The sequence below is a fragment of the Antrihabitans spumae genome (assembly GCF_043944905.1).
GTDB classification, from domain to species: domain Bacteria; phylum Actinomycetota; class Actinomycetes; order Mycobacteriales; family Mycobacteriaceae; genus Antrihabitans; species Antrihabitans spumae.
The window spans coordinates 114,177-167,305 of the sequence record NZ_JBIMSN010000026.1 but is presented as its reverse complement, the minus strand read 5'-3'; the positions used below and the strand labels follow the sequence as shown (position 1 = coordinate 167,305).

The window sequence follows — 53,129 nt, the reverse complement described above, 5'->3', positions numbered from 1 at the left end:
GAATACCGGCAAGTCGACGCTCACCAACGCGCTCGTGGGTCAGAAGATTGCGATCACGTCGTCACGTCCGCAGACCACGCGACACACCATTCGTGGCATCGTCCATCGCGAGCACGCCCAGTTGATTCTCGTCGACACTCCTGGTCTGCATCGGCCACGTACCCTGCTGGGTCAGCGACTGAACGACCTTGTGCGCGATACCTATTCCGAGGTCGACGTGATCGCGCTGTGTATCCCGGCGGACGAGAAGGTCGGGCCTGGCGACCGTTGGATCCTCGAGCAGATCCGGCACATGGCGCCGAAGACGACGGTTGTCGGCGTCGTCACCAAAATCGACAAGGTCGGCAAGCAGCAGATTACGGAACAACTTCTCGCGGTCTCGAAATTGCTCGGCCCGACGTGCGAAATTGTGCCCGTTTCGGCGACGAAGGGTGAGCAGGTCGAAGTCCTCGTCGATGTGTTGGCGTCGGTGATGCCGGAAGGTCCGGCGTTCTACCCGGACGGTGAGCTGACCGACGAGCCAGAAGAGACTCTGATGGCGGAGTTGATTCGCGAAGCTGCGTTGGAAGGTCTGGGTGACGAACTGCCGCACTCGCTTGCGGTTGTCATCGAAGAGGTCGTCGAACGCGAGGGTCGCACCGACATGCTCGATGTGCATGCTCTGCTGTACGTGGAGCGGTCGAGCCAGAAGGGCATCGTCATCGGAAAAGGTGGAGCGAGGCTCCGCGATGTGGGCACGGCTGCCCGTGCCCAGATCGAGAAACTACTTGGTACGAAGGTCTTTCTGGAGCTGCATGTCAAGGTCGCGAAGGATTGGCAACGCGACCCGAAACAGCTTGGCAGACTCGGCTTTTAGCTGAAACTGCCCAAACAGGTTCAGCGTCGGCGCAGTGCCGAAACGCAACTGGGGCAGAGGTCACGGTCGGAGACGATCCAACCCTTGGATTGTGCGCTCCGGATGGCGGAGGCGGCTGCCGAACGTGCCGGCGAATAGGTCCAACGCTCGCATCTGTCGCACCGAATTCCCCAGCTGAGGGACCCTGTGCTACTGCGCGCCGACTGCATTCCCATGTGCTTCTCCGTTGTTCGTAGCCCAGTCGACGGGCTGGTCAAATAGGAATGATGTGGTTCACACCACGCAAGAAGTGTGACACATTCGTGACCATTCCGATACCGCATCGAAGTAACAAAGTTTCGAGTTCGTTATGTGGGTATCCGGACAACGGGAAGGCAAACGAGCCTACGAACGAGCCGTCGAACGCAGCCTGGTTGCGGCGTTCGACGGCTCGTCGGTGGGGGAGAATTCAGGATTCGCGGGCGAGGTCGCTGTCGTTGCGAAACACGAGTGAACCCGTGTCGAGCGCAACTGCCCAGCGCTTCGAGATGGCCCAGGTGCGACCGTAGTCGTCCTGAGGCGGCAGGCCCGGGTTGAAGTCGTCGACGATGACGCCGGAGACGTTCGGCCACAGGTCTTCCGGCATGGCGGAGTCGGAGGAGTGGCGGGTGACGACGCGGTTCCCGACCGCGAAGCCAGTTGTCGCCGGCTGAACAGACTTCGGAAGAGGGTTGGCGTCGCGTTTCTTAGCCGTGGCGCGATCCTGCGTTCCGCGATCGTGTGTTCTCTGTCTTTGACGCACTAGGTTTCGTCACGCGTCGATGATCCTCTCTGGCCGGGCGATCGCAGTATCGCCACGCCGGAAATGGACGTGCCGACGGATCGGGTGCAGGTCTGCAACAGGGTTTCGTTGCAGGTCAGGTGGTGGATTGCAGTTTTGTGGGCGATTTGCGACACAGTGAGCCGCGAGAGCGCCTCACCGACGTTGTCGGTGCCGCATGAAACAATGACCTTCGACCGAAACGGGAGTTGGGCAGTTTATGCGGCTGTATCGGGACAACGCCGTCGTCTTACGTCAGCACAAGCTTGGCGAAGCCGACCGTATTGTCACGCTGCTCACACGCCAGCACGGGTTGGTGCGTGCGGTTGCCAAGGGTGTTCGACGGACCCGGTCCAAGTTCGGCGCCCGGCTCGAACCGTTCGCACACATAGATGTGCAGCTCTATCCGGGGCGCAACCTCGACATCGTGACGCAGGTCCATACGGTCGACGCCTTCTCCGGTGACATCGTCGACGACTACGGCCGCTACACCACCGCATGCGCTGTTCTCGAGACGGCGGAGCGGCTCGCAGGCGAGGAACGCGCGCCGGCGCTGCAGTTGCATCAGCTCACCGTCGGCGCGCTCCGTGCGGTCGCAGGGCAGACCCGAGCGCCGGAGCTGATTCTCGATGCTTTTCTGCTCCGCGCAATGGGATTCGCGGGCTGGGCGCCCGCGCTCGACGAGTGCGCGCGCTGCGCGACCCCGGGTCCGCATCGGGCGTTTCATGTCTCGGCAGGTGGCGCGGTGTGTGTGCATTGCCGACCGCCCGGAGCCGCAACTCCGTCGCCCGGTGTCCTCGATCTGATGGACTCGCTGTGTAGGGGAGCGTGGGCCGACACCGATGCGGCGACGGATGCGGTGCGTCGACAGGCGAGCGGTTTGATCGCCGCACATCTGCAGTGGCACCTGGAACGCCAGTTGCGCACGCTTCCGTTGATCGAGCGCGCTCAGCCGCACAGTGTGGGCGTCGGGCAGGATGGACACCGTGATTCGTCGTATGGACTCCCCGCCGAGACCTGGCGCGCGCCGCTCGCTCCGACGCGGACCGGCACAGCCTGACCGCGTAATACGTCCACCGGACCCACATCCGTCCGGCGCCCGGCCGCCGATTCTGCAGCCGGAGTTGATTCCGAAACACGTCGCGTTGGTGATGGACGGCAACGGTCGCTGGGCGCAGGACCGCGGGTTGCCGCGCACCGCAGGTCACGAACGTGGCGAGGCCGTGTTGATGGACACCGTCTGCGGCTGTATCGAAATGGGCGTCACCTGGCTGTCGGCGTACGCGTTCTCGACGGAGAACTGGCGACGCAGTCCCGAAGAGGTCCGGTTTCTTATGGGCTTCAACCGTGACGTCATCCGTCGCCGCCGCGACGAGATGAACGAAATGGGCGTACGCGTGCGCTGGGCCGGTCGCCGACCGCGGTTGTGGCGCAGCGTGATCAAGGAACTCGAGGTCGCCGAAGAGCTGACCAAGGACAACTCGGTGATGACGCTGACGATGTGCGTCAACTACGGCGGCAGAGCCGAAATCGCCGATGCCGTAAAGGAAATCGCGAAGCTCGCCGCATCCGGACAGCTGGATCCGGAGCGCATCACCGAGGCGACGGTCGCGCGCTACCTCGACGAGCCGGATATGCCGGATGTCGATCTCTTCCTGCGCCCGTCCGGTGAGTTCCGGACGTCGAACTTCTTGCTGTGGCAGTCGGCGTATGCCGAATTGGTGTTCCAGGACAAGCTTTTTCCGGATTTCGATCGTCGCGACCTGTGGGCAGCGTGTGTCGAATATGCGTCACGTGATCGTCGATTCGGGGGAGTGAAGTGATGACCGAAGCCCAGGAGTCGAACGGGGGCGGGTCTGCAGATGCGTTGCAGCAGAGGGCACTCGATGTGCTCGCGCCTTTTGTGACGTTGCGCACCAACGACGATGGCTCGCTCGGGTTCGAATACGCGGGCGCACTGTGCTCGATGCGTGCGGTGAATCTGTCGCCCGGTCTCGACGTCCTGTCACTCACGTGTGTGCTGGCATGGGACCGACCGTTGCGGGCGCCGCTCACCAAACGGGTTGCCGATCGCAACAATGCGCTGCAGTTCGGGTCGATCACGATCATAGGCAACGGCAAGTTGGCGGACGTGATCATGCGTTATACGTTCCCCGCCGCCGGCCTCACCGACGAAGCGTTGATGACGATGCTGTTGCTTGTGCTCTCCGGCGCCGACCGTAGTCGGCAGGGGTTGGTTCCCTAGTCGCCTGCCCTGAACGCCGTTGGGGTATCTCGGCTCACCGGTTTCCCGCGCACGTCTGGCAGGTCCCGAAGATCTCGACCGTGTGGCTGACGTCGGTGAAGCCATGGGTGTCCGCGGTCGACTTCGCCCACTGCTCGACCGTCGGACCTTCGACCTCGACGGTATAGCCGCAATGTCTGCAGACCAGGTGGTGGTGATGGCCCGACGAGCAGCGGCGGTAGACGGATTCGCCTGTGTCCGTGCGTAATACGTCTACGGTTCCGGAATCGGCGAGGGTCTGCAGCGTCCGGTAGACGGTCGTGAGGCCGATGCCTTCGCCACGCTTACGTAGCTCGTCGTGCAGTTCCTGCGCGGATCTGAACTCGTCGATGTCGTCGAGCAATGCCGAGATCGCGCTGCGCTGCCGCGTGCTTCGAACACCGACCGCGACTCGTCCAGACGTTCCGGTCAAGGCCGTCATCCTTCCTCCGCGTGTGCAACCGCGTCCACTACGATGTGGGCGAGGTGATCGTCTACGAGTTCGTAGAGAACCTCGCGTCCGTTACGTTCGCCACGGACGACACCGGCCGCTTTGAGCACTCGAAGGTGCTGACTGATCAGCGGTTGCGTGACGCCGAGCGCCTCGACCAACTCGTGGACGCATCTGCCCGACTCGCGCAGTTGCAGGACGATTGCGATACGAACCGGCGCTGCGAGCGCACGCAGGATTTCACCCGCGGCATCGAGGGTTGCTTTCGGTGGAACAGGCGCCGGTGGCGTCGTCGTGAATGGGTCGTGACTGTGCTCGGTGAACTCGAGATCACCGGTGTCGGCTGTGGACACCTGGACCCTCCCTCTTATTGCAAATCACTTCCATTTTGATTTGGAAGGTTGCGCATGTCAAACGTCCTTGGGGCGCCAGATATTCTGACCTAGACAAAGCACCCGTAACCCGGCAGCTATTCGCCAGATGGAGAGCTCGAATCGTGGCCCCCAAGTCCAAGGTCGACACCGTAGCCAACCTCGCCAAGCGCAGAGGACTCGTGTATCAGTGCGGCGAGATCTACGGCGGTACCAAGTCGGCCTGGGACTACGGACCTCTCGGCGTCGAGCTCAAGGAGAACATCAAGAAGCAGTGGTGGCGCAGCATGGTCACCAGCCGCGAAGACGTCGTCGGCCTCGATTCGGCTGTGATCCTGCCGCGTCAGGTCTGGGTCGCGTCCGGTCACGTCGGTGTGTTCAACGACCCGCTCGTCGAGTCGCTGATCACCCACAAGCGTTACCGCGCGGATCACCTGCTCGAGGCGTACGAGGAAAAGCACGGGCATCCGCCTGCGAACGGCATGGCCGACATCCGCGACCCCGAGACGGGCGATCCGGGTCAGTGGACCGAGCCGCGCGACTTCAACATGATGCTCAAGACCTACCTCGGACCGATCGAATCCGAGGATGGCCTGCACTATCTGCGTCCGGAGACCGCGCAGGGCATCTTCGTGAACTTCGCCAACGTCCTCACCACGTCGCGCAAGAAGCCGCCGTTCGGTATCGCGCAGATCGGTAAGAGCTTCCGCAACGAGATCACGCCGGGCAACTTCATCTTCCGCACGCGTGAGTTCGAGCAGATGGAGATGGAGTTCTTCGTCAAGCCAGGGGAGGACGAGGAGTGGCATCAGTACTGGATCGACACTCGCCACGCCTGGTACACCGGCCTCGGTATCGATCCGGAGAACCTGCGGCTCTACGAACACCCGAAGGACAAGCTGTCGCACTACTCGACGCGGACCGTCGACATCGAGTACCGCTTCCGGTTCCAGGGCAGCGAATGGGGTGAGCTGGAGGGCGTCGCGAACCGTACGGACTTCGACCTCAAGACGCATTCGGAGCATTCGGGTCAGGACCTGTCGTACTTCGACCAGGCGACCAACGAGCGGTTCACGCCGTACGTCATCGAGCCCGCGGCCGGTCTGACGCGGTCGCTCATGGCGTTCCTCGTCGATGCCTATGCCGAGGACGAGGCCCCCAATGCCAAGGGCGGCGTCGACAAGCGGACGGTCCTTCGCCTCGACCGCAGGCTCGCGCCGGTCAAGGCGGCTGTCCTGCCGTTGTCCCGCAACGCGGATCTGACTCCGAAGGCGAAGGATCTGGCAGCGGCGCTGCGTCAGCACTGGAATGTCGAATTCGACGATGCAGGCGCGATCGGTCGGCGCTACCGCCGTCAGGACGAGATCGGTACGCCGTTCTGCATCACGGTCGACTTCGAAACCCTCGACGATCACGCAGTGACTGTGCGAGAACGAGATTCGATGGCGCAGGAGCGAGTAGCGCTCGATCAGGTCGAGGGTTACCTAGCCCAGCGCCTCATCGGGAGCTAGGCCGCTCCGCGGCTCGTGAGTCCTTTTGGTGGTCAGGCCCTCCGAAAGGACTCACGACCGGGGTAGCCGCCTCAGCCTGAACAGGCGAAATTCGCGGCCCTCTGCGAGCTCGTACTCCATCTGATAGCCGGGCCAGACCTCGATCGCGTACTGCCACGCCTTGTCGCGTTCGGCGCCGGTGAGAGTCTCGATGGACGTCTCGAACTCTTCGCCACGAATCTGAACGGTCGCGGTCTCGGCTGCCGCAAGGTTCGCCGACCACACCGGATGCTTCGGGCGTCCCCAGTTGGATCCGACGAGCAAGATATCGTCCCCTTCGGGCACGTACAGCAGTGACGTCGTGCGCGGAATGCCGGACTTTCGGCCAGGCACCGTGATCTGGATCGACGGTTGCCCAGCGATGTCGAGGACACCGAAGCGGTCGTTGCTGATCCGACGTACCGCGCGCTCGAGCGGAATGATCAGCGGATCGAAGCGCATCACCAACGGAAAAGTCGCGAGGCGACGCGAGAAGGCCGGCAGCGGGTTCTTGAGCATCTCTCCAACATAAGGCGTGGTCAGAGCCGGTGCCGCATCGAAAGTGCTGGTCGTGAGAAGTCCCACACCTGCCACGAAGGCCTTCGGCTCGTGAGTCTTTTCGGCGCGCCCGCCCTCCGAAAAGACTCACGAGCGGCGCAGCCGCCTAGACCGGAACTTGCAGCTCCGTCACCCAGCCGGCGGGATCTTCGGTGTATTCGAGGGTGACTTCGCGTGCTGGTCCGGTCGAGCTGTGACCGTGGTCGTCGATCCACCGACCCAGCGCTTGCCAGTCGGGAAGGACCAGATCCATGCTGCCGCGGTGCACGAGCGTCGCAGCGTTCTCGACCGCGGGCAGGTCGACGACGACGAAGTCGTGTCCTTCCTTCTCGGCCAGGTCGACGGGGACCGCCGCATGGACGACGACCGAACCGTCGCCGGTTTCCTCGTAGTACGCGATCGCCGGACCCGCGAATCCGATCCCTGCCCGGTCCAAGCGCGCAGAAAGATCCATAAAGAGCGGTTGGATGACCGGGGTGATCGACTCGGGCTCGAATCCCGCCGCGTGGCCTGTCAATTCCGCAACTCGCACGGCCGGAACCTGCTTGATGACGACGTCGTTGGTAGGCATGGATCCCTCGCTCTCGATAATTCGGAGTCGCACGTCGACCTGGGTGAGCCGTGCCGCGTCGTTGGCGATCTGTGCCTGCAACTCGGATTGTCGCAGCCGCAGCATGCCACGCAGCTCCGCACCGCTGACCTGCTCGTCGAGGATTTCCTGCACCTGTTGCAAGGTGAAGCCGAGGTCCTTCAAGGCGATGACGCGGTTGAGCCGCGCTAGCTGACTCGCCTCGTAGAACCGGTAGCCACTGGATCCGTCGACGCGTGCAGGTTGCAGTAGTCCGATGGCGTCGTAGTGACGCAGCATGCGGACCGACACTTGCCCGTGTCTCGCGAAATCTCCGATACTCAACATGATGGTCTCCGGTTTACGGCCTCACACGGTGTCAGGGTCAAGCGGAGTGTCAGGGTCGAGCGTCAGAACCGCCCACCGCCACCGATCCGACGCGAACTTCCCGCGCCACCGAACGACCCCGGACCCCTGCCGCCGCCACCGCTGTACCGACCGCCGCGGCTACCCGAGCTGAAGCCGCCGCGCAACATGCTGTCGATCAGGATGCCACCGAGTACCGCGCCGGCGTTGCTGCCACCGCGCGAGGACTGCTGGTTCTCCCACGACGAGACGTCGGACTGCGCCGCCCGCAGCGCCCTCGACCCAAGTTCTGCTGCGGATTGCGCGTAGACCAGCGCATTCGACGGATCCGACGCGCGAAGTCGCTGTGCCTCGTCGAGGTGGCGCTGCGCTTCCGACAGTCGGGTGCGTGCCTCGGCGTCGACGGCGCCGCGACGGGTCGAGATGAAGTCGGACGCCGCCGTGACCTGAGAACTTGCGGCCGTCAGCGCCTGCTCGACCTGCTGCTGCAGTCGCTCGGCATTCTGCTTGCGGTCGAGGGCAACCGTGAGCGCTTTGTCGAGTTCGACGTCGGCTGTTGCGATTTCGTTGAACGCGCCGAGCGGGTTCGAGTCCTTGATGCCTTCGGCTCGCCCGATCGCAGCTTCGACAGCGCTCTTGGTTTTCGCCAGTTCCGAACCGCCGTGTCCGAGGAGTTCGTTGGCCGCAGCGACGTCCTTGCGGGCGTCGTCCAGGGCAGCGCCGATCGTGGCGATCGCGTGCCGAATGTTGTCCGCAGCGTGATCGACGGCGTCGAGGAGCGTACGCGCCTGTGCCACTGCGGCTTCCGCGGCGCGAATTGCCGCAACCGCCGGACCCTGTTTTCCTGCAGGAAGCGCGATTGTTTCTCGCGCCGCGGTGACGTTCTTGTCTGCGAAGGCAAGTCGGTCCTTCGTCATCGTCACGTTGTCCTTGACTGGAGCCAGCGCCGGTGCCGGGAACTCGGCGACGAGGCTGGTGAGCGTCGCGTCCGAGTTCGGTACGCGCGCCGTGAGTTCCACGATGTCGCGGGTCAAGCCGTCGAGCCGACTGCTCGCGTTGATCAGTAGGTCGCGCATCTGGTCGAACTCGGTGACCTTCGCGTCGAGTTCGCGATCTGCCTTGCCGCAGTTGCTGATCAGGTCGACGAGCATGTCGCGACGCTGTTCCGGCGTTTCCGGGATGTCGTCGTCGAGGCGTTGCCGGATCGCAAATGCCTGTGCGAGAGCGTTGTTGGCGTTGTCGAACGCTTCGGTGAACGGTCGAGCCGCCTCGTCGCCGAACTCGTCCTTGGCGAGCTGCAGCTCTTCGGTGCTGGTGCGCACCGCATTGTCCATTTCGACGAGTACTTCTTTTGCCCGCACGTCGAGTGCGTTGACGGGAAGGGCTGCAAGCGCTTTCGTATCGCTCGGGTCGATCTGTCGCGCGGCGGCCGTGCCTGCTTCGAGGCGCTGCGCCTTCTTGCGACGTGAGTACAGCACCACGCCACCGGCGCCGACCGCGATGACGCCACCGCCGACCGCGAGCACCTTCACAACATCGCCACCGCCCGTCGACCCCATCGCATCGGAAAGTCCGCCCGCAGCCGCAATCGCCGCACCGGCCCAATCCTGCTCGCGCAGTGCGGGTTCGATCGCGTTGACCCGAATGTCTTCGAGCTCGGAATCGCTGATGTCGGTCGGTAGGCCGGGGGAGGAGAGGTAGTAGGACTGATCGACGGTTGCGACGGACAGCAACACGTCCCGATCGGACAGTTGGCTCGCACGTTCGGTCGCGGCGGCCCATGCTTCGGGATCCTGCGGCTCGAAACTGGCGACGTAGACCACCCACAGCCGGACCCGATGGGTGTCGTACAGGTCGTCGATCGCGGACTGGAGCTCGCCCTTTGCTGTCGGGTCCAGAGCCGAAACGCGGTCGTTGATCTGTTCGGGAAGTCGGAACGGCCTTTCCGCCGATGCGGTTGCGGGGAGGCACAGGAAGGCGATCAACGCGGCAACGAAGAGAAACGCTACGGACCGATGAGTGACGCGACGCGACGCCGGCGCCGATGCGATTGGCATGTGACGAATCTATCCGGTCCGCGCTTGGAGGGCAGGCGCACCCAACCGACCCGGTGCGCGACCCATGACAGTTGTCATGGACAGATCGTGACGCTCGGCAGAGGGGCACGAAGGAAAACGGCGCGACAGTTGTCTTATGACCAGAACAGGCAAAAATCAACCCGCCGTCGTCCTTCGCAACCTGCACAAGACCTTCGCTGTCGGTGAAGGACCGGGAGTGCGAGCGGTAAACGGACTTGACCTGACCATCGAACCCGGCGAGATCGTCGCGTTCCTCGGACCGAACGGCGCAGGCAAGACCACAACCATCGACATGCTGCTCGGGCTCACGCGTCCCGACGAGGGCGAGGTTTCCATCTTCGGGCGCGACCCCGCCACGGCGGTTGCGTCGGGCTTGGTCTCCGCGGTGATGCAGAGCGGCGGACTGCTCAAGGACCTGACGGTCGAGGAGACGGTTCGCCTCGTCTCGGCACTGTTCGTCAGCCCGCGTCCCGTCTCCGAGGTGCTTGCCAGAGCAGGTATCGCCGACATCGCGACCCGGATGGTGGGCAAATGCTCGGGCGGCCAGCAGCAACGGCTGCGTTTCGCGTTGGCACTGCTGCCGAACCCCGACCTGATCGTCCTCGACGAACCGACCACAGGTATGGACGTCGAAGGTCGACGTGAATTCTGGAATGCCATGCGGGAGGACTCGAGTCGAGGCCGAACCGTACTGTTCGCAACGCACTACCTCGAAGAGGCCGACGCCTACGCCGACCGGATCGTGCTGGTCAGTAAGGGTCGTATCGTCGCCGACGGCAGCGCTGCGGAAATCAAGAACCTCGCGTCGGGACGCGTCGTCAGTGCGACGTTGCCCCGTGTCGACCAGATGCGTCTGCTCGGCATCGATGGAGTCGACGACGTCGAAGTACGCGGCGATCGAGTGTTGGTGCGTTCCAACAACTCCGATGCTGTCGCGCGGTATCTGCTCAACAGCACCACTGCCACCGACATCGAGATCGTCTCCCACAACCTCGAAGACGCGTTCATCACCCTGACCGGCGACACCCTGACCGGCGACACCCTGACCAACGTAGGAGCCAGACATGACCTCGTCACTGCAATTACCAACCACCGCAACGGCTTCCACACCACGTGAACTGCCGGCACTCGGCGGATTCAGTACGGCGTTCCTCGGATTGGAACTGCGGCGCATGCTTCGCAATCGCCGAACCTTCCTTTTCACGTTGATCATGCCGCCGCTGTTCTTCGTCATTTTCGGTCTGCAGTCGGACTACAAGACGGAGTCCTACGGCTCGGGGAACGTCACCGGCTTCATAATGGTGTCGATGGCGGTCTACGGAGCGATGCTGGCAACGACCAGCGGCGGAGCGATGGTGTCGATCGAGCGTGCGCTCGGCTGGAGTCGACAACTGCGTCTCACCCCGTTGCGTCCGGCCGCTTACATCGCGACCAAGATCGTGGTTGCCATGGTGCTCGGGCTGATCTCGGTCGCTGCAGTGTTCATCGTCGGCGGGATCCTCGGCGCGCACCTGACGACGACTGCCTGGATCGCCTGCTTCGTACTCGCCTGGATCGGCTCGTTGGTCTTCGCCGCCTTCGGCCTGTTCATGGGATATCTGCTGCCGTCGGAGAACGTGATGCAGATTCTCGGTCCCGGCCTTGCGATCCTGTCGTTCGCAGGTGGCCTGTTCATGCCGCTCTCGGGATGGTTCGAAGACGTGTCGAGGTTCTTCCCGACCTACGGCCTTGCGACGCTGGCGCGTATGCCCTTCGGTGACGAGGCCGGCACGACCATCGCTGCCGGAGTCGTGAACCTGCTGGTCTGGGCCGTGTTCTTCACCGTCGGTGCGATGATCCTCTTCCGTCGAGACACCGCGCGAGTCTGATGACAGCCCAAGATTCGAGATCGCTCCCGGTCGCACCGCCCCCGCGACCGGGAATGATCTGGCTGTTCTCCGGGGTGTGGCTGCTGTACCTCGTCTATCCGATCGGCTCGGCCATCGCACTCGACGACGTCGTCGCGAAAGTCTTCGGTCTCGTTCTGATCGCCGCTTTCGCAGTCGTCTACATGGCGTCGTTCTATCGCCTCCGAACCTCACCCGACTCGATCACGTTGTGGCCGCAGGCCCCGCAGCGTGAGGTGTGGATCGCGTTGGGGACACTGGTCGGCCTGATGGCAGCTGCGACAGTGCCACTGGGCGGCGACGCGCTTGCCTTCTCTGTCTACATCTCGGCGCTTGCTGCCTTCACGCTCCCGACTCGGCAAGCCCTGCCTTGCGTAGCCGCGATGGCCGGCGTTGTTCTGTTGCTGCCGTTGTCGATCTCTGGCTGGGAACACCAGGAGGGATTGGCATTTCAAGTCGGTGTCTCCGGGTTCGCGGCGTGGGGCGTCAGTCAGATCATCGTGCGAAATCGGGGCCTCGCCGCTGCGCGAGAACAACTCGCGGTGCTGGCTGTCGCGGAGGAACGGCTACGGGTCGGCAGGGACGTGCACGACATTCTCGGGCATTCGCTGACGGTGATCACCATCAAAACCGAGCTTGCGCAACGACTTATCGACGTCGACGTGGTCCGCGCAAAGGCAGAACTTGCCGACATCGAGGAGCTCGCACGCGAGGCGCTCGCCGGTGTTCGCGACACCGTCGGAGGCTTGCGTGAAGTCTCGCTCGACGGCGAGCTGGCAAACGCCAGGACTGCCCTTTCGGCTGCAGGCATCGTGCCCGAGCTGCCGAGCATCCTTCCGCCGATGGACAGAACGCGTGCCGAACTGTTCGGCTGGATCGTTGGTGAGGCTGTGACGAACGTCGTCAGACACAGTGACGCTCGACGATGCGAGATCACGGTCGCGTCCGATTCGATCGACGTCAGCGACGACGGACGTGGGGTCGGCAACGGCGGGGTCGGCAACGGCACCGAGGGGACAGGATTGGTCGGGTTGCGAGAGCGTGTGGCTGCGGCCGGTGGTTCGTTGCGGCTGGGGTCGGACCGCGGTGGTCGCGGGTTTCACCTCGCCGTCACGTTCCCGCCGATTATCGAAAAGGGGACCGAATGACCGAGCCGATCCGGATTTTGCTCGCCGACGATCAAGCCTTGGTGCGGGGAGCATTGGCGGCTCTGTTCGAGCTCGAGTCCGATCTGAACGTCGTCGCCGAAGTAGGTAGGGGAGACGAAGTTCTCGACGCGGTGGCCGCAGCGCAGCCCGACGTCGCCCTGCTGGACGTGGAAATGCCCGGCCTGGACGGTATTTCGGTCGCTGCCGAGCTGCACCGGAGTCATCCGGACATCAAAATTCTGATGGTGACCACCTTCGGCAGGCCGGGCTACCTGCGCAGGGCCATCGACGCGGGCGCGAACGGGTTCGTAGTCAAGGACACTCCCGCCCGTCAGCTCGCGGATGCCGTGCGGCGAGTGCACATGGGTTTGCGCGTGATCGACCCGGCGTTGGCTACGGAGACGCTGACATCTGGAACTTCGCCGCTGACGGCACGCGAACGCGAGGTGCTCGCGGCTGCAGCGGGCGGTGCGAGTGCCGCAGCGATCGCGCGCACGCTGCATCTGTCGGAGGGAACGGTCCGCAATCACCTCTCGTCTGCGATCGGAAAAACCGGAACATCGAATCGAGCCGAAGCAACCAGAGAGGCCGAGCGACTCGGCTGGTTGTGAGTCCAGGACACGCGCTGTGGACGTGCTACGGCAGGCGATGGGCGTCGACTGGCAAACTTGAGGTGTGAATCCGGCATCAGTGCGTTACGACCCGCCATACGACGACGAGCCCGAGCGGCCCGGCGTCGGTCGTGCGATCGGTCGTTGGATTCGCCGGATCATCGTCGGAACCGTGCTGATCGGCATGGTCGTCGTTCTCGGCACCGCCGTCCGGGTCTGGCAGGTAGCGCGAATCAGCGACGAGACGCATGCCGACGCCATCGTCGTTCTCGGTGCGGCCCAGTACTCGGGCACGCCGTCGTCGGTGTTCGAAGCACGGCTCGAGCAGGCCTTCAAGCTGTACGAACGTGGTGTTGCGCCAACGGTCATCACAGTCGGCGGCAAGCAGGAAGGCGACCTGTTCACCGAGGCCGCGTCGGGCAAGGCGTACCTGGCCGAGCGCGGCGTACCCGAGAACAACATCGTCGCCGTCGAGGAAGGGTCGGACACACTCCGCAGCATCGAGGCCGTTGCCGACACGATGAAGGAGCGCGGGATGTCGTCGGTTGTGCTCGTCAGCGATCCCTGGCACTCGTTGCGGACGCGAACGATGGCACGTGACGACGGTCTCGATGCGACGACCGCACCGACTCGACAGGGGCCGGCGGTGTTCACCCGCGAGTCGCAGGCGCACGGCATCCTGCGGGAGACCGGCGCGTTGCTCTGGTATCAGTTGACGCACTTCTCCGCCGACTTCAAGTACACGGCCGGACAGTGACTCAGAAGTACTCCGCGCACGATCGGGAGCGGCTCGTCGCGGAAGCTCCCAAGTCGGCCGGTGTACCGGACAGCAATTCTGCGCACCGCAGCGATTTTTCGCGCGACCGCGCTCGAGTTCTGCACTCCGCGGCGTTGCGTCGGCTTGCCGACAAGACGCAGGTGATGGGCCCGCGCGAGGGGGACACCCCGCGCACCCGTTTGACCCACTCGCTCGAGGTCGCCCAGATCGGTCGGGGAATTGCCGACGGGCTCGGCTGCGACCCCGATCTCGCCGATCTCGCGGGTCTGGCACACGACATCGGCCATCCGCCGTACGGGCACAACGGCGAGCACGCACTCGACGAGTTCGCAGATGCCTACGGCGGCTTCGAGGGCAACGCGCAAAACTTGCGGATCCTCACTCGGCTCGAACCGAAAGTGCTTGCCGCAGATGGCGACAGTGTCGGCCTCAACCTCACCCGTGCTGCTCTGGATGCGACGACGAAGTATCCGTGGGGGAGACCTGGGTCGGGCGCGAAGTTCGGTGCCTACGACGTCGACCTGGAGCGTCTCGCGTGGGTTCGCGAGGGTGCACCGGAGCGGCGACAATGCCTCGAATCGCAGGTCATGGACTGGGCCGACGATGTCGCCTACTCGGTGCACGATGTCGAGGACGGTGTGATCGCCGGACGAATCGACCTGCGCGCCCTTGCGGATCCGAGCGAGCAGCGAGCGTTGGCCGATCTCGGTGTCCTGCAACACACCTCACTCGTCGCCGACGACTTTGTCCAAGCGGCCCAACGACTCTCGATTATGTCGGTTGTGACGGACGTCTTCGACTACGACGGTGGGATCACCAGTTCCGTTGCGCTGAAACGGTTGACGAGTGAGCTGGTCGGGCGGTTCGCCTCCGCGGCGGTCAGCAGCACGCGTCGCGTCGCCGGCGACCGACCGTTGACCCGCTATGCGGCCGACCTCGTCGTGCCACCCGTCGTCGCTGCTGAGGTTGCCGTCCTGAAGACGGTCGCCCTGCGGTACGTCATGTCCGATCCGGGTCACCAGGTGCGACAAGCGTTGCAGCGCGAGCAGATTCATCAGGTCGCGCACGGGTTGCTCCGCTCCGCCCCCGACGGACTCGATCCGATACTGCTGCCGTCGTGGGAGAACGCTGCCGACGACCACGCTCGAATTCGCGTGATCGTCGACCAGATTGCGTCCTACACCGAAAGCCGACTCGAACGAATCGCCGCCGGTCCGACGGCAGCGTCGACGTCGAGCTTCGGCCAAGCGCCGGCATACTCCGTGGACCCGACCTCTCGACGAGGATAATTCCCCGTCGAGCACAGGCACTAGACTGCTCCAATGGCCGGACGAATCCCAGATCGCGACATTGCGACGATTCGTGAGCGCAACCATATCGAGGACGTCGTCGGCGAATATGTGTCGCTGAAACGGGCCGGTGGGGACTCGATGAAGGGGTTGTGTCCCTTCCACGACGAGAAGTCGCCGTCGTTCCATGTGCGGCCGAACCACGGGCACTATCACTGCTTCGGATGCGGCGAGGGCGGCGACGTCTACTCGTTCCTGCAGAAGATCGAACACATCAGCTTCATCGAGGCCGTCGAGCAACTCGCGGACAAGATCGGCTACACCATCTCCTACGAGGGTGGCGGCACGTCGGTCCAGCGCGATCGGGGGACCCGGTCGCGGTTGGTCGCGGCAAATCTCGCCGCCCAGGAGTTCTATGCGGCCAGGCTGGCGCAGCCCGACGCCGAAGCTGCTCGAAAGTACTTGACGGAGCGCAACTTCGACGCAACAGTCGCGGCGCAATTCGGTTGCGGTTACGCGCCGGACGGTTGGGACACGCTTACGAAGCACTTGCAGAACAAGGGCTTCGAGTTCAAAGAGCTCGAAGCGGCAGGGTTGTCGCGGCAGGGCAAGCGCGGCCCGATCGATCGATTCCACCGCAGGCTCTTGTGGCCGATCCGCAATTTGAGTGGCGACATCATCGGCTTCGGCGCACGCAAACTGTTCGACGACGACACGATGCCCGGCAAGTACATCAACACCCCGGAAACGGTGCTGTACAAGAAGTCTCAGGTGTTGTTCGGGTTGGATCTGGCCAAACGCGACATCGCCAAGGGTCATCAGGCGGTCGTCGTAGAGGGCTACACGGACGTGATGGCGATGCACGTTGCCGGTGTCAAAACCGCCGTCGCAGCGTGCGGTACTGCGTTCGGCGACGAGCATCTGGCCCTGTTGCGCAGATTGCTGATGGACGACAGCTACTTTCGCGGCGAGATCATCTACACCTTCGACGGCGACGCAGCGGGTCAGGCAGCGGCGCTGAAAGCCTTCGAGGGCGATCAGCAGATGGCGGGCAAGACCTACGTCGCTGTTGCGCCCGACGGTCAGGATCCGTGCGAACTGCGGCAGCGGTCGGGGGATGCGGCGGTCCGCGATCTGGTCGCACGGCGGACGCCGATGTTCAAGTTCGCCATCAAGGCAGCACTGTCCGATCACGACCTCGACACCGGTGAAGGTCGCGTCGACGCGCTGCGCCGCACGGTGCCGATGGTTGCGCAGATCAAGGACAAGGCGCTGCGCGACGATTATGCGCGTCAACTCGCCGGCTGGGTCGGCTACGACGACATCCCCGCTGTCATCAAGCGGGTCCGCGAAGAAGCGATGAAGACGCAGCCGAGGGAGTCCACGCAGCCGCGCCGACGCCCCGCCGCGCAAGCGACGGCGCCCGATGCAACGGTCGGCGCCCCGCGGCCGTCGCCCTCGGATCCGATGCTGCGTCCGCAACGCAATGTGCTGAAGGCGGCACTGCAGTACCCAGCGATCGCGGGAACGGTGTTCGATTCGCTGCCCTCCGAATCATTCACGCACGCAGGCTATGTGGCAGTGCGAAAGGCCATCGCGGACGCCGGAGGAGCAAGCTCGGGGCTTGGTGGCGGCGACTGGGTGAGCGCGGTCGCAGACGAGACGCAGGACCTCACGATGCGGTCGCTGGTGATGGAACTCGCCGTAGAGCCCCTTCCTGCCGAAGAGGACACGGTCCCGCGCTACATCACCGGTGTGCTGGCACGACTGCAAGAGGTGTGGGTCGGACGCCAGGTTGCGGAATTGAAGTCGAAGTTGCAACGCATCTCACCGGCAGACGATCCAGACGAGTATCACGCACTGTTCGGTGATCTTGTTGCGCTCGAACAGTATCGGCGCAGTCTGCTCGAACAGGCGATGGGTAACTCGGACGAAGATTTCGCGGCAGGCTGAGCGTCAGCGGTCGTTTGCCGCGCGCCTCAGTTGCTCGTGCGTCACGAAAACCGTCGTCTCCTCGTCGAGGGGTACGAGCGGCTCGAGCTTCGGCTGTGTGTTGAGCGAATCGGACAACTTCTGCCGACCGACGGCGACAACCTTCTTGGTTGCAGGACTCGCCGCGACAGCTCGCGCTGCCTTGCTGATCTGCTCGTAGCGGCCACGACCCGCCTTCGTTCCGAGCACATACCCCGCCGCGACACCGACGACCAGTCCGATCATTCCTGGGATCCTCCCGTTGAAAGCCTCTTCCATCCTGCCTGACGCGAGCAGCACGTGTCGATCCGACCGGCGTGGGGTTGCTTGGCAGTGGGCGTTGGCCAGCGAATTTGGGCCGACCCGAGGCGATACGCTAGAGTCACTCCTCGGCCCAGCCGGTCACGGACGGGTCGCACGAAGTAATCCCCTATAGCTCAATTGGCAGAGCAGCCGACTGTTAATCGGCAGGTTTCTGGTTCGAGTCCAGATGGGGGAGCAATAACGATGATAGACCGCCTACCAGCAGAGATTCAGGTGGTGGGCTGCTTTTTGGGCAGTGACGGGCCGCGCGTCGTAGCGAGAGAACTGGCCTGGCTCACCTGGAAGCGGCACCATTTCGACTGCGGATTGCCGCGTTGATATTGGTGACACCGACTACCTTACCCACGACCTCCCAGTCGTCGTCCGACTCAAGGCGAGGAACGAAACCGCCTACGATCTCGGTGAACTCGGCGTTCGACACCGTATTGGATCGAGTGTTGAGTTCCCATGCGTCACGCAGCAGGACGGCTACGGGCGACAGCCTCAATTCAGGATTTCGGCGACGGCGCGGCTTCAGACGATCCAGAATGTATGCCCGCGCCGGATAGAGCGGTTCAATTGCTTCGATGTCGGCACCTGCTGTGATCTGACTGAGCTTTTGTCGCGCAAAGTCCGCTTCAAGAAAGCACAGCTTCCGAACGACCCTGCTGATGGCCCACATCATCGCGGCCCAGGCGAACCACGACAGCCCATGCAAAACAGAATTTGGTTGGAAACCTGGCCAGCTTATGACCAAATAGATCGCGGCGTTCACACCTAACGTCGCCATTGCGGACATAAACCCGCGCCGGTCAGGGTATTTGCGCCGCGCCGCGTCCCAAGCGATCATGTCTCGAGCTTGTGCCAGCAACTCGTCCTTCACCCGGGATTCAAGGCCGGGGGTCTCGGCGTGGTCGATGAGCATCGATGCCTGCTTGCCGCGTCGGTCGGCTATGCGACTTCGCATAAGGGGTGCAGCAATGGCGAGCGTGGAAGTTGTGACGGCAGCAAAGATAACTGCCATCGACTGAACAGATGTTAAGAGTCCCATAGGCCCTGGAGGGTATTCGCCCCTACCGACAAACTCCGACCAGCGGAACCCGAACGCAATCCCCGCATCTGAGTACTCGGCTCGATGTTCAGGTATCGATTGACGTCACCCGCCGGATCCTGGTAGCGGTAATTGGGTTCGGGCGATCAACCGCCGGACCATGACGCCGTCGTTTTCGCAGATTGTTGGACAGTTTCGCTCGACCACTGTGAAAGGCCCGTCGTTGGACGGTCCTGAATGACGGACGAAGAACCACTGAGTATCCGCAGCTGCGGGTCTATTCGCGCACGGGTGTGTCGGCCGATACGTTCGAACGCAACACACTGCAAACCCGAACAAGGGCATCATTGATGCGGCTCTCGACCAGAAATCAGCTTTCCGGCGTCATCACCGAGGTGTTACTCGGCAGCGTTATGGCGACGGTGAAGGTCAAACTCGACGGCGGCGAGCAGACGGTGACGTCGTCGATCACCAAGGAAGCGGCTGTCGATCTCGGTCTCGACGTCGGGCAGCAGGCAACGGTGTTGATCAAGTCGACCGAGGTCACTATCGGCGTCGAATAGCTCTGCCGCGCGGCGCTACTCGGCCGCGGCGCGGTACCGGTCGATGAGTTCTTCGTAAATCCGCCGATGCCTCTGCCGCAGTCGATGGGATGAATCTCGAGGATTCTCCGGCAATGTCGGCCAAATCGGTCGAGTCTTCACGTTCATCGGTCTGTCCCGGATCCGGTGTTGAGCGGACAGTCTCGGTTCAGTGATTGTCTCGTCATGGTGTGCACGTGGTGTCATGCTTTGGAGCACGGGGTTTCGGGAGCTTCTGCGTCGGGTGGGGATTGATTCGCGTTTGCGGGTGGCGATGTTGCTGTTCGGGTTTGTTTGGCTGGCGGTGGCTGTTGTCGGGGTTGTATTTGTTGGTAACGGTCGGTGGTTGTTGTGGTGGTACTTGGTATTGGTGATTGCGGCGTTGGCGCTCGCACCGTTCGAGCTTCGGCGGTTGTTGCGTGACCCTCGTGGCTGGTTGCCCCTCCTTCGTCCGAACAAAGGGTTCGGGCCGGGGAGAAGTAGCCGAAACCCTGATCAGCCATGATCAGCGCGGAAACGCCGGCTTGAGGTCGAGCAGTTCTTCGTAAAATCCACCGATTCCTCTGTCGCGGTCGACGAGGTGGATCTCGAGAATCCAGTGGCACTGTCGGCCCGATCGGTCGAGGCGGCGCATCGGCTGATCGCTGCCCGGCGCGATGTAGGACCCGATCTCTTCGCCTGCGATCTTCTCGTGTGGAAACTCCCCGACGAGATGTCCGGAGTGCGATCCACCGAACTCCCAGCCTGCCGCGGTCGCTAGGGCGGTGGTGTGGGCGTACAACTCCTCTCCGGTCACGTCGGGGTGAGCTTCGAAGAATGCCCTGCCCGCATCGAAGATCACCGGGAGGTCGTCGCGCAGTCGTAGCTTCGTCGGGTCGTCACCGAGCACGTAGGTCCGTCCGAAGTCGGCTTCCCAACCTTCGAACAGTGGCCCGAAGTCGCAGAACGCGATGTCGTCAGCAGCGATTTCGCGATCGGGCGGATTCTGCCGGTAGGGCTGCAGTGTGTTGATGCCACTGCGCACGATCCGTTTGTGCCAAAACTTTGCGACGCCGAACATTTCGGCTGCAAGGTCGCGGATCTCGTCGCTCACCTGCTTCTCTCGAACGCCGGCCCGGATCAGCCCTCGTTCATTGATCGCATCGAACAATTCGATGGCCTTGGACTGTGCGTCGAGCAGTTTCGCGACGCGGACCAGCTCGTCCTCGATGATGTCGGCCATGTCCCGAATCTAGCAACGGCCAGCATTTGCCGCCGACCGGTCAGGAACCGTAAACAGGCGTCCCCGCGGGGACGTGCCTCGCGGATTCAAGGTGCCGCTGACATCGTTGGACGGCGTCAAGGTGCCCCTCACGCCGCAGATTGGCGACGCTCGATCCTGGGTAGCTTGGACCTATGACGCAAACAGCAGTGACGACCGTCGACGCAGGCAAACGCGCCGTTTCCCGGCGAGCGCTTGTGCACGCGCCAGTAGCGGAGGTCTTCGCGCTGGTCGCCGACCCGCACCGCCACCACGAGCTCGATGGCTCCGGCACCGTGCGGGACACCCCGGTGAACGGTCCGCACAAGCTGAGCAAGGATGCGAAATTCACCGTCGGGATGAAGCAGTACGGCGTCCCGTACAAGATCACCTCGACCGTCACCGGATACGAAGAGAACAAGCTCATCGAGTGGAAGCACCCTTTGGGCCACTACTGGCGCTGGGAGTTCGCCGAAACCCAGCCCGGCGTCACCCAGGTGACCGAGACGTTCGACTACACGCCGCACAAAGCGCCGTTTATGTTGGAGCTGTTCGGCTTTCCAAAGAAGAATGGAGAGGGCATCACGTCGACGCTGCAGGAACTAGTTGCTCGTTTCGGCTAGTCTTCGCGCGCACCAGCGGGTAACACGCCAGCCCCAACAGCGCGGCGCTGAAATGCCCGACCTCGGTGAAAGTGATGTGACCTATCAGCGGGCGGATCACGACGACGAGGACGCCTGCCAGATATAGGTATCGCCACGGCGACGGGATCCGATACGTCAGGACCGCAGCGATTCCCGCGAGCGCGTAACTGACGCCGACGTCGAGTGTGTTCACGCGATCCGCAGGTGCGTGCCCGTTCTCGATCGCCCAGTAGAGCACCCCTTCGCTGATGTACGTCGCTCCCACATGCGCGATCACGACGACACCGAACCAGCGCACCGTTCCCAGCCAGCGTTCGGCGGGCACGTGGAAGATGTTGTACAGCAGGAAGTATTCGATCCAGCTGCCGCCGTCGAGCCAGAACGAGCTCGAGATCAGCACGCGCACAGGGTCTTCGGACAGATGGTGCAGATTGGTCGACCGATTGCCGAGCACTCGGTCGAGGACATGCGGCGAGAGTTCGGCGGCGACGTGCGCGGTGTAGAGCAGGACGGCGAGCCAGATGAACGTCGCCGGGGCGCTGCGCACATACGCCCAGACCTCGCGGAGGACGCGCCACCAGAGTGGGCGCGAGGCGACCTGACCGACCATCGCAAAACCTCGATTCGATTGCCCAGATTCGGCCCACGTATTCAGCGCTACCAGCATTACACTGCTAAGCGCCGCGACGCCCGATGCGAAATGCCGAGGTCCCATATGTCTCATCCGAATCGCTTTGCTCCAGCGCGCGTGCGTGCCTTCGTCGGGTTGGTGGCCGTTGCATTTGCGGTTGCGGCGTGTGGATCCGACAGCGCCGACGACGCTGCAGCGACCAGTACGGCGGCGGCTGCGACGTCGGCGAAGTCCAAGGTCGTCTTCGATCAAGCGTTCCAGGACAAGTTCGACAAGATCTTGAACGACCAGTTCGCCGCATCCGGGTTGCCGGGAGTGGTGGTGTCGATGACGATCGGCGACCAAAAATGGGTGAAGTCGCTAGGCGTCGGTAACCTCGAGAAGAAGACGCCGATCCTTCCCGACGACAACTTCCGGATCGCCAGTATCACCAAGACCTTCACCGCCACAGCGATTTTGCAACTCGTCGACGAGAAGAAGCTCTCCTTGGACGACACGCTGGAGCCATTCGTCGCAGGCATCCCGAACGGCGACAAGATCACGATCCGCAACTTGCTCGGTATGCAGTCCGGCATCTACGACTTCACTGCCGACGACGCATTCGAGAAGGAGTTCGGCGAGAATCCCACGCTCGCGTGGACCCCGCAGCAGGCGGTCGACATCATGAAGCAGCGTCCGGCCGACTTCGAGCCGGGAACCAAAACGGTCTACTGCGACAGCAACTACATCCTGCTCGGCCTGATCCTGGAGAAGGTCACCGGCAAGACAGCGGCCGAGGTCATCAACGAACAGGTCGTCGCCAAGCTGCCAGGGCTGGCCAATACCAACTTCCCGACCGGCGTCACAGTTACGGACCCACATCCGACGGCGTACACACCCGATCCCGCCGACCCAAGCAAGCCGCAATTGATCGTCGACGACGTCAACCCGCAGGTGGGTTGGACGGCCGGTGCGATGACCTCGACTCTGGACGATCTCGAAGCCTGGGGACGTGAGCTCACGGACGAGACCCTGCTGTCACCGGAATTGAAGCGGGAACGCTTGCAGAGCAACAGGATCGACGGTGCACCGATCAATCTCGGCTACGGCCTCGGTGTGATGACCATCAACGACCTCGTCGGGCACAACGGCGCGATCCTCGGTTATTCGTCGATCGTGCTACGCCTACCCAATGAGGACGCGACGTTCGTTGCGCTTGGCAACTCGTCGACCAACTCCAGCACAGCGACCACCGAGATCGTGCTCTCGCTCATCCAGGCGCTGTACCCGGATCAGATCAAGTAGGCGTTCAGGACGCTCGCTTCTGGAATGCGACGATCTCGTCGGGGCGTCCGGTCCGGATCTTGTCGACCCAGGCTGGATCGGCCAGCAACGCGCGGCCGAGTGCGACAACATCGAATTCGCCACGCTCGAACTGCTCGCGCAGGATTTCCAGGCGTCGCCAACTCGACTCGGCGATCGGAGAGTCCTCGGACTGGAACACCGAGTCCACCCCTACCGACCCGACCGTGATCACCGGACGCCCGGTCACCTTCTTGGTCCAGCCTGCGAGTCCTGTTGGGTCCGAAGCTGATCCGCTGTCGAAGCCGGGAACCCAGTGGCGTCGCGTCGAGGAGTGGAAGACGTCGACCCCGGCGGTGACGAGGGGAGTGAGCAGAGCCTCGAGTTCGGTTGGGCTCTCGGCGACCTGCGCGTCGTAATTGCCCGCCTTCCACTGCGAGTAGCGGTAGACGATGGCGAAGTCGGGACCAACCGCGTCACGTACAGCGGCTACGACTTCGGCTGGCAGCGTCGCTCGTTCGCCGATGGTGCCGCCGAAGCGATCGCTGCGCTTGTTGGTCCGTTCCCAGAAGAATTCGTCGAGCAGATAGCCGTGCGCGCCGTGCAGTTCGACGCCGTCGAAGCCGAGTTCCTGTGCCAGCTTTGCAGATTCGGCGAAGCCGGCAATGACGCGATCGATGTCGTCGATCGTCAGTTCGGCACCGAGTTCTTTGCCGAACAGGTCGATCGCGGACGGGCTCACGGTTGGTACGTGTGCGTCGAAGTCGGGCGTCTCGCCGCGAGCAACGCCGGTGTGCCAGAGCTGCGGGATGATCGAGGTGCCTTCGGCATGGACGGCGTCGACTATCGCCGACCAGCCTGCCGCGCTCTGCTCACCGTAGAAGCGCGGCACGTCGGTGCGCGGACCTGCGGCGGGGGCATTGATGTAGGTGCCTTCGGTGATGATCAGACCCACACCACCTGCAGCGCGCGATCGATAGTGCTCGACGTTCTCCGCGTTCGGAATGCCGCCGGGGGACTTGGCTCGTGTCATCGGTGCCATCGCGAATCGGTTCCGCACGCGCAGCGAGGACGCTGTGAACGGTGTGAAGAGTGGATCGAGACTCGGGGCGACCGATGACATGCGGCAACTCGCTTTCTGGTTGATCGCGTTGTTTTGCGCGGTAGTTCGCGCAACCAGCCGGCGCGCCACGATGTTCCCGTTGCCTGGATGTGCTTCCGCGTTCGCGCAGGAAGACCTAATCTGGTGTGAGCTGAGTCACAACAATTGGAGGCTGGCTATGCGCATATCCGACGTGTTGCGAAGCAAGGGCGCGGCGGTGGCGACGGTGGAACCAGGAACGTCTGTCAGCGACCTTTTACGTCGCATGGCCGACCGGAATGTCGGCGCGATGGTGGTCGTCGGTCCGGACGGAATGGTGGGGATCGTGTCCGAGCGTGACGTCGTCCGCAAGCTGAATCAGCACGGACCGAACCTGCTCGGCATGCCGGTGTCCGCGATCATGACGACGACGGTCGCCAGCTGCGGACCCGAGGATTCGGTCGACCACCTGTCCGCCCTGATGACGGAACGACGAATTCGCCACGTGCCGGTGCTTGTCGACGGTGCACTTGTCGGCATCGTCAGCATCGGCGACGTGGTGAAGATCCGCATGGAGGAACTGGAACTGAATCGAGAACAGTTGCAGGCCTACATCTCTCAGGGCTGACCGGCGCCTTACGCGTTGTCGTACGCGTCCTGTAGGCCCTGCACCTCGATCTTGCGCATCGTCTGCATTGCGGCTGCGACCGCACCTGCTTTCGCCGGGTTCGGGTCCGACATCAACTGCTGTAGCGCGGTGGGAATGATCTGCCACGACAGGCCGTAGCGATCCTTGAGCCACCCGCACGGTCCGTCTTCGCCGCCGTCGGTGAGGGCGGTCCACAGTCGGTCGACCTCGTCCTGACCTTCGACGCTGACGAAGATCGACGCCGCTTCGCTGAACTTGTGCGCGGGTCCGCCGTTGAGGCCGGTGAACTGCTGTCCGTCGAGTTCGAAGGTCACCAGGAAGGCGTTGCCGTCGGGTCCGCGAGCGACGTCGTTGACCTTGGAATTCGGAACGAGAGTTGTATAGAACTCTGCGGCTTCCTCTGCGCTGTTTTCGAACCAGAGGAACGTTGAAACTGTCGACATTGTGAGCTCCGTTCACGTGGTGTGTTGTTCGTTCGGCAATGGGTCGGAGTTGGCTGTCGATTCTCGACATCGCAATCGAGTGCATTGTTGTACATGCCGAAACGGGTGTCTCGACCTGCAAAGCTATGCGCTGGACGACGCGGCAGGGCGAGTACGGTTACCGCTGATGAGCCGATCGTGGGTGGTGTGGACGACGGGCGTCGTCGCGTACGTTGCGGCGGTCCTGCAGCGGACGACCTTCGGTGTATCCGGGCTCGACGCCGCCGAACGATTCGACGTGACGCCGACCGTCCTGTCGGGGTTCGTCGTCCTGCAGATCATCGTCTACGCAGGCATGCAGATTCCGGCCGGTGTGCTGCTGGACCGCGTCGGTGCCCGGACGATGATCGCCGTCGGAGCTGCGACGATGGCTGCCGGTCAGTTTTTGCTGGCGTTCACGGAGTTGCTGCCTCTTGCGTTCGTCGCTCGGGTCCTCGTCGGCGCCGGTGACGCGTTCACCTTCATCTCCGTGCTTCGACTTGTGCCGCAATGGTTCGCGCCGCGTCGCGTGCCGGTGGTGTCGCAGTTGACGGGCATTCTCGGCCAGCTCGGTCAGGTGCTGTCGGCTGTGCCGTTCGTCGCGATACTCGGCGCGACGGGGTGGCAGACGGCCTACGGCGTCGTTGCGACGACCGGACTTCTCGTCTGTGTGCTCGGCCTGGCCGTGATCCGAAATACGCCGCCGGGGACGACGCTGACGACGAATCCGATGGGCGTCCGCGAGGTCGGGCGCCAACTGCGCCTGGTCTGGATGCGGCCAGGCACTCGGCTCGGATTCTTCACCCACATGGGTACGCAGTTCTCCATCACGACGTTCGCGTTGATGTGGGGTGTGCCGTATCTGGTTTCCGCGCAGGGGCTTTCGAGGCAAGCAGCTGGTGCGATGTTGACAGTGTCCGTCGCATCCGCCGTCGCTGCCGGCCCGATCCTCGGCGTCCTGACCGGTCGCTATCCGATGCGACGGTCCTGGCTGGTGCTCGCGATCATCATCAGCAACGTCGTCGTGTGGACCGTCGTCCTGGCACGGTCGGAACCGTCACCGTTGTGGCTTTTATGTCTGCTTGTCATCGTCATCTCGGTCGGCGGTCCGGGCTCGATGATCGGCTTCGACTACGCGCGGACGTCGAATCCCGGCAGCAGCCTGGGAACTGCGCAGGGCATGGTCAACATCGGCGGCTTCCTTGCAACGTTGATCGTCATCGAGGTCATGGGCGTGATCCTCGATCGCCGGGGCGGCTACAGCTTCGATTCGTTCCGCGTCGCCTGGCTGTCGCTGTATCCCGTGTGGGCCCTCGCGATCGTCGGCGTGCTGATCACGCGCAACAAAGCGCGCAAGAAGCTCGCCGACGAGGAGGGTGTGCACGTGAAGCCGCTCCGCGAAGTTGTGGAGCGAATTCGCCGTTAGGTTCGCGGGTCGGGCTGAACGTCGGCTCGGTAGCGTACGTCCCAGAGCCACACGTCGTCGACCTGGCGACCCGGATCGCCGAGTATCTGCGTCACGGTTGCTTTGAGCGCTTCCTGGTTCTTCTCCTCGGGCAGTACGAGAATCTCGGCGTGCCAGAAGCGCAGGTCGGCGATGGCAGCAGCACGGGTCTTGTCGTCGATGATCGGCACTCGGCCGGTCTTCTGCACCTGTGAAAGCAAACGCGCTGTCGGGCGCTCGACGGGGCCGTAGATGCCGGTCTTGTCATCGGTTCCCGGTCCGAGGAAGTACCCGCCGGGTACGGCGAACCCGAAGTCGCTTTCGGACTGCCAGCGCAGGGCAGCGGCGTCCTGTGCCTTCGGAAGCGGAACGGTGACGATCGAGCCGTGGCCCGCATAGTTCTGCCAGGTGCCGTCGGTGAAGAATTCGGGTGTGGCCGGGCGCTCGACGACAGGTAGCGGGGTCGGGGTGAGGGGGAGCAGTGCCACTGCCAAGCCGACCAACCACGGCACCGACGACGCACGTCGACGCAGTGCTCGCTCGGTTCCGAGGGCCAGCAGAATTCCGATGAGGGGGAGTGCAGCCATCGCGAATCGCGTCTCGAGCAACGACTCGAACAGCGGCAACTTGCCGATCAGGTGCCACGGCATCGGGATCCCGGTGCCGACCCACCCGACGGTGATCTCCGGACCCATCGACAGGATCAGGACACCCGCCATCGTGATCGACGCGGAGCGTGCGATGCGGTTTCGCCACAGCCAGATCGACGCGAAACCGACGAATGCGAGTAGCGGCCAGCCGAAGTAGGCGTTCTCTTCGGTCGGGTTGATCGCGACGTCTTGCCCGTGCGGCCAGAGGATGCCGCCGATCGACTGCGACGGGAACTGGAACAGGGACAACGAGTCGTTGCCGGTCTTGTCGTGGCTGAGCAGGTGATAGCTCTGGGGTCCGAAGAACTGCCACCACAGCGGGATTGCTGTGATTGCAACTGCGATCGCGACGGCGAGGCCGAAAGCTTTGCGGGCGTTGCGTACCGCGGGCATGAACTCGTCGCGGCGCTGAAAGTAGTAGACAACAGCGAAGATTCCGAAGGCGATCGCGAAGATGAGAAGAGGTTCTTCGCCGAGCCCGATCTGCAGTGTCACCATCAGACCGAGCACGATGCCGTCACGAATCCATTTGCCGCTGTGCGTGAGCCGAATCATCTGCAGTACGAGCAAGGGGAGGACGAAGAGGCACACGAAGTTGGGGTGCGCGTTGGCGTGGGAGATCATCGACGGCGCGAAACCGCAGAAGAGGCCGCCGATCGCCGCCGCGGTGCGTGACTCGACGAGGTGACGCGAGAACACCCAGTACCACGCGAGAGCGGTGCCGAAGAGGCCGGCCGTCAACGCCAACACGTAGGTGACGGTGGGGCCGAACATAAGCGTCACGGGTGCCAGCGGGATGCTGACGCCGAACATCGCCGTGTTCGCCATCAAGTTCACGCCGAGTGGAAAGTTCTGCAGGTCCGTGCCCAGGGGGCTCTCGAAGTTCGACAGCGAATGCGCGGCGACGGCGAAGAACCACTCCCACATCGTCTGGTCCTGGCCACTCTTCGAGAGATAGCCGTTGCCGAGATTGCGCCACTGGTGATTGAGAACGAAGACTGCCAACCCGAGAAAGGCGAGTGCTACAGCGGAGTCGGTGCGAGACCAATTGTCGCGGAGCCTCTCGACCCACCGACGCTTCGTGCCACCAGGTGTTGATCCGGATCGTCGCTCCAGAATCGGTTCGGCGGTCGTGGTCAACACTGGCATCAAAAGGCATCCATCTCTGTCGAGGTTGGTCGTCGGGCAAGTGGCCCAGAGTACCTACTCGAACTGAGGAATGTCTGTGACCTGCGACGCAGTGCATCGCACAGCAAACTCCGACCATCTGTTGGGAAAAGAGATTCCCAAAATGTGGTTTTGCCAAACCGTGAGTCGACGTCAGACAGTTGGCTTCAGCGCCACAACCGCGATCGGGCGGCTCGTTTTCTTCTGATACTCGGCGTACTGACCGCGGTTGATCTTGTTCATTCTCGCCCACATCCGGTCGTAGCCGTCGTCGCCGGGCAGGACCGAGCGTGCGACGACGTTGTGCCTGGTCCGGCCGACCTGAGCGACGACGTTGGGGTCGGCATTGAGGTTGTGCCACCACGCAGGTGGGCGAGGCGATCCACCCTTCGACGCGACGACGAGGAACTCGTCACCGTCTTTGCCATAGGTGAGTGCCGAGGTCCGCGGTTCGCCCGACTTGCGACCCACGGTGTGCAGCAGCAGTGTCGGCATGCCGAACAGCAGCCGATGACCGAGGAAGCCGCCACTGCGTTCGTAGATCTCCTGATGAACCTTGAGCATGGTCACGAACAGATCGGGCATGACTACCTTCCATCGGCGGACATCGGCGTTCGATCAACCCTATGACGACTGCAGTTGTCTCACCTGGTTCGTGGTCGAGGTCCGTTGGTCGGTACCATCGCAACGCCCGCTCACGCGGGTTTGGGGCGGTAGCTCAGTCGGTTAGAGCCGTGGACTCATAATCCATTGGTCGCGGGTTCGAGCCCCGCCCGCCCCACGGCGACCACCAGGCTGTGCTGCACGGGCTGCTTCACACATGGTCTGGGTGCGGAACTGCAACGACCTGCAGTCCAGTGATCTCGTCGAAGTCTTTGGGGTTGCACGTGTACAACGGCAAGCCCTGGGCGATTGCGGTGGCGGCGATGAGGGCGTCGTAGGCGCGGGCCGCTGGTTTGCGTCCGGCCGCTCGCAAGCTGGCGGCCACCGCCCCGAACGCTCGGGCGGCGGGTGCATCGAAGGGTAGCGGACGAAAGTCGGATTCAGCTTGTTGCAGATGTGCTTGGCGCGCAACTCGATCCTGCTCGGTTGCCGCGACCAGCGGGCCGACCGACAGCTCGGCAAGGGTGATCGCGCTGATCACAGGCTCTTCGGGCAGCGTCGAGGCATCGGTGATGCGGCCGAGCAGGATCACCGTGGAGGTGTCGAGCAGACCTCGTCCGTCCTCGCTCATAGCGACGCGTCCACAGCGGCGTCCAGATCTGCCTTGAGCTGTTCAGGGTTGACCGCCGGGAGGTGGCGTCGTCGCCGAATCAACTCGGCCGGACCGGGTCCACGTGCTGGAATCGGGCGCAGTTCGGCCACGGGAGTGCCTGATCGCACCACGGTGATCGACTCGCCAGCGCTTACGCGGTCGAGTACCTCGCCGCCGTGGTTGCGTAGCTCCCGCACGTTGACTTCGCTCATGCCAAAACTGTATCACGCGTGATACAGGAGGGTCCATTGGTCGCGGGTTCCAGCCCCGCCCGCCCCACTTTTCGGGCTACGACCGCACTCTTCGGCGTAGGCAACGTTGCACGATTGGCGAGTTTCCGACAGTGTCGAGGAATGAGCGACAACACAAAGGTCATCGTCGAACGCACCATCACCGCGCCCGTCGACGCGATTTTCGACGTCCTCTCCAATCCCGAGCAGCACCAGGCGCTTGATGGCTCTGGGTTTATCCGCGGCGTGGACCATGCCGATCGGATTCAGCACGTCGGCGAGGTGTTCACGATGAACATGCAGGGCGATCACATGGGCGGCGAGTACAAAACCGACAACCATGTTTCCGGATATGCGAAAGACAAGTTGCTGGCGTGGAAGACGGCGCCGGCGGGCACCGAGCCTCCCGGGTGGGAGTGGCTGTGGGAGTTGGAGTCTCAGGGACCGAACGAAACGTTGGTTCGCCACACCTACGACTGGTCGAAGGTCACCGATAAGAATCTGCTCGACAAGGTGAAGTTCCCGCTCGTCACTGAGGATCAGTTGACCGACACACTCGGTCGGCTTGCCGCTGCTACTGCATAGAAGTCATAGCTCCGGCTAACGCGATCGCCGCAACCTCTCTAGTCGAGAGTGTTGCGGCGATCGCGTGAATCGAGCTGACGGAAAGCCTGCGACTTAGCGGCCGACGATTGCGCGGACTCGTTCGTCGCGTAGGTAGAGCGCGGTCCACAGCAGAATGCCGAGGTACACCGGGAACAGCACGTGGCTGAAGATCGGATTCTCGTTGATCAGGTGCACGGACACGACACTGCTGAGGTAGCCGGTCACGAAGATCGCGCCGATCACAGCTGTCGGCCGGAAGAGCAGCAGGGCGAGGAAGGCCAGCATCGCGATGCCGGAGATCGGTCCCAAGTGGGCCGGAACGCCGAGTTCCAGGAATCCTTTACGCGAGGTCTCGCCGTTGAGCAGGTGTGCGATCGCATCGACGGTCAGGAAGGCGACTACGACGCCGCCGATGATCGTGCCTGCGCGGCGGGCTTTGCGAGAGATGCCGTTGGTGGCGGGAGCGGTTGCAGTCTGGGTGAGTGTCATGTCATGTCCTTTGTTTGGTTCGGCTGGTTGGACATGACTATGCGGTTAGCGGTTTACGGTTTGTTGACGGTCAATTCTCGGGTTCGAGCCGGAATCCCATGCCACGCATGACGGTGGACTGTCGTCGAACGCGCCCACGCTCGGACGCCGCGGCAGAGTGCTTGCCACCCCGTGGTTGCGCGCTCATGCCAATAATACGCCATTGACAACTGGCACAGTTGGTGGTGGGCTTCGAGTATCTCGGCGACAAGAACACGGAGGCCTGCAATGGCGCTGGATCTCGAAGACACACTCGCGAAAGTCAAAGAAAGGCAATGGGCACTCGCTGATATCGACTGGGACGCGCCCGGCGCGGAAACCATCAGCGAGGAGTTCAAGCCGAAGCTGAAAGCTTTTATGGCCGATCTGGCGTGGATCGAGAATGTCGGTGCGCGCGGTTTCGCGGCCTTGGCGAGGAAGGCCCCCAACGACACGTTGCGGGAGATCTACCGCTACTTCCATGCGGAAGAGCAGCGGCACGCCAATGCCGAACTCGCGCTGATGAAGCGGTGGGGGATGCTCGACGAGGGCGAGATGCCGGAGCCCAACGTCAACATCCGCATGGCGATGGATTGGCTCGATCGGTACGGAGACGACATGTCGATGAGTGCGCTCGGGACGGTGATCCCGATGCTCGAGGTCGCACTCGATGGCGCGTTGCTGAAGTTCTTGCTCGAAGAGGTGCACGACCCGGTGTGCGATCAGGTGTTCGCGAAGATCAACAACGACGAATCACGCCACATCGCAGTCGGTTTCGAAGTTCTCGATATGCTCGGCCACGGTTCGATGCGACGGTTGCTGATCGAGTTCGTCGGCGCGGTCGCGTCACCGAGCCTTATCGTCGGCGCTGCGGTCTACATCCCGTTGCTCAATCGGACCCGCAACGAAGTCGCGGAGATGGGCTTTCATCCCGAGCGGTTGTACTCGGCGATGGAGCGGTTCAAGAAGCTAGGCGACCGCAGTAAGTTCGCCCCGCGCATACCGCTGTATCAGGTGGTCAAATGGCATGCCGGCATGGTGGTCAACGTCAAACATCCTTACCACCTGCTGGCCAACTCGATGGTCTGGGCGAGTGATCGGATCCCGCGTCGCGCGTTCCCCGCTATCCCGTCCTGGTTCAGCGAAATCACGTACGAGCCGGTCAGTGTCGGCACTGCAGATCAGGAGGCTGTCGCATGACCGAAAAGGCAACGGACACAACCGCCGACAGTCACACCTGCACGACGCTGATCATCGGCGCCGGGTTCAGCGGCCTCGGCACCGCATTCAAACTCAAGGAAGCCGGCATCGACGACATCGTCCTGCTGGAGCGGTCCAGTCGTCTGGGCGGGACATGGCGAGACAACACCTATCCCGGTGCGGCCGTGGATATTCCGTCGATGCTCTATTCCTTCTCGTTTGCGCCGAACCCGCGGTGGTCGCGGACGTTCGCTCCTGGGCCTGAGATTCGCCGCCACATCGAGGGTCTTGCCGATCGCTTCGACGTCAAGCGCTTGATTCGCTTCAACGAAGAGGTCGTCGCACTCGAATTCCTCGAGGCCGACGGAATCTGGATCGTGACGACACGTGCAGGCGAAAAACTGCGCGCCAGAACGGTTGTCAGCGCAGGTGGACCGCTGTCGGACTCGAGCTTCCCGAAGATCAAGGGAATCGACGACTTTCAGGGCCACAAGATCCTCAGCTCCAAGTGGGATCACGACTACGACATGGCGGGGAAGCACGTCGCGGTCATCGGCACCGGCGCCAGCGCGGTACAGATCGTCCCGGAGTTGGTGAAGACCGCCAAGTCGGTCAAGGTGTTCCAACGAACGCCTGGCTGGATCCTGCCGCGACCTGATTTCCCGGTGCCCGACGCGCTGCAAAAGCTCTACGAAGTGGTCCCGGCCACCCAGCGGCTGTCGCGGACGGCCCTGTTCTACGGCCACGAAACGCTCGCAACCGGACTGGTCTGGAATTCGCCGATCACGACATTGATCCAGAAGGTCGCTATGGCCAATCTGCGTACGCAGGTGAAGGATCCGTGGCTACGTCGCCAACTCACACCCGACTTTCGGGCCGGATGCAAACGGCTGATCGCCTCCAGCGACTTCTATCCCGCACTCCAAGCCGAGAACTGCAAACTCATCACCTGGCCGATCGCGCGCATGTCCGAAAATGGGATCCGCACAGCCGAAGGCATAGAGCATCAGTTCGACTGCATCGTCTTCGCCACCGGCTACGACGTCCATCTCGACGGTCCACCGTTCGCGGTCACCGGCCGCGGTGGTCGGACCTTGAAAGAGAAATGGCACGGTCACGCGTCGGCGTATAAAAGCGCTCACACCAACGGATTTCCGAATCTGTTCTTCACCAACGGACCGAACTCGGGACCAGGGCACAATTCGCTGCTGGTCTACCTCGAAGGACAGATCGACTACGCGGTCCGGGGCATTCGAACGATCGTCGACCAGGATCTGCGCTACCTCGACGTCCGCGAAGATGTCGAGCGGAAGTACAACGCGCAGATCCAGAAGCGACTGAAGCACACGACGTGGATGACCGGTTGTCGCAGTTGGTATCTCACCGCCGATGGCTACAACGCCTCGATGTACCCCGGATTCGCGACCCAGTACCTTTCGCAAATGCGCTCGTTCAAAGCCAAGGACTACCTCATGGTCCAGCGCAGCGCCCAACCCGCACGGCCGCAGGTAGCGCACGCGCGCTGAACAGGCCCGTTGTAGCACTTGTGCTACCATTGGCTATGGAGACTGTGGGGCTGCGTGAATTGCGGCAGGAGGCATCCGAACTGGTTCGGCGTGTCGAGGCGGGTGAGGAAATCACCATCACTGTGGCCGGCCGACCGGCCGCGCGGCTTGTGACTGCGACTTCTCGGACCTGGCGGCAGTGGGACGCGCTGGCTGAATTGTTCAGTGGTCCTGCTGATCCTGCGTGGGACGCTGATCGCGCGAACCTCGACCACGGTGTCCGCGACCCGTGGGCATCGGAGTGAGGTCGATCCTCGATACAAGTGTCGTCATCGCAACAGACGTTGCGCCGCTGCCGGGGGAGTTGGCCATCAGTGCGGTGACGCTCGCCGAATTGCATTTCGGCGTGCTTGTCGCGAAGGAGCTCAGCGTCCGTTCCGAGCGACTTCGACGACTGTTGTTGGTGCAGCGCACTTTCGACGCGATTCCGCTCGATGCCGCGGTCGCAGCGAGCTACGGCCAGATTGCGGCCGCTGTCGTCAACGCCGGGCGGCAGCCGCGTGCGCGGGCGATGGATTTGCTGATCGCCGCTACCGCGCATGCGCACTCCGCACAGCTGTACACACGCAACGCTGATGATTTCGTGGGTCTCGATGACTTGATCGACGTTGTCGCGGTGTGATGACGCGAGAATGGAAGACATGGTCCCCACTTCGGCAATTGGACGACTCTCCACGGCGATGATCTGCGGAACAGTGATCGGCGTCGGCGTCGGTTGGTTGGCAACCGGGCTGGTCGGTGTTCTCGCCGGGATCGCATCGACTGCAGCACTGTTCGCTGTAGCCGACTGCGCAGCACTTGGTCGCACTGCGCAACCGCTGCGACTGGTTGCGGGGCGTGCGCAGTGCCAACGGGATGCGCGAAGTTCCAGCCCGAGTCCGGATCGTGAAGAGTTACACCCCCTGCAAGGGGCGCAACTCTTCACGATCAATCTTCGCGGCGGAGGGTGTCGTTGATGCGGCGGGCTTCTGCGAGCTGGTCTTCGAGGATGATGATGCGGCAGGCGGAGTCGAGTGCGGTGCCGGCATCGATGAGTTCGCGTGCGCGAGCTGCCAAGCGCAACTGGTAGCGGGAGTAGCGGCGATGACCGCCTTCGGATCGTCCCGGAGTCAGCAGTCGAGCAGCGTCGAGGCTGCGTAGGAATGCTTGTGTGACACCGAGAATTTCAGCGGCGTGGCCCATGCTGTAGGCGGGGTAGTCCTCGTCGCCGAGTCTGTCGTCGAGATCGTGATCAGGGCTGTTCGATGGAACTTGGCTGGGAATGTGTCCAGCACCTTTCTGCTTCGATTTCGATGTCCGGCCCGAAAAAGACGGGGGCCCCGGCGCGAGTTGCGGCGCCGGGGCCCTGGTGGACATCTGACCTACTTACTTACATCACCCGGGGCGCGATACCCGGGCGTTGGAACGGATGTGCCGAGACCTACTTACTGGTGTTGCGACTTACGTGTACTGCACTTGCTGGTACTGCGACTTGCTGGTGTTGCGACTAACTCGTACTTCGTCCTACTAGTACTGCTGGTCTCGGCACACCCAGCTTTTGCGGTGATGCTTCGTACTCTTGCTCTTCGTGCGACACCTAAGTTACATCAGCATCGTCGTAAAGTCTAGAGCAATGACTGTAGATTTTCTCAGCCCGCTGGTGGAACGCTCTTCGACCAGCTCGACGCCGGTGGGGGAGCTCGGGATCAGTGCCGAAGCTAACTGGAGCAATGAAGGAGAGTCTTTAGTCGTACCGATCTGGCATAGGATCTTCACCAACGCCATCGGCGTTCAGAACTAGGACAGGGGCACAGGTGCGCTACGTATTTCTGTCGCAACAGTGGTTCGACGCTGTCGAGGCACTACGAGCCGAAGCGCCCGGGCTGCTGTCTGCTGCGTCCGAGCATCGGATCAATGTCGTCGTTCGCGATGCGCCGGACGGAGATGTCGGCATGCACGTCGTGGGAGGTCGATTCGATCGTGGTCTCGCGGATGACGTTTCGACGACGGTATCGATGCCGTTCAGCGTCGCCAAAAGTCTGATCGTCGAAGGCGACCCGAACTCTGCCTTGCAGTCGTTTATGAAGGGGGACATAACCATCGACGGGAGTGTCCTCGATCTGCTTGCCATTCAACAGACAGTCGGTGGCGGCTCGGACGACCAGCTTGCGTTCATTGAGAGTGTGCGGTCTCTCACCGCATAGTCGACCCCGCTGACCATCGCCGGCGATTGCACCGAAGTCGTCACTGTTCGACCTTGTTTCTGCGGCGGATCGGGTTACGCTCCTGCATTGTCGAAGTGGTCGATCAGGAAGGTCTTCGATGAGCCGAGGCCAACGCACGCACAGCACCACATTGTCGGGCGGCGAGGTCGTCGTCGAATCGGATCTCGGCTCGATCACTCGGGTGACTGCGGACAGTCTGCCGATTCTGCGCGGCATGTCGATCAAGCGAATTCTGGTCAATGCCGGCGCAATGCGGACACCACACTGGAATGCGAATGCCAATGCGCTGACCTACTGCATCTCCGGCACAGCGCTCGTCTCGGTGCTCGACACCTACAGCGTCTTCTCGACGTTCACGGTCAGCGCCGGCGAAATGTTCCACATCGATTCGGGCTCGCTGCATCACATCGAGAACATCGGCGACGACGTTGCGGAGTTCGTCACCGCACTACGCAGTGATCGACCCGAAGAGTTCGGCCTCGCAGCAGCTTTCGGAGCGATGACGGATGCGGTTCTCGGCAACACCTACGATCTGGACGCGGCCGATTTCGCTGCCATGCGGCGGACCACAACCGATCGGGTGTTGGCAGCACGGACCGGTGAGGCGGAGGTTCCCGCGTCCGCTCACTTTTCGAATCCACACAAGTTCGCCGTCGAGGAACTGAGCCCGACGATCAACCTCGCAGTCGGATCGGCACACCTTGCGCGCCTGCAATTCTGGCCGGCGCTGAAGGACCTCTCGATGTACTCGCTGCGCATTCGCGAAGACGGTATGCGAGAACCACATTGGCACCCGATCACCGCCGAATTGGGTTACGTCCATAAGGGTTCCGCGCGGATGACGGTCATGGACCCCGACGGTTCGCTGGACACCTGGTACATGCAGGAGGGCGACGTGTACTTCATCCCACGCGCGTACCCCCACCACATCGAAGTCGTCGATGCGCCGGACCTGCACTTCCCGATCTTCTTCGACCAACCGACGCCGGGTGACATCGGCTATCGCGCGTCGGCGAGCGCGTACTCACGTGCCGTGCTCGCGGCCACGTTCGACGTGCACATCGACGATCTACCGAACTTCCCGTTGACGACCGCGGATCCGCTCATCGTCACCCGCAACAACCCACTCGACAAGCGTGCCGTCGGTGAGGATCGAGAGTGAGCGGCCTTTCGCGACGTCAGTTTCTCACTCGGGCAACAGCTCTCGCGGCGTTCACCGGCGTCGACCTGACGATCCTCGGTGCCGCGCTCGCGGCAGCAGACGAACCGTTCGACGGACCGAGCACCCTCGCACAGACGATCCTGCAGGGCACGCGTGGTTCGAAAAGCTACCGCGTACTCACGGCGGGCCCGGGTGAGCCCTATATCCCGCGTTTGGATGTGCGAATGCGGCAAGGTCCTCGTCCCGACGCTCGCTGCTCTATCTCGGCCACCTCTCCGACCTCCATGTCATCGACGCTCAGTCACCGGGGCGGATAGAGCCGATGATCGAACAGGATCATGCCGCGTGGGGGTCGGCTTTCCATCCGCAGGACCCGTTGACTGTGCACGTGACGGCGGCGATGGTGAAATCGTTTGCCGACCTTCGGTTCAGCCCGCTGACCGGTGCTCCGATGGGCGTTGCGATCGTGACCGGCGACAGTGCCGATATGCACTCGCATCTGGAATTGCGTTGGTACATAGATATTCTCGATGGTATCGGCGTGCGGCCGACCAGCGGATCGGGCTCCACCTTCGAGGGTGTGCAAGCGTGGTCGGAGGCCGAATGGGCTTACCGGCCCGGCGATCCCACCGGTGGCTCGTTCGGTGACTATGGATTCCCTCGCCTGCCCGACCTACTCCAGCAGGCAACCGCGGAGACGGTGCAATCGGTCGGAATGCCCGTCCCCTGGTATGCGGTCTACGGCAATCACGACACCCTGCTGCTCGGCACGTTCGGCCTCAATTCGCAGCTTCGCGCGTTGGCCACCGGCGGCAGGAAGGCGTACACGCTCGAGGCGACTGCATCGTCCGCCCTGAACGGCTATGCGGCGACCGGCAGCGTATTGGGCAGAGCGATCGACGCATTGGGAGTGCAACTCGGTGGCCGGTCGGGGTTCCGTGACGTACCCGCAGACCAAGCGCGCTACCTGTTCGAGCAGCACACCTTTATGGCAGAGCATTTTCGGACCGCCCCGACTCCTAGTCCGATCGGGCACGGGTTCACGCAGCGCAACCTGGACACGGGGGAGACGTGGTGGAAGGCCGATTGGTCGCCGCGGGTGCGGGCCTTCGGTCTTGATACCTGCAACCAGGTCGCCGGACCGGACGGAGCCGTACCTGACGACCAATTCCGTTGGTTGGCAGACGAACTCGAAATCGCGCAAGCCGAAAAGCGATTGGTCGTCGTGCTCAGCCACCACAACAGCCTCACCCTCGAGAATCGCGCGACCAGGCCGGGGCACGACCAAAAGCTGCACGGCGCAGATGAATTCGTGGATCTACTGCTGAAGTATCCGGTGGTGGTCGGCTGGCTCAACGGCCACACCCACCTCAACCAGATCCTCGCGCACACGAATGCGACCGGCGGATTCTGGGAGATCACAACCGCGTCTTGCATCGACTTTCCACAACAGCAGCAGGTGGTCGAGATCGTCGACAACCGCGATGGCACCCTGTCGCTCTTCACGACGGTGCTCGACCACGCGTCACCCGTCACCCCGGGATCCAGCGGTGGCTACCTCGACTTGGCTTCGCAGAGCCGCGAACTCGCGGCCAACGACTGGGCGGAGACGCCCCTGATTCGCCGAGGGTCACCGCTGGATCGCAACACGGAACTGTTGCTACCGGCACCGTTCGACATGGAACTCATCACCGACGCCGAACTAGAGGCGCAGCACCTCACCGAGCGTGCGCGAGTCATCGGACACGCAGAAAGGGAGCCGCGATGAAAAGTCTTGCGCTTGTGCTCCTCGGGTTTGCGCTCGTCGGCTGCTCGCAGGTGGACGCGTTGGCGCCGGTCGGAGGTGACCAACTGGCAATCGTTCGCTTCGCCGCGAACGATCTGTTGGTCGAGCAAAAGGTGGAGATCTTGTCCGCGCCTGTGTGTGAAGCGACGGGAGATTCGGTGAAATGCCAAGGAGCCACGGTCGGCGGCGAGGCGATTACGGTGACATCCGAGGGCGACTCGCTTGACGTCACCGTTGGGTCGCGCACCATCTATGACGGCTCCCTGAACGATGTCATCGACGCGAATGCGAGGCCTCGCCCGTGAACGCAGCTGGGTTTCGCGCTTACCGAATGTTCGTGCCGATCATCGTGGGTAGTGCTGTTCTGCAGACGGCGCTGCTCGCAGCTGACCCGGTTCCCGAAGCGCGCTGGAGCTTCGCGGCGCTCGTCGTGTGCTCCCTGCTCGGGGTGATCGCCGCGATGTGGTTGACCGTCCACGTGGCCGTTGGGGGCCTGCAACATTGGCGGGCAGGTCTGGCCTGGTCGGCAGGAATTGTAGTGTTGTCCGCCGTCGCCGGACTGTTCGCGCCGTGGGCCACGCCAATTGTGGTGCTACTCGGTTTGATCGTCCTTCCCGCTGCGGCGGCAGGAGCGTCGAATCCCGTGGCGGCTGGGTTCGCGCCGCTGCGGCGATCGCCAATCCGGTGTGTGGCCATGATCTTTGGTGCACTTGTCGCAGTCGGAGTGACCTGGATCGTCGCGCTCGTGCTCGGTTTCTTCGTCACGGGGTTGATCGCGGCGTTCGCAACCTGGTTGTGGATCGGGATCGTGCTGAGCGTGGCGTTGGTGGGCTTCGCGAGATGCGCCGAGTGGGCTATCACTGCGAAAGCTACTCGAACGTTGCCGCAGCCATAGCCCGTTCGGGATCGTAAAGAGGTGGTGCAATGGTGGGCACGAGCGCCTACGGTGTGCTTGAGCAGGATTCGAGCAGGTATTAGCAGGGGGAGTGCACATGCCGTCATCGATGTTGGCCAAAGGTCAGAATGTTGTCCTGCCAGACGATGTTTCCTCGTTGGATGTGTTGATTACCTGGGCGGACGCCGATCTCGACCTGGACGCGTCTGCGCTGCTTTTGGGTGCAGACGATCGCGTGCGAGGCGACGCTGATTTCGTGTTCTACAACCAGACCGAATCGGCCGATGCCTCTGTGCGTTACCTCGGAAAAAGTACCACCGAGGAAGGGCAGCAAGAACGCCTCTCCATCGACCTCGCTGCGATCCCGGACGATGTGACGAAAGTCGTCATTGCAGGCAGTTCGGGCGAGCGGGCCTTGGGCGAGTGCGGGAAACTAGCGCTTCAAGTCCAAGACGGGACTGGTGCGGTACTTGGCGAATTCCTCACGGCGGATGCGACAAGTGAGCGCGCGTTCGTATTCGGCGAGATCTACCGCCGGTCCGGCGCGTGGAAGTTGCGTGCAGTCGGCCAAGGATGGGCATCTGGTCTTGCGGGTCTGGCGCAGGATTACGGCGTGGATGTCGATGACGCAGACAGCGCCGATGTCGCAAAGGAAGTCGTTGTCGCGCAAGTGATGGCTGGCCACACACAGGTGACGGACGCTGACGGAGCCGACGTCGAGGTCGGACTTGTCAAGGTCGAGCGTCCGAAGCGCGGTGTCCGGACGAAGAAGCCGGTGCCGAAGAAGGTCGCAGTGCCGGAACTGACTCTGGCAGGCGGTGAGGGCTGGACGCCAGCACGCCTGTTCTCGATATCAGGTGTCGGCACGGGGGAGGAGCAGGAGAAACGAGCAACGTCGAGTTTGTTGGCGACGATGCAAGCCGTTCGTCCGTTCGCACGCGCGATTTGTGCTCGCGCTGGCGCGCCCGCGGGCCCGTTCGAGGGCTACCTGGAAGTGCCATTCGTGAAGGGCGAGGGAAAAGTGATTCCGGATGGCGTGTTTCGGGTCGCGCGCGCTGGACACACCTGGACTGCGCTGCTCGAAGTCAAGACGGGCAGCGGCAAATTGCATAAAGAACAGCTCGAGAACTACCTCGATGTCGCAAAGCGACTGAAATACGAAGTCGTTTTGAGTATTTCGAACGACATCCCAGCTTCCGTCGGGGAGGTGCCGGTCCAGGTCAATCGTCAGAAGCTCACAAAGGTTGCGCTACGGCATATCTCGTGGTCGGAGGTAATTCACGAAGCGCGAATGACGCTTGCCCACGGTGCGATCACAGATCCGTTGCAGGGATGGATTTTGAGTGAGCTCATTCGGTATCTGACCCATCCGAAATCGGGCGCAACGGAATTCGTCGATATGGGACGACACTGGGTCGCGGTCCGTGATTCGGTGTCGGCGGGAACGCTGCGGGCTGGTGATGCGAAAGCGACGTCGGTCGCTACGGCGTGGTTGGCGCTTTCTCGGCATCTGGCGATGCGGTTCACCGCAGCGCTCGGTGTGGTCGTCAAGCATCAGTTGCCGAGAAAACTGGCGAATGACCCTGAGTCCCGAAATCAATATGTTGTTGAGCGACTGGCGACTTCGGGTCTGCTCGAAGCGACGTTGCGGATACCGGATACGGCAGGGGATCTGGTCGTCGAGGCCGATCTACGAACGAACAAAGTGCAAAGCCGTTCCCGTGTAGTCGCGCCAACGGAGGGAACGCCCCTTCGTCGGGTTACTTGGCTATTAAGGCAACTGAAGGACGCGCCTGCCGATCTTCTTGTCGAGGCCGTGTTCACGGACGCTAGCCAAGTTTCGTGCGAGAAGCTGTCGACCGTGCGCGACGATGCGAAGTCTTTGATCGTGGGCAGACAGGGCGACATAACCTCGTTCACGCTTACATCGGTGGTCCCCATGGGGAGCCGTCGTTCCGGGTCAGCCGCAGGCTTTATCGCAAGTGTCACGGAGGGCGTGGACAAGTTTTACGCATCTGTGTTGCAGCCGCTCAAGCCATGGGTTCCAGCCGCTCCCGAACTGATTGCTCAATCCGATTCCCTCACAAGCGATGTCAGTGATAGCGCGTGATCTGCGCCTAGCTGCAGTGTAGGAGCGATTCAGGATCGAAATGCTCCGAGATTCGCCGAGTGGGCAACCACTGAGAAAGCTACTCGACCGTTGCCGCAGCCATAGCCCGTTCGGCGCTCGGCTTTCGAGGGACGCTCGCCGCAGCGACCACCGAGCCGAGCAATGCGATTCCGGCCAGAATCAGATAGGTGTGCGCGTAACTTCCGGTCGCGCCGGATAGCGCCGTTCCCGCCCATGGCGCAAGGGCCATGACGATCACGATCGGCGCGGACACAAGTCCGTTGAGGCGACCGTAGTGGGTGGTGCCCCATCGGTCGGTGATCGCGGTCGCTTGGACAAGGGTGAAGATGCCGCGGGCCAGGCCTGCACCGATCGAGATCGCGATCAGTGCTGCTGCGGCAGAGGCGATTCCGAGCACAGCAGTGGTGACGGCGATGACGACGATGACGCCGACGAGGCGCGACCGGGCGCTGGTTCTCGCGGCGAGTGGAAGGTAGCCGAGGCGACCGAGAACTTGCCCAGCGCCGCCGAGTCCGAGGGTCACCGCAGCAAGGCTCGGCGAGAAGCCCCTTTCTATCAGCAGCGGGACGAGGTTGAAGACGCCCGCGAAGGCGGCGAACGCGGCGAGGCTGAGGGCGACGACCAAGGTTGCAAAGGCAGGGCTTCGCACGACGGCGCGATGATCGTCGCTGTCGGTGCCGTCGTTCCCAGCTGGGTGCGGCCACGGACCACGCAGCCCCCACCAGTGTGTCGGAATGGTGACCGCAGCGAGGATTGCGGCGAGCACGAGGTATGTCGTTCGCCAATCTAGTTGTTCGACAAGCACACCGGTAAGCGGTGCGAATACTGTCGAGGCAAGCCCGGCGGCTAGGGTGAGGATCATCAGCGCTTTGACGCGGCCTTCGCCGTGCCAACGAGTCAGCGCGGCGAACGCTGGCGGGTACAGCACGGCGCCCATCGCGACGCCGGTAGCAAGCCAGCCTGCGTAGAAGATCGGCAGAGTCGGGGCGGTCGCGACGACGATCAGCGACGGCACGGCAAGAACGGACCCGGCGGTCATCACCGCGCGTGGGCCTGTCCGGTCGATTATTCGTCCGACTGGAATGCCCGTGAACGCGGCCACGAGCTGGCTGAGCGAAAACGCCGCGACGATCGTCGGCATCGACCAGCCCGTGGCAGTCGCAATCGACACCGCGAGCACCGGGAACGCGTAGTAGAGGATTCCCCAGCTGGTGATTTCGGTGACGCACAGAACGGTGAGGACCCGCCGGAGACCAGCCTTATCGAGGTGGCCGGGCTCCGGTTGGGCCGTCGTTGCTGTCATCGACCTGTTCAGTTGCCGCGTGCCGAAGACAGGCTGATCAGTTGAGGTGCAACCAGTTCGGTCGGCTTTGCTGGAGCGCCGCAGCACCCGCCGCCTTGGTTGGCGGCGGCGGCATCGGGGTCGTCGAAGACGCCTGCACCACCACAGACCCCGGTGTCGGGCAGAGTCAGTTCGACTCGTTCAGCGCTTTCCTGATCACCAGCCAGCGAGGCGGCGATACTTCGGACCTGTTCGTAACCGGTCATCGCGAGGAACGTCGGGGCACGGCCGTAGCTCTTCATCCCGGCGAGGAATACGCCTGCTTCGGGGTGTGCGAGTTCCTTCACTCCGTGCGGGTAGACGGTGCCGCAGGAGTGCACGTTGGGGTCGATCAGCGGCGCGAGCTGCACGGGTGCCTGCAGTACCGGATCGAGTTCGAGCCGGATCTCCGAGAGCCAGGACAGGTCGGGTCGGAAGCCGGTCAGCACGACGATCTGGTCGACGCCCTCGATCCGCGTGCCCGCATCGGACTCGACGGTGAGCTGGTTCGAGTCGCTGAGTTCGACTGCGCTGGTGCGGAATCCGGTGACCACGCGGAGCAGCCCGGCGTCGACGGCTTTCTTGGCGCGTAACCCGAGGGCGCCGCGGGCGGGAAGCTCGTCGGCGTCGCCACCGCCGAAGGTTGCGCCGACGTCGCCGCGACGAAGTATCCACGTGATTCGAGTATCAGGTGCATCCTTTTCGAGATCTGCGAGTACCACGATCGCGGTGAGGGCCGAATGGCCACTGCCTGCGATGACGATGTGCCGGCCCGCGAAACGTGAACGGGTGTCGGTGTTGTCGAGGTCGGGGACTCGGTAGGAGATGGCCTCGGAAGCTGCCTTCTCGCCGAGCGCTAGGAGGCCGTCGCCGCCGAGTGGGTTCGGAGTCGTCCAGGTGCCGGAGGCGTCGATGACGGCTCGAGCGAGGATGCGGTCCTCGCTTCCGTCAGCGCGACGGACGTGTACGGACAATGGTTCGGTGTCGCGACCGGAGTCGACCATACGATCGCGACCGCGTCGCGCTACCCCCACAACTTCGGTATCGAACTGAACGGCGTCGCCGAGCGCTTCGGCAAGTGGAATCAGGTACTTGCCGACCCAGTCTCGTCCAGTGGGGTAGCCGTTGTCGCCCGGGCTGATCCACCCGTTTGTGTCCAGCAGTCGACGGGCTGCCGGATCCACGAGCTCGGACCACCGGGAGAAGAGGCGGACGTGGTTCCACTGAGCTACCGCTGCGCCGGCGGCGGGTCCGCGTTCCAAGACGAGTGGCGTCAGTCCTCGCTCTCGCAGTTCGGCGGCTGCCGCAAGACCGATCGGTCCGGCTCCAACAACCACGACGGGTAGCTCACTCATTTCGATGCCTTTCGTTTGCAATCATTCATCGATGATCATCGATCCTCTGATTGAAACTGTATCGATACCTATCGATGAATGCAACCATCGATCTGTATCGATATAGTGGCTCTATGACTTCGCTGGAATCGCCTTTGGTGCGCTCACGTATCGAGCTGGACCTGGTGCCGCGCGAGCCGTCGACGATGTCGGTGACCGAAGCATCGACCTACGCGTCGTGGTTCGCCTCGTTGTCGGATCCGACGCGTGTGCGGCTGCTGCACAGGGTCGCTGGATCGCCCGCTGGCATCACGATCGGTGAGTTGGCCGAGGCGCTGGGAATCGGGCAGCCGACGATCTCGCACCACGTTCGCAAGCTCGCCGAGGTCGGTTTCGTGAACGTGCACAAGGACGGCACCAGCACCGTCGTTGTGGTGAACCCAGCCTGTTGCACCGGACTCCCGCATGCGGCAGACGTGGTGATGGGTGTACTTTCGCCGCGGCCGTGCTGCCCGGACGATCTACCGGCCGATGTCACGGTCAGGGCGATGCGCGACGACGACTGGATCGCTGTGGAGCGCATCTACGCCGAGGGAATCGCTACCAGGACAGCGACATTCGAGACCGAAGTCCCCAGTCGTGCTCAGCTGGATTCGCAGTGGCTACCCGAACATCGATGGGTCGCGGAGATCGCCGGAACTGTGGTCGGGTGGGCGGCGCTGCGCTCGGCGTCGGGGCAATCCGGCTCGAACGGTGTCGTCGAGAACTCCCTGTTCGTTGCGGAGGGGATGCGTAGCCGAGGAGTCGGCAAGGCGTTGTTGCGCAGGCAGGTCGTCGCCGCGGACGACGCCGGAATCTGGACGGTGCAGACGTCGATCTTCCCGGAGAACCGGGCAGGCATCGCGCTGCATCACTCGGCCGGATTCCGCACGGTCGGTGTGCGCGAACGAATCGGGCAAGTCGACGGGCAGTGGCGCGACACGGTATTTCTGGAGCGTCGGACGCCGAATAGCGCTGCTGTGTAGCAACATTCGAACTTCACGCGGTGAAGGCTCCGATGGTGACTCCTGCTTCGGTCAATGCAGAACGAAGTTGTTGTGCGGCAATGGCGGCGGTCGGCGAATCGCCATGGATGCACAGCGAATCGGCGTGCAGCGTCACGATCGTTCCGTCGATCGCCTCCACCTCGTGGTCGAGGACAATCCGTAGCGCGCGGCGAGCAACGGTAGCGGGATCGCCGATCACCGCGCCCGGCAGCTTTCTGCTGGCCAGACGTCCGTCGGGTGTGTAGCCGCGATCTGGGAAAGCTTCTGTGGCAGTGGCCAGTCCGGCGCGCTCGGCAGCATTGAACAATGCGGACCCTCCCATGCCGAGGATCGTCAATGTGGGGTCGTATTCGGAAACGGCTGCGACAAGAGCGTCGGCCTGCCCGGTGTTGTCGACGACCGCGTTGTACAGCGCGCCATGCGGTTTGACGTACCTTATTCGTTCTCCGGCGATGCGGCTGAAGCCGTCTAGGGCGCCGATCTGGAAGACGACGGCGTCGGTGAGTTCGGCGGGGGAGAGGTCCATAAATCGCCGTCCGAAACCGAGCAGGTCGGGGTACCCGACATGCGCACCGATCGCGACGTGGTTGGCCGCGGCGATTGCGGTTGTGGCGCGCAGCGTCGACGGGTCTCCGGCGTGAAAGCCGCAGGCGATATTCGCGCTTGTGACGATCGTCAACACGTCGGCATCGGGACCGCACTCCCAACGGCCGTACCCCTCTCCGACATCGGCGTTGAGGTCCACCATCTGCATCAGCTCCTTACCTCTGAATGCAGGGTAGTGGCCGCGAGTGGTGTGACGCTGAGGACCCACTCGCGGAGTTTTGGGACGGGTTTCCGTCCCAAAACCTCAGGAATGGGCTCTGAGCGTCACTGCTCCAAGTGCACGTGCGGATAGAGGATCAGGCGAGTGGGATTCGAACGACGAACCGAGCACCGCCACTTGGGTTTTCGTCGCACCGGACACTTCCGTGGTGAGCCCCGACGGTCTCGGCGACAAGCGCGAGGCCGAGGCCGGTGCCGGACCCAGTCGGCGACTTTCGGCCGGCATGCGTCGTGACGAAGCGGTCGAAGATCCTCGAGCGATCGGCTGGTGCCACACCAGGTCCTGCATCGTCGATCACGATAACGGCGCCGGAGTCGTCGCGTCGAAGTGTGATCCCGGTGAGCCCGCCACCGTGACTGTCTGCATTGTCCATCAGATTGAGAAGAGCGCGTTCGAGCGCAGGCTTCCGACCGCAGATCGTGCTGTCCTCGGCGACGTCGAGTAGTTCGCGAGGGCGTTTGGAGTCGGCGAGTGTGTGGGTGAGTAGGTCGGAAAGCAACATGGGCTCCAACGCATCCTGATGCAGGCCTGCTTCGGTTCGAGCCAATGCAAGAAGATCGTCGAGCAACCGGCGCAGATGGTCGAGTTCGGCTGAGATCAGATCGAGTGCAAGGCGCGATCGTGGCGGCAGTTCAGCTTGGTGGCGAACCAGCACGCCGACGCTTGTCACCAGCGTCGTCAGCGGGGTCCGCAGTTCGTGACTTACGTCGCCGAAGAACTGGCGTTCTCGTTCGATCCGCTTCTGCAATGAGTCGACCATTGTGTTGAAAGACGTAACGATGGTGGCCAAGTCGTGGTCCCGAGTATCGGGCAGTCGGGTATCTATCTCGCCGCCGGAAATTTGTGCTGCTGCCGCCGCGACTTGATGCAGCGGAGTGAGGACGCGGCGGCTCGCCCACCAGCCGACCATCGCGCCAGCGATCGTTGCGCAGATCGCGCACGCGGTCAACACCGTTCGCAACACGGTCAGCGTGGATCGCAACTCGGTGAGGGGAGCGAATTCGAACAACGCGTCGCCGCTGTCGTTGAGTTCGATACCGACAGCCAGTACCGGTCCGTCTCGAAACGATGTTTCGACCGCGTGCGTCGACTCCCTGACTTTTTCGAGCAGCCCGTCGGGAAGCGACTGCGGACCCAGGTCCGGTGTCGAGCTGTACCACTCGCCGTCCCAGCGGAGCAGCAGCACCGTGTCGACAGGGGGATCGAGGGAATCGAGAACGGCCTGCGGTGCTGTGCCCGGAATGGCTAGTGAGTTCCGGACCAGGTCGACGTGGCTGCTTGCTTGACGTTCCGCCGACCGTTCGCGTTGTTCGACCATGTAGCCACGGCTGATGGCAAACACGGACACCGCCAGCGCAAGCGATACCAAACCGGCCCCGACAGCGAAGAAGAGAATCACTCGCGGGCGCAACCCGAGCGTTCGCCGCTGCGCTTTCTCAGCGGTTGACATCGAGTCGGTATCCAAGTCCGCGAACAGTCACGACGATGCGGGGATCGGATGGATCGAGTTCGATCTTCGTTCGCAGCCGACGGACGTGTACGTCGACTATTCGCTCGTCGCCGAAATAGCCACGGTCCCATACTCGTTCGAGCAGTGAGCTGCGGCTGAGCACGCGCCCCGGTACCTCGGCGAGCTCGCACAGCAACCGAAACTCGGTGAGTGTCAGATGCAGTTCGTCACGCGCGCGCCGCACCGTTCCGCTTCCAGGGGACAGGATCAGTGGGGCATTCCGGTCCGCGTCGAGAACGATGTCACTTGTCGCATCACGTATGGCGGGTCCGCTTGCGCGTCGACGCAGCGCACGGATGCGTGCGGTGATCTCCTTGATCTCGAAAGGCTTCTTCACGTAGTCGTCGGCGCCGGCTTCGAGTGCCGCTACGACATCGTGGGTGTCGTCGCGGGCGCTGACGACAACGATCGGTACGTCGAGGTGCCGCCGAATCTCCCGAATGCAGGTGAAGCCGTCCATTTCTCCCAACATCAAATCGACGATGATGACGTCGGGTGCGCCGTGTCGTCGCAGATCGTTCAGTGCCGTCTCGGCGTCGGCGGCCTCGTCGACCTCGTAACCTTCGTCCTCCAGGGCAAGGCGAAGAGCCATGCGTACGCGGTCGTCGTCTTCGACGATGAGGAGCCTGGCGGCCATCAGTCCATCTTTCCACCGGAGGAGTGCAACGGTGGGCGCGGCAGCGGTGTCGTCATGCAACCGCAAAGAAACCGAACGAGTGTCCTCAACGTGTGGCGACCAAGGTAGTAGTCACCATTCCGCACTGAGGGGCGATCGTGTGAGCTCACAGGATCGAGCACAGACGGCACAGCCGTCGGGTCTCGACGTCACGGGCGCCATTCGTGCTGTCTCAGGCCCCGATGACGGCGCCGCGTGGTTCCCGAATCGAAGCGAGCGGTGGCACCGACGAGTTCCGGGTCCGCAAGTTCCGGGCATGATCAGCACATGCACTCTCGTACTGGGCATTTGGCTTGTGGTCTGCCCAATTCTGCTGCGTAGAACGTGGTCGGTTCCGTCGCTGCAAGATCCACTGTTCGACATGGTCATCGGCTCGGGAGTCGTTGTGCTCGGCCTGCTTCGGTTGATTCGGCGAGTTAGCGTCGTGCACGCGACCGCGTTCGGGTGCGTGTTGGGCATGGCTCTTGTCGTTGCGCCGCTCGGCGTCGACTACGGACTGACTTCCGGCTCTACGTTCGCAGTCGGCAACGACGTGGTGGTCGGCGTGTTGATTTCAGCTCTCGCAATCGCGGGGTACGTCGATGCAGGGCGTCGTGAATCGGCTTGCGAACCGCGATGCCGATCGTCACATAACCGCAAAGAACCTGGCGACTCATCCTCAACAAGGCCGAGCCATTCTTGAATTGTGGACCGAGCAAGGAGAAGCGACATGAGTGCTGTAACCCGGCTGGAGAGCGAAATCTACAACCTTGCTGTCGAATTGGCTTCATGCACCCGGATCTCGGACGTTGCGGCCGTCCAGGTCATCGACAGCGCATCGCTGGCGGTAATTCCATACGCGAAACGCGACTTCTGCCGCATCACCGAAGCGCTGCAACGTTATTCGCACGGTGACATTGCGATCACGTCTGTCGGCAGCGCCCTTTGTCTCAGTCTCCGTACCGCGCGCGAGGAATCATTCTCCGTCCGCCGCGGCGACGACAGGATTGGCGCGTAATCGGTCCGCGATTTCCGCAGCAAGGCGCTCCACAGAGTGGAGCGTCAGGCGCGTGTCGGTCTCAACGTCGAGTTCGAAGGTGTTTGCGCCTCCGATCCACCCCGACACTCGGACCGTCCAGCCGAGCCGGTTCACGTCTTCGTCGATGACGGCACCGGGTCCGACGGACGGTGCTGGTCGGCCTGGGCGCCTGGAGGCTTGCGCCGCCTCGGCTCCACGCGGTTCGGTGCTCACGGTCAGCGTCACAGTGTTTTCGAAATCAGGGCTTCGCCATCGACACACGCCCGCATCGATTCCCCAGATACGTTGGGGCTCACCCGGTTCGGTGATCCCCAACGAGCTGTCGAATTCGGTCGTAGCCACGATCGCGCAGAGCTCGGCACCGATACCGAAATCGGCAGGCTTGCTCGGACCGAAACATCCAGTAGTGGCGCCGAGCGCGGCGCATGCCACAAAGATCCCGGTCGTTCGGGGTACCGCGCCGGCACTCATTCGAAGAGCGCTCGGGTGGCGAAACGGGCAACCGCGGCGACAAGCAGTGGATCATCCGAATCGGGAAGTATTTCGTCGTGTCCCGAAAGCACAGTGAGCGCAACCCCGCTCGCCATGAGCAATTGAGGCGTGACGCTGGCGCCACCGAATCCGCACAACGCGCTGAGCAGACCGGGAAGGACGAGTGAGCACTGCGCGGTCGGATCGATCGGTGGTCGGACCGTCTGCGCGGGAGCAAGATCGCGAGGTACTCGATCGTCCAGCGCGATCAGAACATCGTTTGTGCGCATCAGATTCTGCAGGGACTCCACCGATCGGTCGTCGATGCCCCAATGTACAACCGATCCGCAACGCGATGCGGTCAGTGTCTGTGTGAGAAGCGGCGCACGCTCCGCACCGGCAATCACGATCTTTCCGGATCGGGGTGGCACATCACGCGAGCGAAGCACTCCGATTGCGGCCGCCGTGAGTGTTGCAGTGAGCAGGTCCAACTCGAACAACACCGTCGGACCGTTCAACGCAGCGACTTCGGACCGCAGGGCCGTCGTGTCTTCGGGCACGATCGAGCCCGTCACCAATACGGCTGACACCGTGGGATCGAGGTCGGCAAGCTGAGCAGCAACGCTGGGAACAGTTCGTCCGGGCACGTTCAGGTGGAGCAACCTCAGCGGTGTCTTTTCGCGAACGATTCTGACGTACTCGCGCGCGGCGCGCTCCTCGGCCGCGCCACGGAAACATGGCGCCGACAGGGTCGCGATTGCGGCTATGATCGCAATTCGGTCGACGTCGCGGCGCACAGCATCGACGATCTTGTGAAACTCGTTCGACGAACTCATTCACCATCCAGGGGCGTGAAATCGGTACTACCGACCGCGTTCGTTCGGGCAACGCCCTGCCGGCGCAGTTCGGCCTCGGTTTCGATGTTTTCGCACACTTGTTGAGAAGGCTGGGTCAGCTACATTGCGATTGCATGACGGTGCGCGGACGAGTGAATGGCGGAGCACGCGCTTCGGGATCGGGACGATTCGAGCGATGGTGGCGTTCGTAACAGAACCGCAAAGAAGTCGACGCGGTCAGCTCAATATGGGCACACAAGCCTGAAAGGCATGACCGCCACTACGACCACAGTTTTCGAGCAGTTCGAGTCGGACGTTCGGAGCTACAGCAGGATGTGGCCGACCGTTTTCGACACTGCCAAGGGTGCGTGGCTACGAGACGAGCACGGCAAGGAGTACCTCGACTTCTTCGCTGGTGCCGGGGCACTCAACTACGGACACAACAATCCGGTGCTCAAGCGGGCGCTGATCGACTACATCGTCGGCAATGGGATCACCCATGGTCTCGACATGGCGACTGTTGCGAAACGCCGCTTGCTCGAAACCTTTCGGGATCTCATTCTTGGGCCGAGAAACCTGACCTACAAGGTGCAGTTCCCGGGTCCGACCGGCACCAATGCGGTCGAAGCAGCCCTGAAGCTTGCTCGCAAGGTCACCGGTCGACAGTCGATCATCAGTTTTACCAACGCTTTCCACGGGATGACCCTCGGTTCGCTTTCGGTGACCGGCAATTCGATGAAGCGAGCGGGTGCAGGAATTCCGCTTGTGCATGCGACACCGATGCCGTTCGACAACTATTTCGACGGAGGGACCGCAGATTTTCAGTGGTTCGCACGGGCTCTCGACGATTCCGGTTCGGGGATCAATCGACCCGCCGCAGTGATCGTCGAGACTGTTCAGGGCGAAGGTGGCGTGAACGTCGCACGACCGGAGTGGTTGCGCGCACTGGCGGATCTGTGTGCTCGGCGCGAGATCCTTTTGATCGTCGACGACGTTCAGATGGGCTGCGGCAGGACTGGACCGTTCTTTTCCTTCGAAGTTGCGGGTATCGAACCGGATATCGTCACGTTGTCGAAGTCGATTGGTGGGTACGGTTTGCCGCTGGCGTTGACCTTGTTCAAACCCGAATTCGATATTTGGGCGCCGGGCGAACACAACGGCACCTTCAGGGGAAACAATCCCGCTTTCGTGACTGCGCAGGTCGCGCTCGAACACTATTGGTCCGACGATCGACTCGAAACCTCGACCCTCGAGTTGGGCGACCGTATCCATACGAGGTTCGTCGGACTGACAGAACAATTCGACGGTCTGAGCACGCGTGGGCGTGGGCTGGTACAGGGCCTTGCCTTCGCGGACGCGTCGCAAGCGGGGAAGGTCAGTCAGATCGCGTACGACAACGGGCTGCTAGTAGAGACCTCGGGGCCGTCGGATCAGGTGGTGAAATTGCTACCGCCACTGACGATTGCCGACGACGAACTGGAACTCGGCCTCGGAATTCTTGCCGACGCCGTCGCATCGGTGTGCCGAGCGAAGGACACGACCCGCTGAGGCCCAGCAGCGCCACAGTGGAATCGGGGGGTGAGCTTGTCGCAGTCAGGTCGCAAACCCGCCAAGTTGTACGGCGATGTCCCCGACCGCGAATTCCTTGCGTTGGGCGACTTCGTACATGAACTTTTCCGCGGCATCGACATCGAAGTCGGGTGCGAGTTCGACGCCGTTCAGGTAGAGGAACGTCCAAGCTGCAGCCCATGCTGTGCGCTTGTTGCCGTCGATAAAGGCGTGGTTCCGAGCGAGGGATTGCAACAAAGCGGCGGCCTTCGCGAGGTCGCCCTCATACGCGTCCAA

61 protein-coding genes and 2 tRNA genes (2 of these 63 cut by a window edge) are annotated in these 53,129 nt (G+C 62.8%); 37 read left to right on the top strand and 26 right to left on the bottom strand.

The window, feature by feature from the left end:
- A protein-coding gene (era, locus tag ACHIRB_RS07255; protein WP_199707696.1) for a GTPase Era crosses the window boundary here: on the top strand, positions 1-856 show its 3' portion. 44 nt of this gene lie to the left of the window's left edge; 856 of the gene's 900 nt are visible here — the last part of the coding sequence; its start codon lies beyond the left edge, outside the window; its stop codon occupies positions 854-856.
- 448 nt (positions 857-1,304) lie between these two features.
- On the opposite strand, the gene ACHIRB_RS07250 is transcribed toward era, so the two are convergent.
- Positions 1,305-1,481, bottom strand: a complete 177-nt coding sequence (locus tag ACHIRB_RS07250) for a hypothetical protein (protein ID WP_395118427.1) — start codon at positions 1,479-1,481, stop codon at positions 1,305-1,307.
- Positions 1,482-1,875: 394 nt separating this feature from the next.
- On the opposite strand from ACHIRB_RS07250, the gene recO reads away from it, so the two are divergent.
- Genes recO through ACHIRB_RS07235 form a run of 3 tightly spaced genes read left to right on the top strand, consistent with a single transcriptional unit; the run spans position 1,876 to position 3,900 of the window.
- Positions 1,876-2,715, top strand: coding sequence for a DNA repair protein RecO (gene recO, locus ACHIRB_RS07245; protein WP_199707693.1), 840 nt, complete (start codon positions 1,876-1,878; stop codon positions 2,713-2,715).
- Positions 2,654-3,478, top strand: coding sequence for an isoprenyl transferase (locus tag ACHIRB_RS07240; protein ID WP_395123743.1), 825 nt, complete (start codon positions 2,654-2,656; stop codon positions 3,476-3,478). The genes recO and ACHIRB_RS07240 overlap by 62 nt, the downstream gene beginning before the upstream one ends.
- Positions 3,478-3,900, top strand: coding sequence for a YbjN domain-containing protein (locus ACHIRB_RS07235; protein ID WP_395123659.1), 423 nt, complete (start codon positions 3,478-3,480; stop codon positions 3,898-3,900). The genes ACHIRB_RS07240 and ACHIRB_RS07235 overlap by 1 nt, the downstream gene beginning before the upstream one ends.
- A 34-nt stretch (positions 3,901-3,934) precedes the next feature.
- On the opposite strand, the gene ACHIRB_RS07230 is transcribed toward ACHIRB_RS07235, so the two are convergent.
- On the bottom strand, positions 3,935-4,360 hold the full coding sequence (locus tag ACHIRB_RS07230) for a Fur family transcriptional regulator (protein ID WP_395123660.1): 426 nt from the start codon (positions 4,358-4,360) through the stop codon (positions 3,935-3,937).
- Positions 4,357-4,722, bottom strand: coding sequence for an ArsR/SmtB family transcription factor (locus tag ACHIRB_RS07225; protein ID WP_395118424.1), 366 nt, complete (start codon positions 4,720-4,722; stop codon positions 4,357-4,359). The genes ACHIRB_RS07230 and ACHIRB_RS07225 overlap by 4 nt, the downstream gene beginning before the upstream one ends.
- Positions 4,723-4,865: 143 nt before the next feature.
- Between ACHIRB_RS07225 and ACHIRB_RS07220 the strand changes: the two genes are divergently transcribed.
- Positions 4,866-6,251 carry a glycine--tRNA ligase gene (locus ACHIRB_RS07220; RefSeq protein ID WP_395123661.1) on the top strand — a complete coding sequence of 462 codons (1,386 nt, stop codon included), beginning with the start codon at positions 4,866-4,868 and terminating at the stop codon, positions 6,249-6,251.
- A gap of 51 nt (positions 6,252-6,302) precedes the next feature.
- Here ACHIRB_RS07220 and ACHIRB_RS07215 read toward each other — a convergent pair whose 3' ends face one another.
- The 3 genes from ACHIRB_RS07215 to ACHIRB_RS07205 form a co-directional block, all read right to left on the bottom strand.
- A complete protein-coding gene (locus ACHIRB_RS07215) occupies positions 6,303-6,788 on the bottom strand; it encodes a nitroreductase family deazaflavin-dependent oxidoreductase (RefSeq protein WP_395123662.1) in 486 nt (161 codons plus the stop codon).
- 145 nt (positions 6,789-6,933) lie between these two features.
- On the bottom strand, positions 6,934-7,743 hold the full coding sequence (locus ACHIRB_RS07210; protein WP_395123663.1) for a MerR family transcriptional regulator: 810 nt from the start codon (positions 7,741-7,743) through the stop codon (positions 6,934-6,936).
- 62 nt (positions 7,744-7,805) lie between these two features.
- On the bottom strand, positions 7,806-9,818 hold the full coding sequence (locus ACHIRB_RS07205) for a TPM domain-containing protein (RefSeq protein WP_395118416.1): 2,013 nt from the start codon (positions 9,816-9,818) through the stop codon (positions 7,806-7,808).
- A 136-nt stretch (positions 9,819-9,954) separates the two neighbouring features.
- On the opposite strand from ACHIRB_RS07205, the gene ACHIRB_RS07200 reads away from it, so the two are divergent.
- The 7 genes from ACHIRB_RS07200 to dnaG all read left to right on the top strand — a co-directional run bounded on the left by ACHIRB_RS07200 (position 9,955) and on the right by dnaG (position 17,504).
- The gene (locus ACHIRB_RS07200) at positions 9,955-10,956 is read left to right on the top strand and encodes an ABC transporter ATP-binding protein (RefSeq protein WP_395123664.1); all 1,002 of its coding nucleotides are present in this window, start codon (positions 9,955-9,957) and stop codon (positions 10,954-10,956) included.
- A complete protein-coding gene (locus ACHIRB_RS07195) occupies positions 10,904-11,707 on the top strand; it encodes an ABC transporter permease (RefSeq protein ID WP_395123665.1) in 804 nt (267 codons plus the stop codon). The genes ACHIRB_RS07200 and ACHIRB_RS07195 overlap by 53 nt, the downstream gene beginning before the upstream one ends.
- On the top strand, positions 11,707-12,873 hold the full coding sequence (locus ACHIRB_RS07190; protein ID WP_395123666.1) for a sensor histidine kinase: 1,167 nt from the start codon (positions 11,707-11,709) through the stop codon (positions 12,871-12,873). The genes ACHIRB_RS07195 and ACHIRB_RS07190 overlap by 1 nt, the downstream gene beginning before the upstream one ends.
- Positions 12,870-13,484, top strand: a complete 615-nt coding sequence (locus ACHIRB_RS07185) for a response regulator (RefSeq protein ID WP_395123667.1) — start codon at positions 12,870-12,872, stop codon at positions 13,482-13,484. Before ACHIRB_RS07190 ends, ACHIRB_RS07185 begins: the two co-directional genes overlap by 4 nt.
- Before the next feature lie 64 nt (positions 13,485-13,548).
- Complete coding sequence (locus tag ACHIRB_RS07180; protein WP_465254667.1) at positions 13,549-14,241, top strand: YdcF family protein; 693 nt, start codon at positions 13,549-13,551, stop codon at positions 14,239-14,241.
- On the top strand, positions 14,238-15,551 hold the full coding sequence (locus tag ACHIRB_RS07175; protein ID WP_395118406.1) for a deoxyguanosinetriphosphate triphosphohydrolase: 1,314 nt from the start codon (positions 14,238-14,240) through the stop codon (positions 15,549-15,551). Before ACHIRB_RS07180 ends, ACHIRB_RS07175 begins: the two co-directional genes overlap by 4 nt.
- Before the next feature lie 33 nt (positions 15,552-15,584).
- Positions 15,585-17,504 carry a DNA primase gene (dnaG, locus tag ACHIRB_RS07170; protein ID WP_395118404.1) on the top strand — a complete coding sequence of 640 codons (1,920 nt, stop codon included), beginning with the start codon at positions 15,585-15,587 and terminating at the stop codon, positions 17,502-17,504.
- A gap of 3 nt (positions 17,505-17,507) precedes the next feature.
- Here dnaG and ACHIRB_RS07165 read toward each other — a convergent pair whose 3' ends face one another.
- Positions 17,508-17,768: a hypothetical protein gene (locus ACHIRB_RS07165; RefSeq protein WP_395118402.1), complete on the bottom strand. Its 261-nt coding sequence runs from the start codon at positions 17,766-17,768 to the stop codon at positions 17,508-17,510.
- 180 nt (positions 17,769-17,948) lie between these two features.
- Between ACHIRB_RS07165 and ACHIRB_RS07160 the strand changes: the two genes are divergently transcribed.
- Positions 17,949-18,021: transfer RNA gene (locus ACHIRB_RS07160), tRNA-Asn, on the top strand.
- 99 nt (positions 18,022-18,120) lie between these two features.
- On the opposite strand, the gene ACHIRB_RS07155 is transcribed toward ACHIRB_RS07160, so the two are convergent.
- The gene (locus tag ACHIRB_RS07155; protein WP_395127650.1) at positions 18,121-18,849 is read right to left on the bottom strand and encodes a hypothetical protein; all 729 of its coding nucleotides are present in this window, start codon (positions 18,847-18,849) and stop codon (positions 18,121-18,123) included.
- 377 nt (positions 18,850-19,226) lie between these two features.
- On the opposite strand from ACHIRB_RS07155, the gene ACHIRB_RS07150 reads away from it, so the two are divergent.
- Entirely contained in the window at positions 19,227-19,439 is a 213-nt protein-coding gene (locus ACHIRB_RS07150; RefSeq protein ID WP_395123669.1) for a TOBE domain-containing protein, read from the top strand.
- Positions 19,440-19,962: 523 nt separating this feature from the next.
- On the opposite strand, the gene ACHIRB_RS07145 is transcribed toward ACHIRB_RS07150, so the two are convergent.
- Complete coding sequence (locus tag ACHIRB_RS07145; protein WP_395123670.1) at positions 19,963-20,679, bottom strand: M24 family metallopeptidase; 717 nt, start codon at positions 20,677-20,679, stop codon at positions 19,963-19,965.
- A gap of 173 nt (positions 20,680-20,852) precedes the next feature.
- On the opposite strand from ACHIRB_RS07145, the gene ACHIRB_RS07140 reads away from it, so the two are divergent.
- On the top strand, positions 20,853-21,320 hold the full coding sequence (locus tag ACHIRB_RS07140) for an SRPBCC family protein (protein ID WP_395123671.1): 468 nt from the start codon (positions 20,853-20,855) through the stop codon (positions 21,318-21,320).
- On the opposite strand, the gene ACHIRB_RS07135 is transcribed toward ACHIRB_RS07140, so the two are convergent.
- Positions 21,280-21,951 (bottom strand): rhomboid-like protein, encoded by a 672-nt coding sequence (locus ACHIRB_RS07135; protein WP_395123672.1) that lies wholly within the window; start codon positions 21,949-21,951, stop codon positions 21,280-21,282. The genes ACHIRB_RS07140 and ACHIRB_RS07135 overlap by 41 nt on opposite strands.
- A gap of 105 nt (positions 21,952-22,056) precedes the next feature.
- Between ACHIRB_RS07135 and ACHIRB_RS07130 the strand changes: the two genes are divergently transcribed.
- A complete protein-coding gene (locus tag ACHIRB_RS07130) occupies positions 22,057-23,256 on the top strand; it encodes a serine hydrolase domain-containing protein (RefSeq protein WP_395123673.1) in 1,200 nt (399 codons plus the stop codon).
- Between the two features lie 4 nt (positions 23,257-23,260).
- On the opposite strand, the gene ACHIRB_RS07125 is transcribed toward ACHIRB_RS07130, so the two are convergent.
- The gene (locus ACHIRB_RS07125; protein WP_395123674.1) at positions 23,261-24,376 is read right to left on the bottom strand and encodes an NADH:flavin oxidoreductase; all 1,116 of its coding nucleotides are present in this window, start codon (positions 24,374-24,376) and stop codon (positions 23,261-23,263) included.
- 157 nt (positions 24,377-24,533) lie between these two features.
- Here ACHIRB_RS07125 and ACHIRB_RS07120 point away from each other — a divergent pair, with 157 nt between their 5' ends.
- Entirely contained in the window at positions 24,534-24,962 is a 429-nt protein-coding gene (locus tag ACHIRB_RS07120; RefSeq protein ID WP_199707310.1) for a CBS domain-containing protein, read from the top strand.
- 8 nt (positions 24,963-24,970) lie between these two features.
- Here ACHIRB_RS07120 and ACHIRB_RS07115 read toward each other — a convergent pair whose 3' ends face one another.
- Positions 24,971-25,426 (bottom strand): VOC family protein, encoded by a 456-nt coding sequence (locus ACHIRB_RS07115; protein ID WP_395123675.1) that lies wholly within the window; start codon positions 25,424-25,426, stop codon positions 24,971-24,973.
- A 166-nt stretch (positions 25,427-25,592) separates the two neighbouring features.
- Between ACHIRB_RS07115 and ACHIRB_RS07110 the strand changes: the two genes are divergently transcribed.
- Positions 25,593-26,870 carry an MFS transporter gene (locus ACHIRB_RS07110; RefSeq protein ID WP_395113619.1) on the top strand — a complete coding sequence of 426 codons (1,278 nt, stop codon included), beginning with the start codon at positions 25,593-25,595 and terminating at the stop codon, positions 26,868-26,870.
- Here ACHIRB_RS07110 and ACHIRB_RS07105 read toward each other — a convergent pair.
- Together ACHIRB_RS07105 and ACHIRB_RS07100 are read right to left on the bottom strand one after the other, a co-directional pair.
- Positions 26,867-28,687 carry a glycosyltransferase family protein gene (locus ACHIRB_RS07105; protein ID WP_395123676.1) on the bottom strand — a complete coding sequence of 607 codons (1,821 nt, stop codon included), beginning with the start codon at positions 28,685-28,687 and terminating at the stop codon, positions 26,867-26,869. The two genes, ACHIRB_RS07110 and ACHIRB_RS07105, sit on opposite strands and share 4 nt — an antisense overlap.
- Before the next feature lie 171 nt (positions 28,688-28,858).
- Positions 28,859-29,290: a nitroreductase family deazaflavin-dependent oxidoreductase gene (locus ACHIRB_RS07100; protein WP_395123677.1), complete on the bottom strand. Its 432-nt coding sequence runs from the start codon at positions 29,288-29,290 to the stop codon at positions 28,859-28,861.
- 122 nt (positions 29,291-29,412) lie between these two features.
- On the opposite strand from ACHIRB_RS07100, the gene ACHIRB_RS07095 reads away from it, so the two are divergent.
- A tRNA-Ile gene (locus ACHIRB_RS07095) sits at positions 29,413-29,486 on the top strand.
- A 33-nt stretch (positions 29,487-29,519) separates the two neighbouring features.
- Here ACHIRB_RS07095 and ACHIRB_RS07090 read toward each other — a convergent pair.
- Positions 29,520-29,939, bottom strand: coding sequence for a type II toxin-antitoxin system VapC family toxin (locus ACHIRB_RS07090; RefSeq protein WP_395113624.1), 420 nt, complete (start codon positions 29,937-29,939; stop codon positions 29,520-29,522).
- Complete coding sequence (locus ACHIRB_RS07085; protein WP_395113626.1) at positions 29,936-30,172, bottom strand: type II toxin-antitoxin system Phd/YefM family antitoxin; 237 nt, start codon at positions 30,170-30,172, stop codon at positions 29,936-29,938. Before ACHIRB_RS07085 ends, ACHIRB_RS07090 begins: the two co-directional genes overlap by 4 nt.
- A gap of 141 nt (positions 30,173-30,313) precedes the next feature.
- On the opposite strand from ACHIRB_RS07085, the gene ACHIRB_RS07080 reads away from it, so the two are divergent.
- Positions 30,314-30,775 (top strand): SRPBCC family protein, encoded by a 462-nt coding sequence (locus tag ACHIRB_RS07080; protein WP_395113627.1) that lies wholly within the window; start codon positions 30,314-30,316, stop codon positions 30,773-30,775.
- Between the two features lie 93 nt (positions 30,776-30,868).
- Here ACHIRB_RS07080 and ACHIRB_RS07075 read toward each other — a convergent pair whose 3' ends face one another.
- Positions 30,869-31,285 carry a DoxX family protein gene (locus ACHIRB_RS07075; protein ID WP_395113629.1) on the bottom strand — a complete coding sequence of 139 codons (417 nt, stop codon included), beginning with the start codon at positions 31,283-31,285 and terminating at the stop codon, positions 30,869-30,871.
- Between the two features lie 267 nt (positions 31,286-31,552).
- Here ACHIRB_RS07075 and ACHIRB_RS07070 point away from each other — a divergent pair, with 267 nt between their 5' ends.
- Genes ACHIRB_RS07070 through ACHIRB_RS07050 form a run of 5 tightly spaced genes read left to right on the top strand, consistent with a single transcriptional unit; the run spans position 31,553 to position 35,024 of the window.
- Entirely contained in the window at positions 31,553-32,503 is a 951-nt protein-coding gene (locus ACHIRB_RS07070; RefSeq protein WP_395113630.1) for a ferritin-like domain-containing protein, read from the top strand.
- Entirely contained in the window at positions 32,500-34,029 is a 1,530-nt protein-coding gene (locus ACHIRB_RS07065; protein WP_395113632.1) for a flavin-containing monooxygenase, read from the top strand. The genes ACHIRB_RS07070 and ACHIRB_RS07065 overlap by 4 nt, the downstream gene beginning before the upstream one ends.
- A gap of 35 nt (positions 34,030-34,064) precedes the next feature.
- The gene (locus ACHIRB_RS07060; protein WP_395113634.1) at positions 34,065-34,313 is read left to right on the top strand and encodes a type II toxin-antitoxin system Phd/YefM family antitoxin; all 249 of its coding nucleotides are present in this window, start codon (positions 34,065-34,067) and stop codon (positions 34,311-34,313) included.
- Positions 34,298-34,690 (top strand): type II toxin-antitoxin system VapC family toxin, encoded by a 393-nt coding sequence (locus ACHIRB_RS07055; protein ID WP_395113636.1) that lies wholly within the window; start codon positions 34,298-34,300, stop codon positions 34,688-34,690. Before ACHIRB_RS07060 ends, ACHIRB_RS07055 begins: the two co-directional genes overlap by 16 nt.
- A gap of 19 nt (positions 34,691-34,709) precedes the next feature.
- Positions 34,710-35,024 (top strand): hypothetical protein, encoded by a 315-nt coding sequence (locus ACHIRB_RS07050; protein WP_395113637.1) that lies wholly within the window; start codon positions 34,710-34,712, stop codon positions 35,022-35,024.
- On the opposite strand, the gene ACHIRB_RS07045 is transcribed toward ACHIRB_RS07050, so the two are convergent.
- Positions 34,996-35,250: a MerR family transcriptional regulator gene (locus ACHIRB_RS07045; RefSeq protein WP_395113847.1), complete on the bottom strand. Its 255-nt coding sequence runs from the start codon at positions 35,248-35,250 to the stop codon at positions 34,996-34,998. The two genes, ACHIRB_RS07050 and ACHIRB_RS07045, sit on opposite strands and share 29 nt — an antisense overlap.
- A 430-nt stretch (positions 35,251-35,680) precedes the next feature.
- Here ACHIRB_RS07045 and ACHIRB_RS07040 point away from each other — a divergent pair, with 430 nt between their 5' ends.
- The 8 genes from ACHIRB_RS07040 (at position 35,681) to ACHIRB_RS07005 (ending at position 42,225) form a co-directional block, all read left to right on the top strand.
- Positions 35,681-35,848, top strand: a complete 168-nt coding sequence (locus ACHIRB_RS07040; protein ID WP_395113638.1) for a hypothetical protein — start codon at positions 35,681-35,683, stop codon at positions 35,846-35,848.
- A 13-nt stretch (positions 35,849-35,861) separates the two neighbouring features.
- Positions 35,862-36,251: a hypothetical protein gene (locus ACHIRB_RS07035; protein ID WP_395113640.1), complete on the top strand. Its 390-nt coding sequence runs from the start codon at positions 35,862-35,864 to the stop codon at positions 36,249-36,251.
- Positions 36,252-36,369: 118 nt separating this feature from the next.
- Positions 36,370-37,434 carry a cupin domain-containing protein gene (locus tag ACHIRB_RS07030; RefSeq protein WP_395113642.1) on the top strand — a complete coding sequence of 355 codons (1,065 nt, stop codon included), beginning with the start codon at positions 36,370-36,372 and terminating at the stop codon, positions 37,432-37,434.
- On the top strand, positions 37,431-37,751 hold the full coding sequence (locus ACHIRB_RS07025; protein ID WP_395123678.1) for a hypothetical protein: 321 nt from the start codon (positions 37,431-37,433) through the stop codon (positions 37,749-37,751). Before ACHIRB_RS07030 ends, ACHIRB_RS07025 begins: the two co-directional genes overlap by 4 nt.
- Entirely contained in the window at positions 37,688-39,202 is a 1,515-nt protein-coding gene (locus ACHIRB_RS07020; protein WP_395123744.1) for a TIGR03767 family metallophosphoesterase, read from the top strand. Before ACHIRB_RS07025 ends, ACHIRB_RS07020 begins: the two co-directional genes overlap by 64 nt.
- Positions 39,199-39,525, top strand: coding sequence for a hypothetical protein (locus ACHIRB_RS07015; protein ID WP_395113646.1), 327 nt, complete (start codon positions 39,199-39,201; stop codon positions 39,523-39,525). The genes ACHIRB_RS07020 and ACHIRB_RS07015 overlap by 4 nt, the downstream gene beginning before the upstream one ends.
- Positions 39,526-39,557: 32 nt before the next feature.
- Entirely contained in the window at positions 39,558-40,115 is a 558-nt protein-coding gene (locus ACHIRB_RS07010; RefSeq protein ID WP_395123679.1) for a hypothetical protein, read from the top strand.
- A gap of 97 nt (positions 40,116-40,212) precedes the next feature.
- Positions 40,213-42,225, top strand: a complete 2,013-nt coding sequence (locus ACHIRB_RS07005; RefSeq protein ID WP_395123680.1) for a TerD family protein — start codon at positions 40,213-40,215, stop codon at positions 42,223-42,225.
- A 79-nt stretch (positions 42,226-42,304) separates the two neighbouring features.
- Here the strand turns inward: ACHIRB_RS07005 and ACHIRB_RS07000 are convergent, their stop codons facing one another.
- Both ACHIRB_RS07000 and ACHIRB_RS06995 read right to left on the bottom strand, forming a co-directional pair.
- Positions 42,305-43,549 carry an MFS transporter gene (locus tag ACHIRB_RS07000; RefSeq protein WP_395123681.1) on the bottom strand — a complete coding sequence of 415 codons (1,245 nt, stop codon included), beginning with the start codon at positions 43,547-43,549 and terminating at the stop codon, positions 42,305-42,307.
- 8 nt (positions 43,550-43,557) lie between these two features.
- Complete coding sequence (locus tag ACHIRB_RS06995; RefSeq protein ID WP_395123682.1) at positions 43,558-44,922, bottom strand: FAD-dependent oxidoreductase; 1,365 nt, start codon at positions 44,920-44,922, stop codon at positions 43,558-43,560.
- Between the two features lie 113 nt (positions 44,923-45,035).
- On the opposite strand from ACHIRB_RS06995, the gene ACHIRB_RS06990 reads away from it, so the two are divergent.
- Complete coding sequence (locus tag ACHIRB_RS06990; RefSeq protein WP_395123683.1) at positions 45,036-45,926, top strand: helix-turn-helix domain-containing GNAT family N-acetyltransferase; 891 nt, start codon at positions 45,036-45,038, stop codon at positions 45,924-45,926.
- A 13-nt stretch (positions 45,927-45,939) separates the two neighbouring features.
- Here the strand turns inward: ACHIRB_RS06990 and ACHIRB_RS06985 are convergent, their stop codons facing one another.
- From ACHIRB_RS06985 to ACHIRB_RS06975, 3 genes are all read right to left on the bottom strand, one after another.
- Complete coding sequence (locus ACHIRB_RS06985) at positions 45,940-46,701, bottom strand: LamB/YcsF family protein (RefSeq protein WP_395123684.1); 762 nt, start codon at positions 46,699-46,701, stop codon at positions 45,940-45,942.
- Between the two features lie 148 nt (positions 46,702-46,849).
- Positions 46,850-48,223: a HAMP domain-containing sensor histidine kinase gene (locus tag ACHIRB_RS06980; RefSeq protein WP_395123685.1), complete on the bottom strand. Its 1,374-nt coding sequence runs from the start codon at positions 48,221-48,223 to the stop codon at positions 46,850-46,852.
- The gene (locus ACHIRB_RS06975; protein WP_395123686.1) at positions 48,210-48,920 is read right to left on the bottom strand and encodes a response regulator; all 711 of its coding nucleotides are present in this window, start codon (positions 48,918-48,920) and stop codon (positions 48,210-48,212) included. Before ACHIRB_RS06975 ends, ACHIRB_RS06980 begins: the two co-directional genes overlap by 14 nt.
- Between ACHIRB_RS06975 and ACHIRB_RS31245 the strand changes: the two genes are divergently transcribed.
- Together ACHIRB_RS31245 and ACHIRB_RS06970 are read left to right on the top strand one after the other, a co-directional pair.
- Complete coding sequence (locus tag ACHIRB_RS31245; protein ID WP_465259340.1) at positions 48,874-49,641, top strand: SPW repeat domain-containing protein; 768 nt, start codon at positions 48,874-48,876, stop codon at positions 49,639-49,641. The genes ACHIRB_RS06975 and ACHIRB_RS31245 overlap by 47 nt on opposite strands.
- A gap of 27 nt (positions 49,642-49,668) precedes the next feature.
- The gene (locus ACHIRB_RS06970) at positions 49,669-49,956 is read left to right on the top strand and encodes a hypothetical protein (protein ID WP_395113665.1); all 288 of its coding nucleotides are present in this window, start codon (positions 49,669-49,671) and stop codon (positions 49,954-49,956) included.
- On the opposite strand, the gene ACHIRB_RS06965 is transcribed toward ACHIRB_RS06970, so the two are convergent.
- Positions 49,915-50,448: a hypothetical protein gene (locus ACHIRB_RS06965; protein WP_395123687.1), complete on the bottom strand. Its 534-nt coding sequence runs from the start codon at positions 50,446-50,448 to the stop codon at positions 49,915-49,917. The genes ACHIRB_RS06970 and ACHIRB_RS06965 overlap by 42 nt on opposite strands.
- On the bottom strand, positions 50,445-51,284 hold the full coding sequence (locus tag ACHIRB_RS06960; RefSeq protein ID WP_395123688.1) for a hypothetical protein: 840 nt from the start codon (positions 51,282-51,284) through the stop codon (positions 50,445-50,447). The genes ACHIRB_RS06965 and ACHIRB_RS06960 overlap by 4 nt, the downstream gene beginning before the upstream one ends.
- Positions 51,285-51,554: 270 nt before the next feature.
- Between ACHIRB_RS06960 and ectB the strand changes: the two genes are divergently transcribed.
- On the top strand, positions 51,555-52,832 hold the full coding sequence (gene ectB, locus ACHIRB_RS06955; RefSeq protein WP_395123689.1) for a diaminobutyrate--2-oxoglutarate transaminase: 1,278 nt from the start codon (positions 51,555-51,557) through the stop codon (positions 52,830-52,832).
- A 45-nt stretch (positions 52,833-52,877) separates the two neighbouring features.
- On the opposite strand, the gene ACHIRB_RS06950 is transcribed toward ectB, so the two are convergent.
- Positions 52,878-53,129 carry the 3' portion of a type II toxin-antitoxin system death-on-curing family toxin gene (locus tag ACHIRB_RS06950; protein WP_395123690.1) on the bottom strand. The gene runs 129 nt beyond the window's last position, so the window shows 252 of its 381 coding nt (coding positions 130-381); its start codon lies off the right edge, out of view; its stop codon occupies positions 52,878-52,880.

What these genes read in the sequence shown, in the direction of transcription:
- ACHIRB_RS07070 (WP_395113630.1), top strand. Translation starts at nt 31,553, where the DNA reads ATGGCGCTGGATCTCGAAGACACACTCGCGAAAGTCAAAGAAAGGCAA.
- ACHIRB_RS06980 (WP_395123685.1), bottom strand. Translation starts at nt 48,223, where the DNA reads ATGTCAACCGCTGAGAAAGCGCAGCGGCGAACGCTCGGGTTGCGCCCG.
- ACHIRB_RS07085 (WP_395113626.1), bottom strand. Translation starts at nt 30,172, where the DNA reads ATGAGCGAAGTCAACGTGCGGGAGCTACGCAACCACGGCGGCGAGGTA.
- ACHIRB_RS07100 (WP_395123677.1), bottom strand. Translation starts at nt 29,290, where the DNA reads ATGCCCGATCTGTTCGTGACCATGCTCAAGGTTCATCAGGAGATCTAC.
- ACHIRB_RS07140 (WP_395123671.1), top strand. Translation starts at nt 20,853, where the DNA reads ATGACGCAAACAGCAGTGACGACCGTCGACGCAGGCAAACGCGCCGTT.
- ACHIRB_RS06985 (WP_395123684.1), bottom strand. Translation starts at nt 46,701, where the DNA reads ATGCAGATGGTGGACCTCAACGCCGATGTCGGAGAGGGGTACGGCCGT.
- ACHIRB_RS06965 (WP_395123687.1), bottom strand. Translation starts at nt 50,448, where the DNA reads ATGAGTGCCGGCGCGGTACCCCGAACGACCGGGATCTTTGTGGCATGC.
- ACHIRB_RS31245 (WP_465259340.1), top strand. Translation starts at nt 48,874, where the DNA reads ATGCGTACGCGGTCGTCGTCTTCGACGATGAGGAGCCTGGCGGCCATC.
- ACHIRB_RS07210 (WP_395123663.1), bottom strand. Translation starts at nt 7,743, where the DNA reads ATGTTGAGTATCGGAGATTTCGCGAGACACGGGCAAGTGTCGGTCCGC.
- ACHIRB_RS07030 (WP_395113642.1), top strand. Translation starts at nt 36,370, where the DNA reads ATGAGCCGAGGCCAACGCACGCACAGCACCACATTGTCGGGCGGCGAG.
- ACHIRB_RS07120 (WP_199707310.1), top strand. Translation starts at nt 24,534, where the DNA reads ATGCGCATATCCGACGTGTTGCGAAGCAAGGGCGCGGCGGTGGCGACG.
- ACHIRB_RS07015 (WP_395113646.1), top strand. Translation starts at nt 39,199, where the DNA reads ATGAAAAGTCTTGCGCTTGTGCTCCTCGGGTTTGCGCTCGTCGGCTGC.
- ACHIRB_RS07155 (WP_395127650.1), bottom strand. Translation starts at nt 18,849, where the DNA reads ATGGCAGTTATCTTTGCTGCCGTCACAACTTCCACGCTCGCCATTGCT.
- ACHIRB_RS07190 (WP_395123666.1), top strand. Translation starts at nt 11,707, where the DNA reads ATGACAGCCCAAGATTCGAGATCGCTCCCGGTCGCACCGCCCCCGCGA.
- ACHIRB_RS07195 (WP_395123665.1), top strand. Translation starts at nt 10,904, where the DNA reads ATGACCTCGTCACTGCAATTACCAACCACCGCAACGGCTTCCACACCA.
- ACHIRB_RS07000 (WP_395123681.1), bottom strand. Translation starts at nt 43,549, where the DNA reads ATGACAGCAACGACGGCCCAACCGGAGCCCGGCCACCTCGATAAGGCT.
- ectB (WP_395123689.1), top strand. Translation starts at nt 51,555, where the DNA reads ATGACCGCCACTACGACCACAGTTTTCGAGCAGTTCGAGTCGGACGTT.
- ACHIRB_RS06990 (WP_395123683.1), top strand. Translation starts at nt 45,036, where the DNA reads ATGACTTCGCTGGAATCGCCTTTGGTGCGCTCACGTATCGAGCTGGAC.
- ACHIRB_RS07200 (WP_395123664.1), top strand. Translation starts at nt 9,955, where the DNA reads ATGACCAGAACAGGCAAAAATCAACCCGCCGTCGTCCTTCGCAACCTG.
- ACHIRB_RS07125 (WP_395123674.1), bottom strand. Translation starts at nt 24,376, where the DNA reads ATGTCATCGGTCGCCCCGAGTCTCGATCCACTCTTCACACCGTTCACA.
- ACHIRB_RS06970 (WP_395113665.1), top strand. Translation starts at nt 49,669, where the DNA reads ATGAGTGCTGTAACCCGGCTGGAGAGCGAAATCTACAACCTTGCTGTC.
- ACHIRB_RS07110 (WP_395113619.1), top strand. Translation starts at nt 25,593, where the DNA reads ATGAGCCGATCGTGGGTGGTGTGGACGACGGGCGTCGTCGCGTACGTT.
- ACHIRB_RS07105 (WP_395123676.1), bottom strand. Translation starts at nt 28,687, where the DNA reads ATGCCAGTGTTGACCACGACCGCCGAACCGATTCTGGAGCGACGATCC.
- ACHIRB_RS07150 (WP_395123669.1), top strand. Translation starts at nt 19,227, where the DNA reads ATGCGGCTCTCGACCAGAAATCAGCTTTCCGGCGTCATCACCGAGGTG.
- ACHIRB_RS07185 (WP_395123667.1), top strand. Translation starts at nt 12,870, where the DNA reads ATGACCGAGCCGATCCGGATTTTGCTCGCCGACGATCAAGCCTTGGTG.
- ACHIRB_RS07060 (WP_395113634.1), top strand. Translation starts at nt 34,065, where the DNA reads ATGGAGACTGTGGGGCTGCGTGAATTGCGGCAGGAGGCATCCGAACTG.
- recO (WP_199707693.1), top strand. Translation starts at nt 1,876, where the DNA reads ATGCGGCTGTATCGGGACAACGCCGTCGTCTTACGTCAGCACAAGCTT.
- ACHIRB_RS07045 (WP_395113847.1), bottom strand. Translation starts at nt 35,250, where the DNA reads ATGGGCCACGCCGCTGAAATTCTCGGTGTCACACAAGCATTCCTACGC.
- ACHIRB_RS07145 (WP_395123670.1), bottom strand. Translation starts at nt 20,679, where the DNA reads ATGGCCGACATCATCGAGGACGAGCTGGTCCGCGTCGCGAAACTGCTC.
- ACHIRB_RS07080 (WP_395113627.1), top strand. Translation starts at nt 30,314, where the DNA reads ATGAGCGACAACACAAAGGTCATCGTCGAACGCACCATCACCGCGCCC.
- ACHIRB_RS06995 (WP_395123682.1), bottom strand. Translation starts at nt 44,922, where the DNA reads ATGAGTGAGCTACCCGTCGTGGTTGTTGGAGCCGGACCGATCGGTCTT.
- ACHIRB_RS07165 (WP_395118402.1), bottom strand. Translation starts at nt 17,768, where the DNA reads ATGATCGGACTGGTCGTCGGTGTCGCGGCGGGGTATGTGCTCGGAACG.
- ACHIRB_RS07240 (WP_395123743.1), top strand. Translation starts at nt 2,654, where the DNA reads ATGGACTCCCCGCCGAGACCTGGCGCGCGCCGCTCGCTCCGACGCGGA.
- ACHIRB_RS07135 (WP_395123672.1), bottom strand. Translation starts at nt 21,951, where the DNA reads ATGGTCGGTCAGGTCGCCTCGCGCCCACTCTGGTGGCGCGTCCTCCGC.
- ACHIRB_RS07130 (WP_395123673.1), top strand. Translation starts at nt 22,057, where the DNA reads ATGTCTCATCCGAATCGCTTTGCTCCAGCGCGCGTGCGTGCCTTCGTC.
- ACHIRB_RS07090 (WP_395113624.1), bottom strand. Translation starts at nt 29,939, where the DNA reads ATGAGCGAGGACGGACGAGGTCTGCTCGACACCTCCACGGTGATCCTG.
- dnaG (WP_395118404.1), top strand. Translation starts at nt 15,585, where the DNA reads ATGGCCGGACGAATCCCAGATCGCGACATTGCGACGATTCGTGAGCGC.
- ACHIRB_RS07075 (WP_395113629.1), bottom strand. Translation starts at nt 31,285, where the DNA reads ATGACACTCACCCAGACTGCAACCGCTCCCGCCACCAACGGCATCTCT.
- ACHIRB_RS07205 (WP_395118416.1), bottom strand. Translation starts at nt 9,818, where the DNA reads ATGCCAATCGCATCGGCGCCGGCGTCGCGTCGCGTCACTCATCGGTCC.
- ACHIRB_RS06960 (WP_395123688.1), bottom strand. Translation starts at nt 51,284, where the DNA reads ATGAGTTCGTCGAACGAGTTTCACAAGATCGTCGATGCTGTGCGCCGC.
- ACHIRB_RS06975 (WP_395123686.1), bottom strand. Translation starts at nt 48,920, where the DNA reads ATGGCCGCCAGGCTCCTCATCGTCGAAGACGACGACCGCGTACGCATG.
- ACHIRB_RS07050 (WP_395113637.1), top strand. Translation starts at nt 34,710, where the DNA reads ATGGTCCCCACTTCGGCAATTGGACGACTCTCCACGGCGATGATCTGC.
- ACHIRB_RS07005 (WP_395123680.1), top strand. Translation starts at nt 40,213, where the DNA reads ATGCCGTCATCGATGTTGGCCAAAGGTCAGAATGTTGTCCTGCCAGAC.
- ACHIRB_RS07215 (WP_395123662.1), bottom strand. Translation starts at nt 6,788, where the DNA reads ATGCTCAAGAACCCGCTGCCGGCCTTCTCGCGTCGCCTCGCGACTTTT.
- ACHIRB_RS07040 (WP_395113638.1), top strand. Translation starts at nt 35,681, where the DNA reads ATGACTGTAGATTTTCTCAGCCCGCTGGTGGAACGCTCTTCGACCAGC.
- ACHIRB_RS07115 (WP_395123675.1), bottom strand. Translation starts at nt 25,426, where the DNA reads ATGTCGACAGTTTCAACGTTCCTCTGGTTCGAAAACAGCGCAGAGGAA.
- ACHIRB_RS07230 (WP_395123660.1), bottom strand. Translation starts at nt 4,360, where the DNA reads ATGACGGCCTTGACCGGAACGTCTGGACGAGTCGCGGTCGGTGTTCGA.
- ACHIRB_RS07250 (WP_395118427.1), bottom strand. Translation starts at nt 1,481, where the DNA reads ATGCCGGAAGACCTGTGGCCGAACGTCTCCGGCGTCATCGTCGACGAC.
- ACHIRB_RS07065 (WP_395113632.1), top strand. Translation starts at nt 32,500, where the DNA reads ATGACCGAAAAGGCAACGGACACAACCGCCGACAGTCACACCTGCACG.
- ACHIRB_RS07235 (WP_395123659.1), top strand. Translation starts at nt 3,478, where the DNA reads ATGACCGAAGCCCAGGAGTCGAACGGGGGCGGGTCTGCAGATGCGTTG.